The following is a 57,377-nucleotide window of genomic DNA, read 5'->3' as shown; positions in this document are numbered from 1 at the left end:
CGTTGCCGGCCAGCAGCGTCGGCAATGCGACCGGGTACGGATACTGTTCCCAGATCAGGTCCTGCGTCAGCGGCCCCGCGCGGAAATAGCCGGCGTGCGTGCGTTCGATCGCGCGCTGCAGGCGCGGCGCCGTCTGGATCATCCCCAGGTTCGCCTGCACGAAGCGCAGCAGGTCGGCCGCCGTGGTCCGCACGCCGTACGCCGGCTGCCACAGCATGCCTTGCGTCATCCGCACCGGCTTGCCGTCCTTCGTGTAGCCCTGCGCATAGTCGGCCATGCGCGCGGCGGGCACGTCGATGTACGTGTGCGTCATCCCGAGCGCGGGAAAGAGCCGCTGCTCCATCAGTGTCGCGAAATCCTCGTGCATCGCCTTCGCGGTGAGCCAGCCGAGCATGCCGATCGCGACGTTCGAATACTTGCGGTGCGTGCCCGGCGCATACTCGGGCCGCCACGCGTCGAGGTAGCGGATCAGGCCCGCATCGTCGCGAATGCTGTCCGGCACCTGCAGCGGCGTCCCGCCGGGCGTGTGCGTGCCGAGCTGAAGCAGCGTGACGACGCCGAACGGCTTGCCCTGCAACTCGGGCAGATATCTGGCCACCGGGTCCGCGAGCGACAGTTCGCCGCCCTCCTGCGCGTCCGCGGCGAGCGTCGCGGTCAGCGTCTTGCTGACCGAACCGATCTCGAACAGCGTGTCGCCGGTCACCGGCTTGCCGGTCTGCTTCGACATCACGCCGTAGTCGAACACCTGCGGCTTGCCGTCGGCGACGATGCCGATCGCCATGCCGGGGATCGCATACTGCTTCATCAGCGGCGCGATATGGCGCGTGACGGTGTCGTGGAGGTCGTCCTGCGTGACGGCGGCCGCGCGACCGGCCGTGGCGGTCGCGCATGCGGCGACGAACAGGATCGTGGCGACGCGTGTCGCATTGAATCGCATGAGTGCGGTTCCTTCTATTTCCGATGGTTGCATGGACAACAGATCCGGCCGCGCCGCGCGGAAAAGGCGGCGGCCGTCCTGTCGAAGCAGGACTATCCGCTACCGTCCGATCGCCAACAATCGACGATATGTTGCGCGAGCCGAAAGAAAAACTTATGAAATAGGCGGAATGCGGGACGAGGCAGCCGCCATGGCCGGACCACTCACCCGTTTTCCGGGAAAACCTGTCGGTTTTAACAGCATCGAATCCGGCGGCCGAATGGCGCCGCGTCGAAAATCGACGAAAAAGAGATAAGTCTTGTCAGATCCACGGGCGCCGGCCAGCCGTGCGATTGATTCATCCGCACGGATCGAAGTAGACTCGCGGAAGCCAAAAATAAGATCCGACCTGAGAGAATCCATGAATCGCCCTTTTCCGCTCGTCCGCTCCCGAGTCATCGGCTCCCGCGCGCTCGCGTGACGTTCACGCACCGCCCGACCTGAACCGGACTACGCGACGCCGCCGCGTTTGTTTGCGCGCGTACGCTCGTCGTTTCGCCGTTGAGCCAGAAGAACCGCCAGGGTCCCGCGCGCACCGCCCGCGCACGCCCTGCCCGACCGGAGAGTGAGCCCGTGACCGAAACCGTGGCCGCGTTGGCCTATCGGCCGCGCGATGTCGTCAATGCGCCCGACATCAAGGCGGCCATCGCCAGCCGCAGCGCCGCGCGCGGCGATCCGGCCGAGATCCGCGCATGGCTCGGCAATCATTTCTTCCGCTGGGTCGTCGGTGCGTTCGAGCAGGCGCAGCCGCTCGCTTCGCTCGCCGATTACCGCGCGCTCGCCGGCGCCGACCGGCCGGCGCCCGAATGGCTCGTGCGCCGGTTCCGCGCGCAACCGGCATCTGCGACCCCCACGACCTCCGGCGCGGCGGCCGACGCGGCGCTGCCGCCCGCCGCCGAGCGGGCGCCGCTCTACTTCATCGATCCCGAACACATGCTGCTGATCGACCGCGAACGCGTGCTGGTCGAATTCCTGCGCTCGCGCGCCGGCACGCGGCTCGCGCAGAAACTGCAGCGCATCACCTGCGCGATGGCGCTCGACATGTGGGAACGCGAGCACCAGCGGATGCAGGCGCGCCGCGACAAAGGCTGGGTGCCGAGCAGCGGCCTCGCGCTGCGCGAGGTACTGCGTACGCCGAACGGGATCGTGTTCGAATTCGTCGGCGATCATGCGGCGCTGCGTGAGGAGCTCGCGTACGAGTCGTACTACATGCAGCACTGCCTCGGCCAGTTCGCCGATCGCCGACGGCTGCGCGGCGGCTACGGCGAGCAGTACGCGCAAGCCGCGCGGGACGGCCGGCTGCGCCTGTTCACGCTGCGCGGCGCGGGCAACCAGCCGCATGTGACGATCAGTCTGCAAGCCACCGGCGACGGCCTGCGCATCGACCAGATCAAGGGCAAGCAGAATCGCCATCCGGTGCGCCGCTATGCCGACGACGTCCGCCAGTTCCTGCGCGCGCTCGCGCCGCGCGGCGAGCGTCACCCCGATTGCGAGGGCATGGGCCTCGTGTTCGAGCCGGATGCACCGGGCGCGGCCACCGGCGCCTGGACCTTCGTCACCGACGTGCGCTCGCCCGACCATCTGCTGAGCGTGATGAGCGCCAACTTCCACCTGATCGAGCATTTCGAGCAGCCGCCGGCCGTGCTGCAATGGCTGCTGTTGCGCAACGCACCCTATGCGCTCGGCCAGTTGCGGCAGATCGATCCGGCCGTCGCGGCGGCCGCGCGCCATGCGTTGCCGGCCGATGTGCTGCCCGCCGCGCGCACGCCCGACGCACCGCCGGCCACGGCCGCATTCGAGATCGAAGGCATCGCGATCGATCCCGCGCTGTGCGCGACATTCGCGTTGCCCGCGCCGGCGGACGGGAGCCCGTCATGCTGAAACTGCTGCTTGGCGCGGCCGTGCTATGGCTCGTGTGGTACGTATGGCGCTCGTTCCGGGTCGCCGCGCGGCTGGTGCGCGAAGTCGACGCCGACCAGGCCGCGGGCGCCGACGGCGCGGTGCCGGTGCGGCAAACCACGGCCGTCAGGCTCGCGCATGCGCGGGCCGAGCAGGCGCCGCCGAACCGCCGCCGCTGGGCGCTCGCGCTGGCCGACATCCTGCTGATCCGCAACGGGCTGCGCTGCGATTGCGACGACCTCGTCTATACGCTGCCGGACTCGCAGCGCGAACAGCTCGCGCGCCAGCTGCGGCGCGAACTCGACCTGCCGGCCGACCTGCCCGAGTGGCAAATCGTGCAGCGCGTGCCGTCGATCCTCGCGGGCTGGATTCGCGGCGTCGGTCGCTCGCACGACGGCTTCTACGAGCAACTCGCCGCGCTCGGGCGCGTGCGCGACGCACTCGCGTTCGACTGCGCGCGCACCGCGTTTCTCGTGCGCTGCATCGCGCTGCTCGGCTGGGCGTCCGAACAGCACGCGTGGGTCGTGCTGCTGCTCAATGCGCAGCGCGCGCAGGACAGCTTCGACAGCTGGGAAGATTTCGGGCTCGCGTATGCGCGGGCGCGCCAGCAGTGGCTGCGCGGCAGCGGCCAGGACGGCCCCGCGTCGTCGCGCGCCACGCAGGAAGTGCGCGAGTACCTGCGCAATCCGTCCGGAAACTGGCTTGCGCTGCCGTGGAAGCGCTACCGCATCTTCGATCCCCAACCCGTTTCGTCATGACCGCCGATACCGACATGTCCTCCGCTTCCGCCGACCTGATTCCGCCCGCGCCATCCCGCTGGCACATTTGCGACGTCGACGCGCTGCTGCGCGCGGGCGACCATGCCGCGCTCGACGCGCAACTCGATGCCGCGCTCGCCGCCAGCTTCGCCGATCGCACCGCCGAAGCGCGATACGTCGACGCGCTGCCGGCCGACGTGCAGCCGTGCATCGACGCCGGCGCCGAAGGCCTCGCGCGCCTGCGCGTGTGGCAGGCCGCGAACCCGCGCTCCGCGCATGCGTGGCTGTGCGAAGCGCACTACTGGCATCACTGGGCCTACGAATACCGCGGCGGCGGCTGGGCCGAAACGGTGACCGAAGCCGGCTGGATCGGCGCGCATGCGTGCGCGACGCTGACGCTCGTCGCCGCGCTGCGCGCGCTGGTGCTCGCGCCGACGATGTGGAGCGCGCCGATGGTGATCTTCACGAGCGTGTCGTCGTTCGGCGAACCCGAATGGCTCACGCAGCTGGTGCGCGAGCGCCGCTGGCCCGTCACCGAGTTGCACCTGAACGCCGGCGCCGAAGACGAAGCCACGCGCGCCGAACTGCAGCACATGTTCGCGCGTTCGGGACTGAATCCCGACGTGCCGGCCGCCTGCCCCCCGGAATTTCCGGACGCGCTGCCCGGCGCCGTCCAGGGCAAGAAGCTGCGCAAGGAAAAGTGGTACTGGATGGAGGCGACGCTGCACATCCACCCGACGCTGTTCTTCCCGATGCGCACGTTCATCTGGTACATGCAGCCGCGCTGGGGCGGCTCGCACGATCACATCCGCGCATTCGTCGCGTCCGACGCGTGCGCGCACCTCGATGCGGTCGAGAAGGACCGGCTGCTGCACGAGATCTGGCGCGACGACTACGCCGGCAACACGCTCGATGCGGATGACGACGAAGACGATGCGCGCCGCGCGATGACCGCGACGCTCGCGCGTGCGCAGGCCGCGCTGCATCCGTACCACCGCTGGGAGACGCTGCACTGGCTCGCGTACAGCCATTTCAAGCGCAGCGAGTACGAACAGGCCTACGCGCGGCTGCAGGAAGCCGAACGCAACGAGCCGATCGACGACAACCGCGCCATGGCGATGGGTTTGCGGCTGGCGCTCGGCCTCGATCCACAGGGCGACTGGCTGCCCCGCGCGATCGAACGTGCATCGGACGCACGCGCCTGCACGTCGGCGATGATCCTGCGCGGCTATGCCCATCGCACCGGCACGTTCGGCTTCGCCCAGGACGACGCGCGCGGCGACGCCTGGCTCGAAGCCGCGCGCGAGAACGAGCCCGGCTCGCTCGCATGGAACCAGATCGCCACCGCGTTCGAGTATGAAAACCGGCACCCCGCCGATGCCCTCGCCATCTGCCAGCTCGGCTACGAGGCCGGCGGCGATTCGTGCGACTACCTGCTCGGCTGCTTCTACAAGGAAGGCATGCATGTCGAGGCCGACCCGTACCGCGCCGCCCACTACTTCCGCGAATCGATGGAGGCCGGCGGCAACATGGCAGCGTACCGGCTCGGCTACACGTACCATCACATCGGGCAGACCAGCACGGACCGTGCCGAACGCGTGCGCATGCAGACCGAGGCCGTCGAGGCCGCGCGCAAGGCGCACGAGATGGGGCATACGGACGGCCTCGAGTGCATGCTGATGTTCATCGGCGACATCGAGGACTATCCGTCGCGCCATCGCTACGTCGACGAACTGCGCCGACATGCCGAAGGCGGTCACCCGGCCGCGATGGCCGCGCTGTCGTTCTTCCTTGCCGACATCAACGACAAGTCGCTGTACGACTATCGCGAAAGCGTGCGATGGATCATGGGCGCGCAGGCCATCGCACCGGACGACGAATACGTGCTGAACATCACGCGTGTCAGCCACGAAGACGGCATGCTCGGGAAGCTGCGCTACAAGCTGCAGCGCAAGCAGATCAAGGCGCACGAGATTCCGGGCGCCGACAACGCGATGGTCTGAACCCGCACCGACGCACGCGCCCGCTCGCCGGCGGGCCGTGCGTGCATCATCCCGGCAGCCGGGCGAGAAACGCCAGCATCGCCGCGTTGAACCGCGCGGGCCGCTGCAGCGGTGCGAAATGACTCACGCCGGGCAGGATCGTCAACGTCGCGCCGGGGATCGTGCGCGCGAGGTACGCCGCATGCTCGGGCCGGATGAATTCGTCGTGCTCGCCCTGCACGATCGCGACCGGCACGGCGATCGCCGCGAGATCCTGCGCGGTGTAATTCGGTTGCGTGCGCATCATTTCGCTGACGGCCGCGACGAACGCGTCGAACTGCTCCGGTGTCGCGGACAGTTGCGCATAGTCCTTGCGATGCCGCGCGAAACAGCGGTCGATCAGCGGGCTCGACGCCATCTCCTTCGTGCCGCCCGGATCCATGTTGCAGGCGAAGAAGAACACGCCGGCCGCGCGTTCCGGTGCGCGCGCGGCCAGCACGAGTGCGATGCATGCGCCGTCACTCCAGCCGACGAAGCGCGCACGATCGACCTGCAGCGCGTCGAGGACGGCCAGCACGTCCGATGCCATGCGTTCGTAGGAGTAAGGGCGGTCGTCGCGCGTGCTGCGGCCGTGGCCGCGGCTGTCGATCACGATCGCGCGGTAGCCGGCCGCGAGCAGTGCCGGCACCTGGTTGCCCCAGTTGCCGCCGTGGCCGAGGCCGCCGTGCAGCAGCACGACCGCCGGCCCCCGGCCGAACGACGCGTGCCAGATGCGCGCGCCGTCGTGGTCGAGCCACCCTTCGGCGTCGGCTGCCGGCAGCGGCGTGCCGCCGTGCGCATCGAAGCGAACGAGTTCGTCGTCGTCGAGTTCCGCATTCATCGTTCAGCCATCCTCGAGAAGGAGACGAGCTTGCGATTGTAATGCGGGCGGCCGACGCCGCCGTGGCCGCTCAGACCTGCGTCGACACCAGGCCGCCCGACGGCGAGCCGCCGGATTTCTCGAGTGCCGCGGCGAGTTGCGAGATCGCCGTCGCCAGCGCGGCCGAAATCGCGCTGGCTTCCGCGCTCAGCGACTGCTGTTCGACGGCCGCGGCCGGGTCGTCCTTCGCGCGCTGGGCGGCGGTAGCCATCTGCCGCTCCAGCGTCGCGAGCTGCTTCTGCAGCCGCTCGATCAGCGCCTTCAACTGGGCAACTGCCGGGTCTTCCGACGATGCGCCCGCCGCACCGGGCGTTTCGCCGGTGGCGCCGGCCGAATCCTTCGTGCCGGAGGTGCTGGAGGTACTTGTCGTACCGGTCGCCCCCGTCGTGCCGTCCGTGCCCGTCGTGCTCGCGGCATTCGTTGCGCCGGTGGGCGACGTCGCGGAGGGCGGATTCGCGGCCGCGCCGCTATCCGCGAGCGGGGATCGGGCGGTCGGGGAGAAATCGATCTGCATCGTGTCGGTCCGTATGTCGATAAACGAAGTGACAGGGCGAAAATCGCCTTCCAGTTCGTTTACGGCATTCGTCACACGAAACTTGAATATCGGGGCCGGGTGGATTGCCGTGCGATGAGCACAATGGAACGGGAAAGGGCCAGATTGGCGGCATGACGGCGCTGGTAAAATCGCCGCTTCGCCGGCTGGCTACGCATGTCGAGCACCTTCCCGTGCTCGACCGCGACGCCGCCGGCTTCGACTCCCGGCCCCCGTTGCGCGCGGCATGCGACATGGGCCGGCGCCGCGATCGCGGCTTCCCGAGTAGCCGTTTCCGTCCGTCCGCATGCGCTCGCCCGCTCGAGCGGCGAACGCCGCGCGGCACACATTCACCTCATCACGCATTCGAGGAACACACGATGGCCCGCATCGGCGCCTTCTGCATCACGACGTGGCTCGCCGCCGCGATTCTCTACTTCGGCCAGCACTCCGTCGCGATGATCGTGCTCAGCGGTGTCGTGGTGTTCGGCGGATTCGATCTGCTGCGTCCGTAAGTGCGCGGCCGTACCGAGTGCCTCTTGTCGCACGCATCCTCGTGCGTGCGTCGCAGGTTCGCCAGTTCCTTCAATCCTTGAAGCGCTGCGACGCTCGCGACGGATGCGCGCAGCGCAGCGCCCCGCGCGTACCCTTGCGTTCATCGCACGCCGCCCTGGTGCTGCATGCGCATCGCGGTTGACGCACCGCCCGCCGTCATCTGCGTGTAGTCCGCATTCGGCCCGGATGGCGGCGTCAGGTTGTCGGCGGCCGCCCATTGCGTCGGCGTGGCGGACAGCGCATAGCTCATCGTGCCGCCATTGGCGATCTTGCCCAGCGGTAGCCACGAGCCCGCGTAGTCCGTGCCGTTGACCTTCAGCGACTGGATGTACGGGAACGCGGCATGGCCGGTATCGTCGGCCGCGACCTGCTTGTCGCTTTCGAGTCGCAGCGTCTTGCCGTTGCCGAGCCAGACCGTGATCCCGCTGAACTGCGGCGTCGACAGCGCAAGACCGGCTTCCGACGGAATCACCGGGAACATGCCGAGCGTCGCCCACACGTACCAGCTCGACGTCGCGCCCATGTCGTCGTTGCCCGGCAGGCCGTCGCGGCCGGTGCCGAACGTCTGCGCCATGATGATCGGCAGGATGTACTGCGCCCCGCTCGGTTGCCCGGCCCAGTTGTAGCCCCACGGCGACTGGAACGACGGTTCGTTGCCGATATAGAGGCCGTTCGACGATTCGCCACCGTTCAGGCTGCCGGCGGTCGGCACGGTCGAATACGGCGTCGTGATCGAGAACAGCTTGTTCAGCCGCGCGACGGCCGCCTGCTTGCCGCCGATCGCGTCGATCAGCGCGGACCAGTCCTGCGCGAAGGTCCAGAAGTAGTTCGGCTCCGTCGATTCATGGAACGCGCCCTGCACGAGCGTGCCCAGCGTGCCGGGCGCCGCCCCGGCCGGCGGCGCGTTGCGCGCGGCGATCACCTTGTTCGGGTAGTCGAAGATGTTGCGCCACCACGACGCACGCGTATACAGCGTGCCGATGTTGTCCGCCGTCACGCCGACCGACGGCGCGTTCAGCACGCCGGCAGGCAGCGCCTGCAGGAACGCGGCCGCGGAGCGGTCGCTCAGCACGCGCTCGATGGTCGCGGACGACGAATGGCCGTCGTCGCTCTGCGACAGGTAATGGGCCGTCAGGAAGTTGGCGAGCCCGGGCGCACTCGCGCGGTCGTTGCACGCGCTCGACGGATCGAACACCGACTGCTTCGTCAGCCGTGCGGCCGACACCAGGTCGAAGTCGGTCGCGCCGAACTTGTAGGAACCGGCAATCACGTTCAGTGCGTTGTCGCCCGCCATCGGCGTCGAATCGTCGCTGCCGTCGACCCAGTGCGGGAACGCGCCGCATTGCAGCCCGTCGACGACGAGCGACTGCATCATGTCGCTCGCTTCCCGCGGGGCAAGCAATGCCAGCAGTTGCGCCTGCGACCGGTACGTATCCCACAGCGAGAAGCCCGTGTAGTGATTGGCGCCGCCGCCTTGCGAGCCGTCGGGACGTTTGTACGCGTAGTCCTTCACGTTCGCGGTGGCACGCTGCGGGACGGTGCCGGTCCGGTCGACCGAGGTCGGATAGCTGCCGTTCGCGTTCCTCGGCTGACGCATGCTGCGGAACTCGCCATTCGTGTCGCTATAGAGCGTCGGCGCGCTGAATACGTGATACAGCGCCGTATAGAACTTCGTGAGGTTCGCCTTCTGCGTGGCGTTCAGCGCAGCCGGGTCCTTCGCCTGATCGATCTGGATCGTATTGAGCCGGTCGTTCCACGCCGCCGATGCCTTCGCACGCGCATCGTCGAACGCGAGTTTTTCACCCTCGGCCGCGAGGTTGGCCTGTGCGTTCGACACGCTGACGGACGAGATGCCGACCTTCACGGTGACGGTCCTGTCGTCATCGGTCAGGTCGAACTGCAGCGTCGCGGCGCCGTTGCTCGCGGTATTCACCGACGACGTACCGGTTTGCTTGCGCAGCGGCTTGTCGAAGGTCGCATAGAAGTACACCGGAGCGTTCCAGATTGTGCCGTACGGCGTGCAGAACGCCGGCGCGACCGCCTGCCCGCTCATCGACTTGCCGTCGCCGGCGATCGCAAGCGCCACGTTGTTCGCGGTGATGCTCGTGCTGCCCGAATCGCTATTGCCGTTCAGCTTCGCATCGACCGAGAAGAAACCCTTGTCCTTGTCCGTGTACGTAAAGCGCGCGAGGCCGGCGCGCGCGGTCGCGCTCAGCTCCGTCGTGATGCCACTCGCGAGGCGTACCTTGTAGTAGCCCGGTTGAGCCACTTCGTCCGAATAGCTGTATGCGATACCGGTCGGCCTGCCGCCCGGTGCGATGGCGTTCGCCCCGTCGGTGGGCAGCATCGCGACCGCGCCCTGCCCCGGACAGCCGACGCCGCTCAGGTGCGTGACGCTGAAGAAGTCGATCGTGCCGCCCGACCCACCCGACGACAGGTAGCCGCCCGAGCCGTTGAAGTTGTAGCGCGGTGTGTTCGGACCGAAATCCACCATTCCGAACGGCACGGTGGCGCCCGGGTTCACGTTGCCCCCGTAGCCGGAGTCATTGTTGACCTGCGTGCCGATCAGCGGGTTGACGAACTGCGTCAGCTGCATGTTGGTGCGCGCGGGCGTGGACGGTTGGCCGGGTTGTGATGGCTGCCCGGGCTGCGATGGCCCCGATGTCGATGGCCCGTCCGTGCCGCCATTACCGGCGGTGCCGCCGCTGCCGGCGATCGACGGGCTGTTCACGTCATCGCCGCCACACGCGGCGAGCGCCGCACCCGTCAGCGCAGCGACGATCAAGAGTCGTGTATTTTTCATTTTTCGTTTAGCACCGTTAATTAAACGAGTCGTCCTGCGTCGACGATGTTCCGGCGGGGCGTCAGGCTTGCCGCCTTGCGCGGCGCGACGCCGGCTGGTCTCCCATCGGCGTCGCACGGACTCCCGCTTGCGAATATCCGGCGCGCTATCGCGCGGCCCGCGATTTACCTCGGACCATCGGCGCCGTTCCCGCGGACCTACAGTGCCGCAACGACTGTTTATTCACCACAAGAAGTTTCCCGAATTTTCAGTTTGTTTAACTAAACAAATGGGAGTTAAGTGGCTTTGGGTACAAATTGCCGAGGCTTGTTACGTTGCAACCAGACTGGAGAGGGGGGCTCGACGGGCACCCGAAGAAACCGGGTGCCGTTTTCACTCAGGGATACGAACGAATGGATGAAGCGTGCGACGACGCGTCAGCGCGGCAACGTCCTCAACGAAGACGGCCCGCCCGTCAGCGCGATCCGCTTGCCCGTATCGCGCAGCTTGCCGCCTTCGACCGCATACAGCGCAAGCTGCCGTTCGACGTTGAATTGCACGATCACGTGCCGGCTGTCCGCGGTAAACACGATGCCCTGCGCGGCTTCGCCGCCCGGCACCTCGTTCACCTTCACGGCCCGCCCGTCGCGGATCTCGAACAGCAGCACCTTGCCGAGCTTGTGGCGGCCCGGGTTGTCGGCCGTCAGGTTCGAGCCGTCCATCGCCTGCACGGCGATCCACTTGCCGTTCGGCGAAATCGCGACGCCTTCCGGCAGCGACGGCACCGTCAGGTACTGAACCGTGCGGAACGGCACGCGCGACACGTCGATCAGCGCGACCGAATCGGCGTCGCCCGCCAGCGTGCCGGTGTAACCCGGCAGCCCGGCGAGCCCGACGTTGCTGACGACGGCCCAGCGGTTGTCGCTCGACACGTCGATCGTGTAAGGCGCGACGCCCGTGCTCAGGCGCGTGCCGCTGTCGGTCACCTTGCCGTCGTCGACGTTCAGCACCGCGATGCCCTGCTCGTCGCGCAGCGACACGAGCGCATGCTTGCCGTCGTGCGTGAAGCTGATCCCGGCCAGCCGCTTCTTGCCGATTTTCAGGTTGCCGTCGAGCGTCACCTGCGTGCCGTCGATGTGCAGGATCGACACGCTGCCGTCGACGTTGGCGACAAGCGCAAGCCGGCCCGAGCGATCGATCGCGATCCCTTGCGGATGCGTGCCGAGCTCGATGCGCGTGATCGCGGGCGGTGCGCTGTCGAGATTCACGACTTGCAGAAACGTGTCGAATACGAGCTGCTTCGCGGCCGTGTCATAGCGCGTCGGCGCGCCGACCAGCGCAAGCTTCGCGTCGGGCGTGATCGCGACGGCCTGCGGCGGCCCCTGGATGCCGTTCTCGACGTCGACCTGCAGCGCGACCTTCGGCGGGAAGGTGCTCGCATCGAGCAGCGTCAGCGTGTCGGCGGGCGGGGAAGGCAAATAGGTGTCGCGGCCCTCGACGCGCTGGTACTTGCCGTCGTTGCCGGACACGATCCAGTCGGCGGCGTGCACGGTAACGGCCGTCGTGGCGAGGGTCAGCGCGGCGAGCAGGCGCGCGCTGCGCAGGCGGAAAGGATTCGAATGCATGGCGGTCGGTTCTCCGGATCGGTTGCGGACGCAATGGATTGCCCGACCCTGCTGCTCGACGGGCCGGCGCCATCGCATGATGCCCGAAAGCGGGCCGACCCGGCGTCTCGTGCCCGGTTCGGTTCCGTCAATCCGTGCGTCGCGTGCCCGATGACCACTCGACGATGTCGTCGAGCGGATACACCGGCCGCGCGAGCCGTTCGTAGCGGAACAGCCCGTAGTCCGAGCCCGTCACGCCGCGGCTGTCGCATTCGACCAGCGCGGACGAAATCGGCACGAACACCGGCCGGCAATACATCCGCGACTTCAGCAGCAGGAAGCGCGCACGGCGCGGATCGACGCCCACGCTCTCGAACACGCCGAGATCCCACGGCTCCTGCGTGCGCTCGGTGACGACCAGCGTGGCCGTGCCGATGTTGAGCACGGCCGCGCGGCCCATGTACGCACGCTGCCCGGTATACGTCGGCCCGGTGATCACGTATTCGCCGTCGGTGATCGCGCGCACGATGCCCGTCGCGCGAAACGGTTCGCGCCGCACGCCGCCATGCGACGGCAACCGGTTGCCGACCGGCACCGTGACGGTGGCGCCGACGCCCGCGTCGATCAGCGCCGCGACCGCCTCGGGGTCGCACAACGGTCCGCTGACGATCCCGTCGAGCCCGTGCGCGAGCGCGACTTCGAGCAGGTCCATCGTGTCGCACGGGCCGCCCGACATGCAGTTGTCGCCGTGATCGAGCATCAGCACGGGGCGGTCCGCGCCCTGTGCGAGTGCCGCGGCCTGCGCAACCGATTCGGCGAGCGGCGCGCTGCGATAGACGAATTCGTCGCGCGCGTCCCAGATCTGCCGCGCGATGCGCTCGGCCACTGCGTCGGCGGCGGCGCGGTCGCCATCGGCCACCACGACCACACTGATGCACGGTGCAGGAATATCCGCGAGCGAGAAGCCGGGCAGGATCGACACCGCGAGCATCCCGTCGGCCTCGGCCGCGCGCGCGGCCTCCACCGCGCGCCGCATCGCGCCTTCCGCGCTCGCGCTACGCAGCGTCGACGTCATCAGCGGCGGCTGCCGCCACGCGAGCACGGGCCGCGCGCGGCCGTACAGTCGGTCGAGCAGCAGCCGCGCCGCGTGCTCGCCCGTCTCGTACATGTCGACGTGCGGATAAGTCTTGAAGCTGACGAGCACGTCCGCGTTGTCGATCATCTTCTGCGTGACGTTCGCGTGCAGGTCAAGCGCGACCGCGATCGGCGCGTCGGGCAGCGCCGCGCGCACGCGCGCGAGCAGGTCGCCCTCGCCGTCCGCGCTCTGCTCGGCAACCATCGCGCCGTGCAGGTCGAGCATCACCGCGTCGCAGCCCGGCGCCGCGGCGACGATCGCATCGCAGATCGCCGCATACGCGTCGGCCGCGACCGGCCCGCTCGGGTTCGCGGCCGCCGACACGGGCGTCACGATGTCCGCGCCCGCGCGTTCGGCCGCGTCGATGAACGCCGCCGTCGCGGTACGCATCCCGCGATTCGCGCGATACGCGTCGTCGCCCCAGTCGGGGCCGTTGCGGCCGAACGCGGCGAGCGGCGTCGGCACCGGCGAGAACGTGTTGGTCTCGTGGTTCATCCGGGCGATCAGGATCTTCATCGCGCAGCGCCCTCCGCGATGCCGGCCGCGCCGAGCATCGCATGCAGCAGCACGTTGCAGCCGGCTTCCAGATGCGCCGGATCGGCGTCCTCGATCTCGTTATGGCTGATGCCGTCCTTGCACGGCACGAAGATCATCGCGGTCGGCGCGATGCGCGCGAGATACACCGCGTCGTGGCCCGCGCCGCTGATCACGTTCATCGACGACAGCCCGAGCGCGTGCGCGCCGGCGCGGACCTGCTCGACCAGCGCCGGATCGAACGGCTGCGGCGGAAAGTACACGACCGGCTCGATGTCGATCCGCATCCCGGCCGTCGCGCCGTGGTCGGCGCATGCCGCACGCAATTCCGCATCCATCGCCGTCAGCGTCGCATCGTCGGCCGCGCGCAGGTCGACGGTCAACGTCACGCGGCCGGGAATCACGTTGCGCGAATTCGGGTGCACGTCGACCCAGCCGACCGTGCCACGCCCGTGCGGCGGATGCGCACGCGCGATCTCGTTCACCTTGCGCACGAGATCGGCCGCGACCAGCAGCGCGTCGCGCCGCAGTTCCATCGGCGTCGGGCCCGCATGCGCCTCCATCCCGTGGACGGTCACGTCGTACCAGCGCTGTCCGAGCGCCCCCTCGACCACGCCGATCGTCATGTCATGCGCTTCCAGCACCGGCCCCTGCTCGATATGCGCTTCGAAATACGCGCCGACCGGATGCGCACCGTGCCCGTCGTCGGCACTGCCTGCATAGCCGATCGCGGCCAGCGCATCGCGCACCGACACGCCGTCGCGGTCGCATTGCGCGAGCGCATGGTCGAGCGTGAACGCGCCCGCGAACACGCCGGAACCCATCATCACCGGCACGAAGCGCGACCCTTCCTCGTTGGTCCAGACGGCCACCTCGAGCGGCGCGCGCGTGCGAACCCCGGCGTCGTCGAGCGTACGCAGCACCTCGAGGCCGGCCAGCACGCCGTAGTTGCCGTCGAACTTGCCGCCAGTGGGCTGCGTGTCGATATGGCTGCCCGTCGTCACGGGCGGCAGGTCGTCCCGTTCGCCCGCGCGCCGCGCAAAGATATTGCCGATCGCATCGACGCGCACCGTGCAGCCGATGTCCTTCGCCCATGCGACGAACAGGTCGCGCGCGTCGCGATCGAGTTCGGTGAGCGCGAGGCGGCACACGCCGCCCTTGTCGGTCGCGCCGATCCGCGCGAGCCGCATCAGGCTGTCCCACAGCCGCGCGCCATCGACGCGCAAGCCGGACGCCGCGACGCCCGGAGTCAAATCCTGTACTTGCATCGTTGCCATTCCTCGCATTGAAAGGGCACGGCGCTCATGCCACACCGACACCCAGGTAGCGGTCCTTCACGTCATGATCGGCCGCGAACGCCGCGTTGCTGCCTTCGTAGACGATCACGCCCTGTTCGATCACGAAGTGGCGGTCCGCGAGCTGCGTGCACACTTCGAGGTTCTGCTCGACGAGCAGGATCGCGACGCCGGCCGCCTTGATCCGCTTCAACTGCTCGACGATCTCCTCGACGATCACCGGCGCGAGCCCCTCGACCGGCTCATCGAGCATCAGCAGCCGCGGATGATTCATCAGCGCGCGGCCGATCGCGAGCATCTGCTGCTCGCCGCCCGACAACTGCGCACCGCCGTTGCGGCGGCGCTCCTTCAGGCGCGGAAAGATCCGGTAGATATCGTCGAGCTGCCACGGCGAATCGCGGCGCGCGCCGAGCCGCAGGTTTTCCTCGACCGACAGCAGCCGGAAAATCCCGCGATGCTCGGGCACGAAGCACAGTCCGCCCGCGGCGATCCGGTGCGCCGGCTGCCCGGCCACCGGCCGGCCCGCGAACGTCACCGTGCCGCCGGTCGGCGCGACGACGCCCGCGATCGTCTTCAGCGTCGTCGATTTGCCCGCGCCGTTGCGGCCGAGCAGCGTCACCGTCTCGCCTTCGTTCACGTTCAGCGAAATGCCTTGCAGCACGTGGCTCTTGCCGTAGCACGCGTGCACCTCCTTCACGTCGAGCATCATGCGCGGCCTCCGGTGATCATGTTGCCGAGATACGCGCTGCGCACGCGCGCGTCGCCGCGGATCGCATCGGGTTTGCCTTCGACCAGCACGCGCCCCTGCTGCATCACCGTGATCGTGTCCGAGATATCCATCACGATGCCCATGTTGTGCTCGATCAGCACGACCGTGTAGTCGTCGCGCAGGCCGCGGATCAGCGCCTTCATGTCGTCGAGATCGTCGATGCCCATGCCCGACGTCGGCTCGTCGAGGAAGATCGCGCGCGGCCGCGCCGCCAGCGCCATGCCGACCTCGAGCCGGCGCTGCTGGCCATGCGACAGCACGCCGGCCGCCGTGTCGGCGAAGCGCTGCAGGCCGAGCCGCTCGAGGACGTCGTCGACGATGCCGTCATGGGCGAGCGCGCCGCGCGGCGGCGTCCACGGATTCAGCGCCCGCCGCGATTCGACGCCCTGTGCGGCGACGCGCAGGTTCTCGCGCACGCTCAGGTTCGGAAACAGGCTCGTGACCTGGAACGAGCGTGCGATGCCGCGCCGCACGCGCTTGTAATCGGGTTCGTGCGACACGTCGTGGCTGTCGAACAGGATCGAGCCCGACGTGATCGGCAGCGTGCCCGTCAGCGTATGGAACAGCGTCGTCTTGCCCGCGCCGTTCGGGCCGATCACCGAATGCACGGTGCGCGGCATGATGCGCAGATCGACGCCGCCCAGCGCGGTGAACTTGCCGTAACGCTTGACGATGCCGCGTGCTTCGAGAATCGCTTCGCTCATTGCCGCTCCTTGACCGTGACCGCCGTGCGATCGCCACGCCGCAGCGACGCCACGATGCGTTCGCCCAGCCCCCACAACCCGCGCTGCATGAACAAGCTGACCGCGATCAGCACGAGGCCGAGCAGCAGCAGCCAGCGCGGCCACAGCGTCGACAGCCAGTCCGCGAACAGCACGTAGAACGCCGCGCCGAGCACCGACGCGAACAGGTTGCCCGTGCCGCCGATCACCGTCATCACGAGGATCATTTCACTCGTGTGATAGTCGATGTTCGACAGCGGCGCGATGCCCGTCATCAGCGCGTGCAGCGCGCCCGCCAGGCCCGTGACCGCGCCCGAGATCACGAACGCCGCGAGCTTGAAGCGTTTCACGTCGTAGCCGGCCGCCGCCGCGCGCGCCTCGTTGTCGCGAATCGCGAGCAGCGTGCGGCCGAACACCGAGCGCGACACGCGCAGCAGCAGCCAGAACACCGCGACGAACAACACCGCGACGAAGCCGTAGTAACGCCACGGCGAATCCAGCGCGACGAGCGGATGCCCGAACGCGGCGAGCGCGGGGCGCGGGATGTCGAGCAGCCCGTTGTCGCCGCCCGTCACATCCGGCGTCGTATACGCGAGGAAGTAGAACAACTGCCCGAACGCGAGCGTCAGCATCACGAAGTAAGTGCCGCGCTGCCGGATCGAGAACCAGCCGACGAGTGCGGCCGCGACGGCGCCGAGCACCGCCGCCGCCAGCAGCGCGACGCTCACCGATGCGACACCGCGCGTCAGCACCAGCCCCGCCGCGTAGCTGCCGAGCCCGAAGAAGATGCCCTGCCCGAACGACAGCAGGCCCGTGTACCCGAGCAGCAGATTGCAGCCGAGCGCGGCGAGCGCGAACACCAGCACTTCGGTCGCGAGCGAGCCCGAACTCAACACGAGCGGCAACACGCACGCGGCGACCACCGCGAGCCAGCCTTCCGGCCGCTGCAGCAGGCCGCGCCACGGCCGCGGGCGTTGCGACGCCGCCGCGCCGCGCGTCAGCGGTTTCGACGAATCGATCATGCGGCCCTCCCCAGCAAACCGTTCGGACGCAGCAGCAGTACGGCCGCCATTGCGACGTAGATCATCAATCGCGCGCCTTCCGGCCACAGCGTGCTCATCAGGCTCTGCACGATGCCGACCAGCAGCCCGCCGACCAGCGCACCGAGAAAATTCCCCATCCCGCCGACGACGACCACGACGAACGCGACGCCGAGCGCCTCGATCCCCATGAACGGATCGACGCCGCGGATCGGTGCGGCGAGCACGCCGGCCAGCGCGGCCGTCGCCGCGCCGAGCGCGAACACGAGGCTGAACACGCGCGTCACGTTGATGCCGAGCAGCGACACCATCTCCGTCGACTCGCTGCCCGCGCGCACCGTACTGCCGAGCCGGGTACCTTCGAGTACCCACCACAGCAACGCGGCGAGCACGGCCGTGAAGCCGATCACGAACAGCCGGTATTTCGGGTAGACGAAGCCGCCCCAGATCACGACGCCGTTCAGCGCATCGGGCGGCGGCACGTTGTCGCCGAGCGGGCCCCACGCGAGGATCGCGCACTCCTGCAGCACGAGCGCGAGGCCGACCGTCGCGAGGATGTGGAATTCGTGCTGCTGCGCGTACACGTGGCGCAGCACCAGCTTCTCGACGATCCATGCGAACGCGCCGACGACGAGCGGCACGACCGCGAGCGCGACCCAGAAATTCGCCGACCATTGCAGCGCCTGGTAGCAAAGATACGCGCCGAGCAGATAGAACGCGCCGTGAGCGAAATTCACGAAGCGCAGCAGGCCGAACACGATCGACAGGCCGACGGCGAGCAGGAAATACAGCATGCCCACGCCGATGCCGTTGACGATCTGCAGCAGATAGACGTTCATGGCTTCCGTGTCGGAGAGGAAGGTACCGGACGCCCGCGGCGCGCGTGGCGCCGCGAACGCATGCACGGCGTCACGCGAGCTTGCAGCCCGTCTTGTCGAGCGGCAGGAACGACTGGCCGGAGCTGACGATGTCGGCATAGTCGTCCGCGTTCTTCATCCGGCTCTTCGGCTTGCCCTTCAGCAGGTAGTAGTTCTTCAGCACCTGGTGGTCGCCCTTGCGGATTTCCTCCGGACCCGTGAGCCCGTCGTACTTCATCCCTTCCATCGCCGCGACGACCTTCTTCGGATCGGCGCTGCCGGCCTTCACCATCGCGTCGATCAGGATCTTCGAGCAGATGTACGAGCCCGCGAGGCTGTAGTTCGGGTTCGCCTTGAACGCGGCGTTCGCGCGCTTCACGAGATCGCGGTTCAGCGGCGAATCGATGCCGTGCCAGTATTGCGCGCCGAAATACACGCCGTCGCAGATGTCCGGCCCGAGCGCCTCGAACTGCTCGAGGCCCGATGCCCACGCGAGCAGGATCGTGCAGTTGCGCTTCATCCCGAAGCTGACGGCCTGGCGCAGCGTGTCCGACGATTGCGAGCCGAAGTTCAGGATCAGCAGCACGTCCGGCTGCGCGGCGGCCGCGTTCGTCAGGTAGCCGCTGAACTCCTTTTCGGCGAGCGAGTGATAGCTGTTGCCGACGTGCTCGATGCCCTTCTCCTTGAAGACCGCCTTCGCGGCCGACAGCAGGCCATCGCCGAACACGTATTGCGGCGTGATCGTGTACCAGCGCTTCGCCTTCGGCAGCATCTGGATCAACGGGCGCACCGTCTGCTCGATCGCGCCGAAGGTCGGCACGGACCAACGGAACGTCGCCGCGTTGCAGTCCTTGCCGGTGATCTCGTCCGCGCCGGCCGTCGTGATGAACACGCCGTCCGCCTTCTGGACTTCCTTGCCCATCGCCAGCGATTCGGACGACAGGATGCCGCCCGCGAAGAAACGCACGCCCTTCTGCTGCGCGATCTCCTGCACGCGCCGCACGGCCGTCGCGGGCTTGCCCTCGGTGTCGAGCGCCGTATAGGCGAGCGGCGCGCCGAGCACCTTGCCGTACTGCTTGACGGCGAGCTGCATGCCGAGATCGGCGTACTTGCCGTTGGCGGCGAACGGGCCGGACATCGGCACCGGGCAGGCAAGCTGGATGGGCGCGCCCTGCGCGAACGCGACCCGGGACGACATGCTGCCGAGCGCGCCCGGCACGGCCGACAGCGCGGCCAGTTTCAACAGTTCTCGGCGATTCAAGTTGACGCTCCTCATGAGGGGGACACACGCGATACGACCGACTGCCAAACCGTGCCCACGCCACTCTTCGATGCGCGCCGCCGGTTGATCCTATTTATCATGATAAATAGGATCAACCTGATGCTAGAGTTGATCAAAATTGGTGTCAATCAGGCAAAATTCCGTACCCGCGCCGGGACCGATCGTCGACGATGACGCAGGCGCGCGGTCAGACAAAGGAGTCGTGAAGATGGTCATGGACCGAGCCAGGGCGGGCCTCGCGGTCGAAATCAAGCAGCCGAAGCGGGCCGACCTCGTCGCCGAGGAGATCAAGCGGCTGATCACCGAGAAGGACCTGAAGCCGGGCGACCGCCTGCCGCGCGAGGCCGAGCTGCAGCAGCTCTATGCGGTGAGCAAGAGCACGATCCGGGAGGCGCTGAAATCGCTCGAGGTGCAGGGGCTCATCAAGGTCACGACGGGGCCGTCGGGCGGCGGGATGGTCGTCGAGGTGCCGCTCGACCGCACGCTTCAGCTGCTGCAGAACTACCTGTTCTTCAAGGACGTGACGATCGACGACATCTATACGGTGCGCAAGCTGCTCGAACCCGAGCTCGCTGCCGGCGCCGTGCCGCACCTGACCGAGCGCGACTTCGCGGCGCTGGAATCCAACATCGCGTGCTGCGACGGCGGGTCGGGCGTGCACGACCGCGGCCACATGCTGCGTCAGCGGCAGGAGGACACGACGTTCCACGACATCCTCGCGGCCGCGAATCCGAATCCGTTCCTGCGCTTCAGCTGCGAACTGATCAACGAGATGATCCGGCAATTGATCGAGTTCCGGAACGATACGCCGCTCGCCGAGCACAAGCGCTTCGGCGAGGCGAACGTGTCGATCCACAAGGCGATCCTGCAGGCCGCGCGCGAGCGCGATGTCGAACGCGTCCGTGCGCTGATGGTCGAGCACATGACCGAAGCGCCCAAGCATGTGAAGCGGATGAAAGGCAAGCTGCGCGGGCGGCTGATCCTCGATTCCGAGATCCGCCGGCGGGCCGCCGCCGCACCCGTTGCGGAGTCCGGTACGGCCGCGGCGGACCCGGAAGAGCGCTGAGCGGCAGCACGTGCGGCGTGGCGTCGAGGGCTGCAAGGGCCGACCGCTTCGCGGCGGCCCGAGGGTTTCTCCTGCGCCAGGTGCCGCGATGTGCCGGGCCGTTGCCGTTGCCGTTGCCGTTGCCGCTGCCGCTGCCGCTGAGCGCCGCGCCGGCGCCGGCGCCGGCACCGGCATCGGCACCGACATCGGCGGGAATGCACTCGCCGTGCGGTTCGCGCGCGCGATCAGATCGTCATCGCGCGCCGCCTTCCGTGTACCCGGTCGTCCCCTTCGTTTCCAGATACTCGACGAGGCCGAACTCCGCGTATTCGCGCCCGTTGCCCGAGCGCTTGTAGCCGCCGAACGGCGCGGCCGGGTTCCACGCCGGGTAGTTGATGTGAACATTGCCGACGCGCAACCGCGCCGCGATCCGGCGTGCGCGTTCGAGGTCCGTCGACTGCACGTAGGCCGCGAGCCCGTAGACCGAATCGTTCGCGAGCGCGACGGCCTCGTCCTCGGTCCGGTAGGTCATGATCGCCAATACCGGCCCGAAGATTTCCTCGGTTGCGATCGTCATGCCCGGCGTGACGTTCGAAAACACCGTCGGCCGCACGTAGAACCCGTCCGTCAGCCCCTCCGGCCGGCCGGGGCCGCCGGCGACGAGCGTCGCGCCTTCCTCGATCCCGAGCCGGATGAAATGCTGGATGCGATCGAACTGCGTGCGGCTGACCACCGGCCCGATGCCGGTTTCCGTCGATCGTGGATCGCCGACGACGGTGCGTTCCGCTTCCCGGCGCGCCGCCTGCTCGGCCCGCGCCAGGTGATCGACGTGCACGAGCATGCGCGTCGGCGCGTTGCACGACTGGCCGCTGTTGCTGAAGCAGCTACGCGCGCCGCGTATGACGGCATCCTCGATGTCCGCATCGGGCAGGATCAGGTTCGGGCTCTTGCTGCCGAGCTCCTGGTGCACGCGCTTCACGGTATCGGCCGCCGCCTTCGCGACCTCGACGCCCGCGCGCGTCGAACCCGTGAACGACACCATGTCGACCTCCGGATGCCGCGACAGCGCGTCGCCCACTTCATGCCCGCAGCCGTGCACGAGGTTGAACACACCGCGCGGCACGCCCGCTTCGTGCAGGATCTCCGCGAACAGGATCGCGCTGAACGGCGCGATTTCGCTCGGCTTGAGCACCATCGTGCAGCCGGCCGCGAGCGCCGGCGCGACCTTGCACACGATCTGGTTGATCGGCCAGTTCCACGGCGTGATCAGCGCGCACACGCCGATCGGCTCGTGCGATACCAGCAGCGAACCGGTCTGCGTGCTGAAGCGGAACGACTGCAGCGCGCGGATCGTCTGTTCGAGATGCGCGGTGCCGACCGCGGCCTGCATCGCCCGCGCGAACGCGATCGGCGCGCCCATCTCCTGGCTGATCGTCTGCGCGACCTCCTCGTAGCGGCGCTGGTAGATCTCGAGGATGCGCTTCAGCAACGCGACGCGCTCGTCCACCGACCCGCGCGAATACGTGTCGAAGGCCTGCCGCGCCGCGCCGACCGCACGGTCGACATCGGCCGCGCCGCCGATCGCGAGCCGCGCATACGGCCGCGCGGTGGCCGGGTCGATCACGTCGATCGATCGCGCGTCGGCCGGATCGAGCCACTGGCCGTCAATGTAGGACTGTTGTGACGTTCGCATCGAATGCTCCTGAAATGAAGGCTGCCGCTCAGCGCGTCGCCCGTGCATAGGACTCGACGAGGATGTCGCGGATCTGCGCGACGAACCAGACGATCTCGTCGCGCGACATCACGAGCGGCGGCGAGAACTGCAGGATCGGCGTGCCTTCGTGGTCGACGCCCGCGCGGCACAGCAGCCCCGCGTCGAAGATCGCCGGCGCGAGTATCGTCGACACGAACGCCTGCGCGCCGAGGCCCGCCGCCCAGCGGCGCGCGGCCTTGTCGGTCACGAGTTCGAGCGAGTAGTGATAGCCGTCGCCGCGCACGTCGCCGACGCACGGCAGTTCGAGCAGCCCGTCGAGCGTCTGGCGAAACACCGCTTCGTTGTCACGAACGTTCGCGAGCACGCCCTCGCGCTCCATGATCGCGAGGTTCGCGAGCGCGGCCGTGCATGCGACCGGATGGCCGCCGTACGTCGCGCCGTGCAGGAACATCTGCTGCGGCCCGTCGAGCACCGTGTCGACGACCGCGTCGCTCGCGATCACGCCGCCGAGCGGCACGTAGCCCGACGCGATGCCTTTCGCGAACGTGATGATGTCCGGCTTCAGCCCGTAGCGCGCCGACCCGAAATACTCGCCGAGCCGGCCGAACCCGCAGATCACCTCGTCGGCCACGAGCAGCACGCCGTGCCGGTCGCAGATGTCGCGCAGGCCGGCCGCGTAGCCGGCCGGCGGCGTCAGGCTGCCGCCCGCGTTCTGCAGCGGCTCGACGACGATCGCGGCGACCGTGTCCGGCCCCTCCTGCACGATCAGCGATTCGATCTCGTCGAGCAGATGGCGCGTGAACTGCGCTTCCGTCTCGCCCGCAGGGCGCCCGTAGCGCTTCGTGTTGCCCACATGGCGCACGCCCGACATCAGCGGCTCGAAATGCTTGCGGAAGTTCGTCATCCCGTTCAACGCGAGCGCGCCGAACGACGTGCCGTGATACGCGACGCGCCGCGCGATGAACTTGCGCCGCTGCGGCTCGCCGCGCGACTGGTGATACTGGCGCACCAGCTTGATCGCCGACTCGTTCGACTCCGAGCCGCTCGACGTGAAGAACACGCGGTTCAAGCCGTCGGGCGCGAGCGCGGCGAGCTGGTGCGCGAGCCGGATCGCCGGTTCGTGGCCCACGCCCCAGTTGGTCGCGAACGGCAGCCGCGCCATCTGCTCGCGGATCGCATCGCCGATCTCCGCGCCGTGGCTGTAGCCGACCTGCACGCAGTACAACCCGGCGAGCCCGTCGAAATAGCGCTTGCCGTTGCGGTCGACGAGCCAGCAGCCTTCGCCGCGGTCGAACACGGTCAGCGCGTTCTCGCGGTATGCATCGGCATGCGTGAAGTGCATCAGCAGATGGCGCTTGCCGAGCGCCTGCAGGTCCGCAGCGGAATTGACGTCAACAGCGTGCATGGATCACTCCTCCTTCAGGGTTTCAAAACCGGCATCGCGCATGCCGGCCATTCAATTCATCGACAGCGTCGGCGCCGGGCGCGTGAAGCCGCGCGTCAGCCATACGAGCTGGCAGAGCCCGAGCACGAGCCAGCCGATGCCGACATAGAACGTCTGGCGCGACAGCCCCGACCAGAGCCACACGTTCATCGCGAAGCCGATCGCCGGCATCAGGCCGTACGCGATCCAGCCCGCGGCGTGGCGATGCTCGGGCTGGCCCAGATAGCTGCGCATCACGCACAGGTTCACGATCGCGAACGCGACGAGCGCGCCGAAACTGATCATCGTCGACGCAAGATCGAGCGTGATGAACAGCGCGGACAGCGACACGACGCCAACCGCGAGCGTCGCGCGCACCGGCGTGCGCAGCCGCGCATGCAGATGACCGAACACCGATTCGGGCAGCACGCGGTCGCGGCCCATCGCGAACAGCACGCGCGTCACGCTCGCCTGGCCCGCCATCGCACTCGCGAAGCAGCCGGCCACGTACACCGCCACGAAGAACGCCGACAGCGTGCGGCCGCCGACTCGCCGCATCAGGTCGAGGCTCGCCGAATCGAGATCCTTGAACGCGTGCCAGTCGGGAAACACCAGTTGTCCGACATACGCGATCAGCATGAACAGCAGGCCGCTCGCAAGCGTGCAGAGCAGGATGGCGCGCGGCACCGTGCGCCGCGGCTCGCGCGTTTCCTCCGACAGTGTGGTGACCGCATCGAAGCCGAGGAACGACAGGCACAGGATCGCGGAGCCGGCGAAGATCGCGCGCGCATCGCCGGACGACGGCAACGCGACGGCCATCGACAGCCCTTCGCCGGCCGCGACGTGCGCCGACGCGATCACGAAGACCGCGATGAACACGAGCTGGCTCGCGATCAGGATCAGGTTCACGCGATTGACGAGCCGGATGCCGACGATGTTCAGCCCGGTGATCAGCGCGATGCTGCCGACGATCCACACGCTGGCCGGCACCGCCGGAAAGATCTGCTTCATGTAGATGCCGATCGCGAGGTAGCTGATCATCGGGATGAACAGGTAATCCATCAGCAACGCCCAGCCGACCATGAAGCCGGCCGACGTACCGAAGTTGCGGCTCGCGAACGTATAGGCCGACCCGGCGCTCGGCATCAGCCGCGCCATGTGGCCGTAGCTGCGCGCGGTGAACAGCATCGCGATCAGCGTGACCGCGTACGCGGCCGTCAGATGCCCGTTCGTCTCGCTCGTGACGAGGCCGTAGGTCGTGAACACCGTCATCGGCAGCATGTACGCGAGGCCGAAGATCACCAGCGTCGAGAGTCCGAGCAGATGCGGCTTGCGTGCGTCCGTGTCGCCGCGCTGCGCGTCCGCGCCGAATTCATGCATCGCGACGGCCGATGTGGTTCGACCTGGCCTGTCGTTGTCCATGCTGTCCTCACGTGGGTGGCGTCCATGACTTCAACACGCGTGCGTCCGGCGCTGCCGGTGGGGCACGACTGGAAGAAAGTGTGGTGCGCCAAAAAATCGACGACGAATGAGAAAAGCGGACGTAATCGAGGGATATTTCCGGACATGTGGTCGCGCATCGCGCCGCTCCGCCCTGCATGCTGCTGTGCCGCACTGGCGTTTTGCGGACATTCCGGCTATGTTCTGTGCGACCCCGTCACCGCATCGGCACCATGGACAGCCGTTCCCAACGAAACCAGAGTCGGGCCGAGCGCAGCCTGCGTTCGGCGCTCGGCCTCGCGCGCCCGGCCGGACGCCAGGAGGACATTCCCGCCACGGTCCACGCGATCGCGGTCGCGCTGGACGAGTGCCGCGTGCGGCGCATCGCCGGCGCCGCGCTGCTCGAAGGCACCGGGCTGGGCGCGGACGAAGTCGCGTCGCCGAACCTGCACGTGAATCGCGGCCAGGAGCAACGGTGCTTCCGCAACCTGCTGCGCTGCAGCGGCGTACCGTCGATCGGGCTGTCGATCGGCGCGCGGCTGCATGTGTCGACGCTGGGTCTCGCCGGCTACGCGATGCTGATCAGCGGCTCCGTGATGCAGGCGTTCCGCTGCATGGGCCAGTTTCCGCTGTTCATGGGGCTGTATTTCGACGTGCGCGTCGACGCGCACGCCGGCGGCATGAGCGTGACCATCGGCCGCTACAACGGCGAGCCCGATCTCGAGGTGTTCCAGGCCGACATGTGCCTGTCGAGCCTGCGCCTGATCGTGTCCGATCTCGTCGGCAAGCCGGTGTGGCCCGAGCAGGTGCAGCTCGCGCGCCGCACGCCGCGCAACGCGGCCGACTACGCGCGCCACTTCGGCTGCCCGGTCGTCTTCAATGCGGCCGACAACCGGCTCGTGTTCACGTCCGTGGACGGCACGGAGGCGCCGCGTCTCGCGAACGAAGTCAGCTTCAATGCACTGCACGGCCAGTGCGAGGTGCTCGAACGGCAGTGGGCCGCGTCGGTCGGCACGCGCTTCGCCGATCGCGCGAAGGAGTTGATGGCGCGCGACCTCGTGCGCTTCAAGTCGATGACGGCGCTCGCCGGCGCGCTGCATCTGACCGAACGCACGCTGCGCCGGCGGCTCGACAAGGACGGCATCACGTTCCAGTCGTTGCTCGACGACGTGCGTCGCGACGAAGCCGTGCGGTTGCTCGACGATCACGCGTTGACGGTCGCCGCGATCGCCGAGCGGCTCGGCTACAGCGAGCCGCGCAGCTTCCGCCATGCGTACCGGCGCTGGACCGGCAAGACGCCGCGCTCGGAGTCGGACGCCGACGCGTGAACCCGATGCGCGGTATTCGTCGTTCACGCGCGTCGCGGGAATCGAAGTCGTCGAATATCGCGCGGCACTCGGCGTGCGCGGGAAGACCGCGCCGACGATCGCGCGACTGCCGACCAACGTGATCGGCACGCGTGCGCCGCGACGACGGTTTTACCGAACTGATTCGGTCTTCGAATCAATTTTTACGCACGCAGCGCTTCGCAACCGCGCTCCCGGCGACGCATCGCCGCGATCGCCCTCGGGTAGACGCGATTTATCGATTGTTCTATACTCGCGTCAACTTCATCACAAAACGCATGATCTCGTGCGCAACGTGATGTCATTTCGCACTTCGTTGCGCATGCATCCGTTTCGCCACGTCAAAGGGGCCTCCGGCCCCAGCGGTCGGCTTCCAGCCGCCCGCATCCATGCCGTCTTCACAAGACGGTGCCCTGCTCGAACGCGCCTCGCCGTTACGGCGCCGCCGGGCTGAACCTGACAATCAGACGAACGCGTCGTTGCGTTCACCCGACCGCCAGCCGCACCTCGGTGCAGCCGGCAGCACTGTTTCCGTCAGTTCAATCGCGGCCATGCCGGGATCACGAACTTCCATCGCGACGCCATGCGGCGTCATCGCGGCGTGCGCCTGCGCGCGCCGCACCGAATCGAGGAGGCGTATCTTCATGACTCGACGCACTGTCCAGCTGGTGGGCAGCCTGGTGGCAATCATCGCCGTGGGATGGGCATTGGCGCGCGGCATCGGCGCCGAAACGTTCCATCAGCGCGCGGACGATCTCGCCTATTACGCGGGCCAGCACATGCTGCTGGTCGTCTATTCGATGACACTGGCCATCGCCGTGGGCGTGCCGGCCGGCGTGCTGCTGAGCCGGCCGCGATTCCAACATCAGGCCGAGCGCTTCATGCAGGTCTTCAACATCGGTAACACGATCCCGTCGCTCGCGGTGCTCGCCATCGCGCTCGGCATCTTCGGCATCGGCAACGTGCCCGCGATCGTCGCGCTGTTCCTCGCGTCGCTGCTGCCCGTCACACGCAATGCCTACGAAGGCATGAAGAACGTGCCGGCCGCGCTGCGCGAGGCCGCCAAGGGCATCGGCATGACCGGCTGGCAGTCGCTGGTTCGCGTGGAACTGCCCAATGCACTGCCGATCATCGTCGGCGGCGTGCGCACCGCGCTCGCGATCAACGTCGGGACGGCGCCGCTCGCGTACCTGATCGGCGCGGACAGCCTCGGCTCGCTGATCTTCCCCGGCATCTACCTCGACAACCAGCCGCTGCTGCTGCTCGGCGCATCGCTCACCGCGATCCTCGCACTGGTGCTGGACGGCATCGTCGCGGCCGGCAGCCGCCATTGGCTCGCACGCCATGGAGGTGCCGCATGACGCTTCATCGCATCCTTCGATCGCTCGCGCGCCTGTGCGCCGCCGGCGTGCTGTGCGTCGCGGCCGGCACGCCGGCATTCGCCGCGAAGCTCGTGCTCGGCGCGAAGAACTTCACCGAGCAATACGTACTCGCGGAACTCACGTCGCAATACCTGCGCTCGCGCGGCTACGACGTCGAAGTCCGCGCCGGGCTCGGCAGTACGCTCGCCCGCAGCGCGCTGGAGAACGGCCAGTTCGACCTGATGTGGGATTACACGGGCACCGCGGCGCTCGTCTACAACAAGATCCAGGACAAGCTGTCGCCCGAGGAAATGTACCGGCGCGTCAAGGCGCTCGACGTGCCGCGCGGGCTCGTGTGGCTCGACGCGTCGCCGCTCAACGACACCTACGCGATCGGCCTGCCGAGCCAGCTCGCGCAGGCCACCGGCATCCGGACGGTGTCGCAGCTTGCCGAGCACCTGAAGACCGATCCCGCCGCGAAGCACTACGTGTTCGGCATGGACGCGGAGTTCGCGAACCGCCCCGACGGCCTCAAGCCGCTGCTCGCCGCCTACGGCATGCAGTTCAGCCGCGCGCAACTGAAGCAGATGGACCCGGGGCTCGTCTATACGGCCCTGCACAACAACCAGTTGAAGATCGGCCTCGTCTACACGACCGACGGACGCGTGAAAGGCTTCGGCATCGTGCCGCTCGAGGACGACAGGCACTTCTTCCCGCCGTACAACGCGACGCCCGTGGTCCGCAAGGGCACGCTTGAAAGCAATCCGAAGCTCGCGACGCAGCTCAACGCGCTGTCGGCCGCGCTCGACAACGACGCGATGCAGGCGATGGCCAAGGCGGTCGATCTCGATGGCAAATCGCCGCGCGACGTGGCCGATGCGTTCCTGCGCACCCACCCGCTACCTTGAAGGAGCAACCGATGAGCGTATTCGACTATCTCGCTTCGAGCTGGCCCGAGCTGCTGCAGCTCACGCTGCAGCACATGTGGCTCGTCGCGATCGCCGTGGGCTGCGCGATCGTCGCCGGCGTACCGCTCGGCATCCTGATCAATCGCCACGACTGGCTCGCCGGGCCGCTGCTGGGCATTGCCACGCTCGTGCTCACGCTGCCGTCCATCGCGCTGTTCGGCCTGATGATCCCGTTGTTCTCGCGCTTCGGCCAGGGTATCGGCGCCGCGCCCGCGATCACCGCCGTGTTCCTCTACTCGCTGCTGCCGATCATGCGCAACACCTACCTCGCGTTGCACAACGTGGAGGCGGGGATCAAGGAAGCCGGCACCGGCATCGGCATGACGTCGTGGCAGCGCCTGCGCCTCGTCGAGCTGCCGCTGGCGGTGCCCGTGATTCTCGCGGGCGTGCGCACCGCGGTCGTGATGAACATCGGCGTAATGACGATCGCCGCCGTGATCGGCGCGGGCGGCCTCGGCACGCTGATCCTGCGTGCGATCGGCCAGAGCAGCATGATGAAACTGCTGGTGGGCGCGGTGCTCGTGAGCCTGCTCGCGATCGTCGCCGACCGGCTGCTGCAGATGCTGCAACGTGCATTGACACCGAAGGGAGTGCAGAAGACATGATCGAACTCGACAAACTGACCAAGACCTTCACGCGCAAGGACGGCCAGGCCGTACGCGCGGTGGACGCCGTGAGCCTGTCGGTGCCCGAAGGGGAAATCTGCGTGTTCCTCGGCCCGTCGGGCTGCGGCAAGACCACCACGCTCAAGATGATCAACCGGCTGATCGCCGCGACCTCGGGCCGCGTGCTCATCAACGGCGAGGATACGGCGCAGCTCGACGAAGTCGACCTGCGGCGCCATATCGGCTACGTAATCCAGCAGATCGGGCTGTTTCCGAACATGACGATCGAGGAAAACATCACCGTCGTGCCGCGCCTGCTCGGCTGGGACAAGAAGCGCTGCGCCGAACGCGCGCGCGACCTGATGTCGATGGTCGCCCTTGACCCGAAGCTGTACCTGAAACGCTATCCGCGCGAGCTGTCGGGCGGGCAGCAGCAGCGCATCGGCGTGATTCGCGCGCTGGCCGCCGATCCGCCCGTGCTGCTGATGGACGAGCCGTTCGGCGCGGTCGATCCGATCAACCGCGAATCGATCCAGAACGAGTTCTTCCAGATGCAGCGGCAACTGAACAAGACCGTGATCATGGTGAGCCACGACATCGACGAAGCGATCAAGCTGGGCGATCGCATCGCCGTGTTCCGGCGCGGCCAGCTCGTGCAGTACGATCACCCCGACACGTTGCTGGCGCGCCCGCGCGACGAGTTCGTCGCGCAGTTCGTCGGCCAGGACAGCACGCTCAAGCGCCTGCTGCTCGTGAAGGCCGGCGACGCCGCCACGCAACCCGAAACGGCGCGCGTCGATACGCCGCTCGCGCATGCCTTGGCGGTCATGGACGAAACCGACTGCCGCTATCTGACCGTGCTCGACGACACGAGCCGGGCGCTCGGCTACGTGACGCGCCGCGCGGCACGCACCGACGGCGGCGGCGTGTGCGGCGAACGCGTGACGCCGTTCCCGGCCGGCGTCGCGGCGGACGACAACCTGCGCATCGTGCTGTCGAAGATGTATCAGTACAGTGTGTCGTGGATGCCGGTGCTCGACCCCGACGGCGCGTGGCTCGGCGAGATCACGCAGGATTCGATCGCCGCGTACCTCAGCTCGGGCCGATCGCGCCGGCAAACCGGCCAGCCGCCGGGCAGCCCGGCCGAGGCGGTTGCCGCGGTCGCCACGTCCTGAGTCGCGCCCGGGCCGGCGCTTCGTGGCGCCGGCTTCGGGAAGCGGATCGATGCCGTGCGTTGCGGAAAAATGTCATCGTGTTCGTTCGAGCATCCCGCGGCGAAAACCACTGCAATGACAACCGTCATCCGGTTTTCCGGCACACGCGATCCGCCTCAGCGCTGCGGCGTGCGGACTTTTCCGTCGACCTTCAACGTGCGCCGGTCGCGCGCGGCCTCGTATTCGACCGTCTGCGCCGGCGTGACCGCGCCATAGGATCGCCCGTTCACATAGACGACGCCGTCGCGCAACTCGATCCTGTCGCCGTCGACCGTCGCAGTAGCCCGGTCGCCCTGCAATACCGCGCCCGAACACCCGGCGGTCGAGAAGCTGCGGACCGAGGTACCCGGCATCGCGCCGTTCCCGCCGCCCTGATCCGCCGCATGCGCGGCGCTGCACGGCGGCGCGTCCATCGCGCCGGCCGCATGGAGCGGCGCCGCCCCGATGCCGCTCCCGGCGAGCAACGCGATCGTCATCGGCAACAGCTTGTTCATGGTGATCTCCGTGGTCCGTGGTCCGCGTTCGTCGATCGAGGATCGGTCGATGCCCCTGCTCGCAGGCCGGCCAGCTCCGGCCAGTATGCGGCCACTTATCCACGCCGGGCCATCCGCTTCTGTACCAGTCGCGAGCGCGCCGTTCCGGCTGCCCCCCACGTCGCGTCGGCCTGGCCGTCCGGCCACGCGCAAGCGCCGCCCCGAAGCAATCGGTCCCGCATGAAAATCCGCCTTGCTCAAGTTGCGACTCGCAACTATTATTGATTGCGATACGCAACCTTTCAGGGCAACCATGGACCTCATCGACGCACCGGCCAAGCCGCGCGACGCGACCATCCTCGAGCTGCGCGATTTCTCGCGCAAACTGGTGCGCGAGCTCGGCTTCATGCGCGCGACGCTGGCCGACAGCGACTGGGCGCCGTCGGCCGTGCACGCGATCCTCGAGATCGGGATGGCGCCCGGCATCAACGCGAAGGATCTCGGCGCGATCCTGCGGCTCGACAAGTCGAACACGAGCCGGCAACTCGCGCGGCTCGAAGCGGCCGGTGTCGTGGAGCGGCGCGTATCGAGCGAGGACGCGCGCGCGATCGAGCTGTACCTGACCGCCGAAGGCAAAAAGCTTCAGAAAAGAATCGACACGTTCGCGACCGACCAGGTGTCGAATGCGCTTCGTCGCATGATTCCGGCCGACCAGCAGGCGCTGCTGCGTTCGCTCGCGCTGTATGCCGATGCGCTCGCCCAGGACAACGCGGCCAGGGCGAGCGTCGCGCCCGCCGACGCACCGTCGATTCGCGAGGGCTATCAGCCGGGCTGCATCGGCGACATCGCGAGCCTGCATGCGCGCTTCTATGCGGAACACTGGGGTTTCGGCGCCTTCTTCGAACAACGCGTGGCGACCGAGCTGGCCGCCTTCGCGGGTGCGCTGCCGGCCGACGGCAAGGCGCTCTGGCTGTGCCAGGAAGACGGCCGGACGCTCGCGTCGCTCGCGATCGACGGCGACCCGGCGACGGGCGTCGCGCACCTGCGCTGGTTCATCGTCAACGACGCGTTGCGCGGCTCGGGCGTCGGGCGTCGGTTGATGACGCTCGCGATGCGTTTCGTCGACGAGCACCGGTTTCGCGAAACCTACCTGTGGACCTTCAAGGGGCTCGATGCCGCACGCCATCTGTACGAGTCGTTCGGCTTTGCGCTGACGAGCGAAAGCGCGGGCACGCAGTGGGGGACCGAGGTCGTCGAGCAGCGCTTCAGCCGGCCCGGGCCGTCCGGCGGCTGAGATCGGCGGACGCCGTCGCTGCGCAGGTCGTCATGCGTTCTCGTCTTGAATGACACACGCGCATCCCGACGAAAGGAATCGCCTCGATCCCTGAACTATCGACCCGCCTGCGCCTGCTCCGCCGTAAACGCATCGTCGATGAACCGGATCACGTCGTCGAGCGACGACGTGCACACCGCGTCCGCGGCAAGCGACCGAAACGCACCGTCCGGCCCGAAGCAGACGAGCGGCTTGTGCCAGCGCTGCGCGAGCGCAATTTCCTCGGCGGTACCCGGCCCGCCCGGCAGCGCGACGATCAGGTCGCTGCTCAGCACGTTCACGTAGTTGCGGTTGATCGTGCCCGGCGCGGCGCCCGGTTCGCGGCGCGGCAGCGGCGTGAGGACCGGGATGTCGACGAACGGATGCGGATAGCCGTCGAGCGGCACGAAGCCCGCGACCGGATCGGCCTGCGTCGGCAGGATGCCGATCGACCGGCCGGCGCGACCGGGCACGCCGGCGAACGCGCGCGCGACCGCCAGCATCACGCCCTGCCCGCCACCCGTCAGCAGGTTGAAGCCGGCCTGCGCGAGCCACGCGCCGAGCGGTTCCGAAAACGCGAGCCACGGCTCCTTGCCCGAGCCCATCACGCCGATCGTCCTGTTGTTCCGTTGCATCGTGGTTTCCGGTGAAATCGTGGCGGTGCATGCACGCACCGTGCTCATTCGAGCTCGACGCCCTTGAGCTCGGGGATCAGGAACAGCGTCGCGACCATGTCGAGCACGTACAGGCCGGCAAGCAGCGCGATGGCCGTCTGGAACGAGTAGTGCGCGGCGAGCGCGCCGACCGCGACCGGGCCGAAGCCGCCGACCGCGCGGCCGATGTTCCACAGCACGTTCTGCGCGGTCGCGCGTGCGGCCGTCGGATAGCCTTCCGACATCAGCGTCCCGTAGCCGCCGACCATCCCGTTGACGAACATCCCCATCAGCGCGCCGGCCCACAGCATCGCCGTCGGGTCCGACAGCCGCGCATAGGCGATGACCGTCACGACCGAGCCGAGCTGGTACAGCAGGAACGTCGGCTTGCGGCCGATGCGGTCGGCCAGTTGGCCGAACACCCAGACGCCGATCATCATCCCGACGACGGTCGCCGCCGTCCACAGCCCCGATTTCGTCAGCGAGAAGCCCATCTGCTTCGACAGGAAGGTCGGCAGCCAGATCATGATCCCGTAGTAGCCGAAATTCTGGACCGAACACAGGATCACGATGCCGACGCTCGTGCGCGCGGTGCGGGCGTCGGCGACGAGCATGCGGAACGCGTTGGATTTCGGCTGCGTCGCGCGCTGCACGAACGCTTCCGGCTCGTGCAGCTTGTTGCGCATCGCCCACGCGAGCAGCGCGGGCAGCACGCCGACCACGAACATGCCGCGCCAGCCGATGTGGAGCAGCAGCAACGGCGTCAGCAGCGCGGCCAGCAGCACGCCGACCTGCCAGCCGAGCGCGACGTAGCACGACACGCGGGCGCGCTTGGCTGCCGGCCATGCTTCGGCCGCGAGCGCCATGCCGATCCCGAACTCGCCGCCGAGGCCAATGCCCGCGATGGTGCGATAGACGAGCAGATCCTCGAAACCGCGCGCGAATGCGCACAGGCCGGTGAAGATCGCGAACAGCAGGATCGTCCAGGTCAGCACGCGCACGCGCCCGTAGCGGTCGCTCAGCGCGCCGAACACAATGCCGCCCGCGACCGCGCCGACCAGCGTCCACGTGACCAGCGCGCCGCCCTGCCCGGGCGTCAGGTGCAGCGCCGCCGTGATCGCCGGCAGCATGAAGCCGAGGATCAGCAGGTCGAAGCCGTCCATCGCATAGCCGATCGCCGAGCCGGCCAGCGCTTTCCACGCGTACGCCCCGACCTGCTCGACGCGCGGGGCCGACGGGCCGCCGAGCGCCGAGGATTTCATGTTTGCTGCCATGGTGTCCTGCCACGAATGTCCGGCGACATTCTAAGGCCTGTGCCCGCGAACGACGGAGGCGGATGCACGTCGGCCCGCGCTGGCGGGGCGGCAGGCGGAAAATGACAGGCAACGAACGGAAAAGAGAAAAGAGAAGGAAAAACGTCGATCCGGTGCGGCGGCGAGGCCGGCGATGTCGCGCTCAGGCCGGACACCGGATGAAAGACAGCAGGCGGGCGGAGGATTGCCGGCCCGCCCGCCCGCGCGAACCGGGCGGCGCCGGATGGCCTTGCGATACGACGGGCTTCAGCCCTGATCGTCCCCGGGCCACCAGGTCTTGGCCTCGCGATCGACCGCAAGCGTTTCGAGATCCTTGCCTTCGAGCCATTTCGGCCGCGGGCCGCGCCCCGACCATGAGCGGCCGGTCGACGGATCGTAGTACTTGGCAGGCGCCTTGCGCTTGCGCTGGACGATGTAGCCGAGCGCGCTCAGCACTTCCTGTTGCGAAATTCCCAGCAACTCGACCTGTTCCTTGAACGCCGCGAGCGCGGCCTGCTTCTCCTTCTGCTTCGCCTCTGACAGCTTGATGTTCAGGTCCCGAAGTTGTGCTTCGAGTTCCTGCAGGGCCTGGGTCATGTATTCATCCTCTTTGGGCATGTTTTTGCAAAAAGCTCCGATGGCCGAACCTACCACGAAGTTCAGCCAATCGGGGCTGTCAAATAGGTGAATCGTCCACCTGAGCCGGCATGATTGCGCGATGCGCACTAAACGACGTCGTGCGTCACTGACAGGCAAGGCCAGGCCGGCAAAGGCGGCACCGCGTACGCATGCAAGGGGCGGACGGCGGCGGCAAATGATCGCCGCGCCTGGCACGGGCGCGGCATGGCGCGAATGATAGCAGTGCGCGGCGTCGTGATGCAGAAGTCGCTGATCGGCGTCGCGCGGCCCCGACGGTTCAGCGATCGGCGCCGCCGGGCTCCCACGCGATCCGGTCGAACAGCGCGCGCAGCTTCGCGCCGCGCGCCGCGTTCAACGCCGCCGCATGCGCGACGCGTCCGGCCAGATGCGCACGAAAATCCGGATGCGCGGCGCGGTTCTGCGACGCCGGGCCATGCCGGATGCAATTGGTCAGGATGGCCTTCAGGCGATCGAACGCGTCGCGCGCCAGATTCGGATGACGGTTGACGACCACGCCGGCCAGTTGCTGACGCGCACCGCGTCGCATCACGCGGGTCTTGCGTAATTGCAGCGCGAAACCTTCCTCGAGCGCGATCGCGGCGACCCGGATCTGCAGCCGCTCGATGTCGCGCGCGAGCGCGCCGCCGCCGGAGAACGCGAGATCGTCCGCATAGCGCGTGTAGGTCGCATCGAGCGAACGCGCGAGCGCGGCGAGTCGCAGGTCGAACCGGAACGCGCACAGGTTCGCGAGCGCCGGCGACGTCGGCGCTCCCTGCGGCAGATGCCGCTCGCGATAGCGCTGGCGGCCGATCCAGTCGAACCGGTCGCGCAGGTCCGGCTCGAGCAGCCGCGCCGACGGCACGCGATTGGTACACAGCCCGGTGAGCGTACGCGCGACTTCGGCCGGATACCCGAGCGTCGCGAACAGCGCATGCACGCGCGCGGCGCGCACCGACACGAAGAAATCCGCGAGATCGAAGCGCACGACGACATCGCGATCCGCATGCGGCGCCGCGAACGACACGATCCCGTGCCCCTTGCGAAAACCGTGTACCGCGCCGTGCGGCGCAATGCGATCGAGCAGCCCGTGCAGGATGCGGCGCTGCGCTTCGCGCAGCCGCCCCTTCGGGATTTCGACGAGGCGGCACCCGCCGCTGCGCTTGTCGACCGCGACGTACGTGTAGTGATGCAGCGGCGTGGCGCTGCTGCGCGCGTCGACACGCCAGTGATCGGCCAGCCAGTCGAGTTCCGGCACGCTTACCCCGAGCCAGCCGGCGAGATCGCCGGGCGTCGGCCAGTGCGGCACGTCGCAGCCGGCGAGCGGCGCCGGCAACGGTCGCTGGACCAGCGGCCGCCGCACGATGCGGATCACCGCCGGCCGACGGTCGCCATACCATGCGCGCACGAACGCGGGCGCCTCGGCCAGGACCGCCGAGAGCGCGTCGGTGTCGGTATCGGCCCAGTCCGCGCCGAAGCGGGCGAGCGCGGCGTCCGCGCATTCGTGCGTCCACGGCGGCGCTTCGCCGAGCACGGCGGCCATCCGCGCGATGACGCCGTCGCGTTTGGGCGAACCGGCGAGCATCGCCTCGGCAATCGTGCGGGTGGTGTCGCGCAGGGATGAGTGCATGGGAAACGGAGGCGGGACGATGAGTCAACGTGGCTGGTGCTGCGAGAGCAGTCGTTGCGCAACGCGCAACTTGCGCACTTGCGACGCATCGGTGTATCGATCTGATCCACGGGGTAGCCCCGTAGTCCTGGAACATCGGCTGCCTGTTCCGGGCGTGTGCTTGACCCACCGCCCCGCGTCGCGACTTTAATCGGCGGCCGCGCCACGTGTCAAATCGAGCCGGACGATGCGCGCCGCGCGGCGGCCTCGCGCTTATGCGCGCCGGCTGAACAGCTCGCTGAACGCGATCGGCGCCACGCCGATGCCGGCCAGGCCGTTCAGTATCGTCGCCCAGCTCGCGTCGGCCACGCTGACCGGAAACGACCGCACGCGATGGGCGAGCAGCCAGAAGGTGCGCGTCATGCCGTCGCTCATCGCGACCTCGTAGCCGCTTGCCGCCGCCCAGTAGCCGACCGACGGTAGCGTCACAGGTGCGTCGCGGCCGCTTCTGAACGCGGCGGCCGCCGTCGCGAACTTGCTGTCGAGCGACATGGCGCGGCGGGGTACGCAATCCTGCGAATTCTGTTTCGGAAACGTGGGGCTCGTCTCGAGCCAGCGGCGATAGAACGTGTCCGCGTCGATATGGACGACGAACCGCTCCGCGCCACCCGGCTCGGCCTTCAGATAGCAGTCCGCCTGGTTCGGCACGGGAACGCGCCACGTCGCGCGCTTCGCACTCAGGTCGATCAGTTCGCACGCCATCGACGGACGCTGGGCGGGTATAGCGGCTCCGGATTCGCGCAGGTCCTGGGCGCGAAGGATGCCGTTACGAATACGTGTCAGCATGGGCCCTCTCTCTTTCTCTCGATTTTTTCGCATGAGTCAGGGCCCGTCGCGCGATCCGCGCCGGCGCCGCGATGCGGTCGCCCGGTTCCCCGACGCTCCCGACCGAATCGGGAACCCGCGCAGTGTATCGCCTTTCGATGCAGGTACGACAGGGCTCCGTCACGCCCCATGCGGCGGCACCGGCCAGCACGGCTGACGCGGCAAGCGGGCCACCCCGCTTCCCTACATGTTGCCCGCCAGATGAAACCGCGACGCCGGATGCCACAGCCTGACCGACGTGGCGACCTGATCGCCAACCCATGTGCGGCGTCGCAACAGCAAGCACGGTTCGCCGATTTCCATCACGAGATGCCGACGCACCTGCGCATTGGGTTTCTCTGCGTAGATCCGGAACTCCGCACGCTGGATCGGCGCCAGTCGCACCATGTAGTGATTCGGCGTCTCGAGCGTGAAGTCCTGCTCCAGATACGCGGGAAACAACGCCGGATTCACGTAGCGATCCTCGAACTGGATCGGTTCGTCCTCCTCGTAATGGACGATACGCGAATGAAACACGGGCCCGGCGCGCAACCCGAGCGCATCGATCGCGTCCGGGTCGACGCTGCGCTCGATCAGCAGCACGCGCGCACTGTGCCGATGGCCGCGCTCGGCAATCTCGTCCGCGATGTTGCGGATCTCCAGCACCGTCGACTCGTAATGCCGGCGCTCGACGAACGTGCCGGCCCCCTGGATGCGGGTCAGCACGCGCTCGGCCGTCAGTTCGCGCAGCGCGCGCGACACCGTCATCCGCGCCACGCCGAATTCCTTGACCAGTTCCGCCTCGGTCGGGATCGCGCCGCCGGGCTTCCAGTCGCCCTTCGCGATCCGCTCGACGACGTAGCGCTTGATCTGCTGGTAGGCCGGCAATGCCCGCGCCGGCACGGTGTCGGCCGATGCCGACGCCTGCCGGGCGGAAAGTCTGCGTTCCGTTTCGCTCATGCGCCCTCGACCGAATGAATGTGGAGTGATCGGCTCGCCGTTGACCGTCGTCACCGCAACGACGGCGGCACACCGGCGACGATGCCGGCCGCGATCGCGATATCGTCCGCCAGCGGCCGGTCGTCGTGATACGCCGGCGCACGTTCGCGCACGTGTCGCCACAGCGCGTCGGTCGATGCGGCGCGCCCCGTTTCGCCCGGCTGCAGATCGTACGCCTGCGCGGCGGCCAGCAGCTCGATCGCGAGCACGCGCGTCGTGTTCTCGATGATGTCGAGCGCTTTCAGCGCGGCCGGCGTCGCATGACACAGGTGATCTTCCTGCAGCCCCGACGTGATGCCGCCGTCGAGGCTCGCCGGCGCCGCGAGCCGCTGATTCTGCGCGACCAGCGCGACCGCCGTGTACTGCGCGATCATGAAACCCGAACAGCTGCCGCCCGGCGTGGCAAGAAACGCCGGCAGCCCGCTGACGAGCGGATTCACGAGTCGGTCGAGCCGCCGCTCGGCGATCGCCGCGACCTGCGCCATCGCGCTCGCGAGGCTGTCCATCGCGAGCGCGATGCCGGCGCCGACCGCATGCGCCTGCGAATGTACGGCCGGCGCCTCGCGCGTGCCGGCGACGATCGGATTGTCGGTGACCGATGCGAGTTCGCGATCGACGACCTCCGCCGTGACGTCGAACACGTCGCGCGCCGCGCCATGCACGTGCGGAATCGTGCGCAGGCTGAGCGGATCCTGCGTATGCCGGCCGCTCGCCGCGGCAAGCATGCCGCTGTCCGCCAGCAGCGCACGCAAACGGGCGCCGACCTGCCCGATACCGGGGGAAATCCGCAGCGCGAGCGAAGCCGGATCGAATGCGGCGAGTTGCCCGCCGAGGTTCTCGAAGCTCATCGCCGCAATCCAGTCGGCCCAGTCGAGCAACCGTTCCGCGCGGGCCAGCGCGAGCGCCGCCAGCCCCGTGACGCACGGCGTCCCGTTGACGAGGCTCAACCCTTCCTTCGCACCGAGGACGAGCGGTTCGCGGCCGATGCGCCGCAGCGCCTCGTCGCCGCGGATGCGTTCGCCGCGATGGCGCGCATGGCCGTGCCCGACGCAGACGAGCGCGACGTGCGCCATGTGGGTCAGGTATCCGACCGAGCCGTGCGCCGGCACTTCGGGAAGGCAATCGTGCTCGAGCAGCGCGACGAGCTGGTCGACGACGTCGGCACGCACGCCCGAATGCCCGTGCGCATAGTTGTTGATCGCGGCCGCGATGATCGCGCGCGTTTCGGCCGCGCCGAGCGGCATGCCGACGCCCACCGCGTGACTCATCAGGATGTTGTGCGACAACGTGCTCTGCTGGGCCGGCGACACGATCACGTCGCACAGCGCGCCGACGCCGGTATTGACGCCGTAGGCGCGAATCCCGCGCGCGACGATCTCGTCGACGAGTTCGCGAGCGGCCACAACCCGCGCGCGCGTCTCGTCGGCCAATGCCAGCGGCTCGCCGGCCGCCACCGCCGCAACCTGTCGCCAGTCGAGCGGCCGCGCCGCACGGAATACGGTCATGGCAGCCTCAGTTCGTGGTGCGGTCGTGGTGGCTCGACACGAATTGCCGGAAGCGCTCGGAAGTCTGGCCGCCGAAGACTTCGTCGGGCGTCCCGTCCGTATCGACCTCGCCCTGATGCAGGAACATCACGCGGTTCGATACGTGGCGTGCAAAGCCCATTTCATGCGTGACGACCAGCATCGTGCGCCCCTCCTCCGCCAGCGAGCGCATCACGCGCAGCACCTCGCCGACCAGCTCCGGGTCGAGCGCCGACGTCGGTTCGTCGAACAGCATCACCTTCGGATGCATCGCCAGCGCGCGGGCAATGGCGACACGTTGCTGCTGGCCGCCCGACAGGTGCGCGGGATAGTAGCCGCGCTTGTCCGCGAGGCCAACGCGTGCGAGCAGCGCCTCGGCTTCCTCCACCGCTTCCGCGCGACTGCGCTTCTGCACCCGCAGCGGCCCTTCGACGAGGTTGTCGAGCACCGTCATGTGCGACCACAGGTTGAAGTTCTGGAACACCATGCCGAGCTGCGAGCGAATCCGGTCGACCTGGCGCCGGTCGCTCGGATGCAGCTTGCCGTCGCGGGCGCGCTTCATCGCCAGCTCTTCGCCCGCGAGCGCGACGGAGCCGTCGTCGGGGGTCTCGAGCAGGTTCAGGCAACGCAGGAACGTGCTCTTGCCCGATCCGCTCGCGCCGAGGATCGAGATGACGTCGCCCTCGTGTGCGTCGAGCGAAATGCCCTTCAGCACATGGTGATCGCCGAACGACTTGTGGATGTTTCTGACCGACAGCGCAACGGGAGCAGCGGTGTTCATCGGATTCTCCTGGAAAGAATGGCGCGCTCAGGACGCGACGCGCTGGGCATTGCGGGCCGCCGCGGCGGGCGCGCCGGACGGCTTCGGCGCACGCAGGTGCCCCGAGAGCCGCCATTCGAGCGCGCCGAGCACGCGCACGACGATGAAGTTCAGGCCCAGATAGATGATGGCCGCGCAGACGAACACTTCGGTCGTCCGGTAGGTTTGCTGAATGATCTGCTGCGCGACGCCCGTCACTTCCCACACCGTGACGAGGCTCGCCAGCGCGGTCGACTTGACGAGCAGCACGGCTTCGGTCGAATACGCGGGCAGACACTGGCGCAACGCGATCGGGCCGATCACGCGCCGCAGCAACGAGAAGCCCGACAGGCCGATGGAATACCCGGCCTCGATCTGCCCGACCGGTACGGCCATCAGCCCGCCGCGCAGGATCTCGGCCGTGTAGCCGGCCGTGCACAGCGCAAGCGACAGCACCGCGCAGACATACGGCTCGCGCAGCAGCGGCCACATGAAGCTTTCGCGGATCACGCCGAACTGGCCGAGCCCGTAATACACGAGGAACATCTGGATCAGCAGCGGCGAGCCGCGAAACACGAGGATGTAAGCCCGTGCGAAGCGGTTCGGCAGCCAGCGCGGCGACACGCGCATCGTGACGATCACGAGCGACAGCAGGCCGCCGAGCACGAGCGATGCGAAGAACAGGCCGAGCGTGGTCGGCACGGCCGCGAGCAGTTGGCGCAGCGTATCGAGGAGAAAAGCGAAATCGATGGACATGCCCGTACTCCGTCAGTTGCGCGCGAAATTGCGGCGGAACGACCGGCCGACGATCGCCTCGGCCCGGTTGAACACACGGTTCGACAAGCCCGTCATCAGCAGATACAACGCACCGCCCGCGACGAAGAACACGAAGTACTGGTGAGTCGAGTTGGCTGCGATCTGGCTCGTGCGCAGCAACTCGGCAAGACCGGTGACCGAGATCAGTGCGGAATCCTTCAGGCTCAGTTGCCACACGTTGCCGATACCGGGCAACGCGAAGCGCAGCACCTGCGGCACCAGGATGCGCCGCAGCACCATGCTGCGCGGCATGCCGATCGAGCGCGCCGCTTCGAGCTCGCCTTTCGACACGGCGAGCACCGCCGCGCGATAGACCTCGGCCTGATAGGCGCCCGAGATCATCCCGACCGCGAGCGCACCGATCACGAACGGCGGTACGCCGATGAAGCCTTCCGCGCCGAACCACTGGCCGACGGCCGTCACGAGCGTCGAGCCGCCGAAGTAGAACAGATAGATGACGAGCAGTTCGGGCACGCCGCGAAATACCGTCGTATACAGATCGCCGAGCAGGCGGAGGGTGCGGTAGCGCGACAGCTTCGCGGCCGCGATCGCCGCGCCGATCACGGCGCCGACCGCGAGCGCGGCGAGCGTCAGCGCGACCGTCATCAATGCGGCGAGCAGCAGCACACCGCCCCAGCCTTCGGTACCGAAGCCGAGCATTTCAAGAATCGCCATGCGTGCCTCCCTGCATGCGTTGAGTGAATCCGCTGGATGCGTGCCGCCGCATCGCGCGTCGTTCGATGAACTTACGCGGCGGCGGCCGAACGCGCAGCGCTTACGGCGTGACGTCGGTCTTGAACCACTTGTCGGCAAGCTTCTTCACGGTGCCGTCCGCGAGCGCCGCGGCGATCGCCGTATCGAACTTCGTCTTCAGGTCGGCATCCTGCTTGCGGAACGCCAGCCCTTCGCCGGGCCCCCAGATCGGGCCACCGAGCTTCGGCCCCGCGAGCACGATCGACGCGTTGTCCTTTTTCGCGTTGTTCGCCGCGTAGTACGTGACGTCGTCGAACGATGCATCGATGCGCCCGGCGACCAGATCGAGATCGCGTTCGGGCGACGTCTTGTACACGCGAATCGACGCGATGTCCTTGAAGCTGTCGTTGATGAATTTCGTGTAGACGGTGCCCGACTGGATACCGATCGTCTTGCCCTTCAGCTGCTTGCGCAGCGTGTCGACGGTAGGCTTGTCCGCGTTGGCGTCGCCTGTGAGCTTGACGATCGGTGCGCCGGGCGCGGCCTTCGGCAGGATCTTCGTATCGGTGACGGCGAACGTCGCCGGCGTCGCCGCATACGGACGCGAGAACAGCAGGATCTTTTCGCGCTCCGGCGTGATCGAAATGGCATCCATCAGGACATCGAACTTGCCGGCCTGCAGGCCCGGAATCATCCCGTCCCAGTCCTGCGCGACCATGTTGCACTGCACCTTGATGCGCTCGCACACGTTGGCGAGCAGCTCCGGTTCGAAACCGCCCAGCTTGCCGCCCGGCAGCGTGAGGTTCCACGGCGCGTAGCCGCCTTCGAGCGCGACCGTCACCGTCTTCCATTCCTTTGCCTGTACCGGCGCCGCGAGCGTCGCCGCCGCAGCCGCGATGACGCCGACCGTCCTGATTGCCCACTTGATGCGCTTGCCGTTCACGAGAGTTCTCCTTGCGTTGAAGTTCGCCATCCCTTCGGTGCAGCAAGCCGCCTCAGGAATTTGTCTATACAAGCATGCAAGAAGAAAAACAGCGAGACAAGCGGTGATCAATAAAAACCGCGGAAACGCGGGAAATCCCCTAATTTCAAGGGTCTGGCGTGCATCGTCACGGGGAATTCCGGCACACGTTTGGTGCAATTCGAGCGGCCGAATCTCAAGGATGACTAGACAAATTTTGAATTCGACCACGAGGCCGCGCGACCCCGCGACGCATGTCTGAGGATTGGCGGCTCGCAATGCCTGCGCGTGGCCGCATCGATCGCGCCGTGCTGTGCGGCACCTGCGTCTGCATCGGCGTCGCGCGGCGCCATCGTCGGGGGGCGGATGCTTCGTTGGTCAAATGAATACCGGGCGGAAGATCGCCCGGCTGCCAGGTAGGCGGTGAACGGCGGCACGAACCTCAGCGAATCGGCTCGTTGATATCGGCGGGTGCCGCGAGCCGTGGCCGGTATCGCTCCTACAGCGCCCGCGGCGCGTCGCGCAGCACGGTCCGCAGCGCCGTATCGAACGGCGTCGCGTAATCGATCCCGAGCGCGCGCATGCGTGCGGCATCGAGATGGCAGTCGTACGGGCGCGGTGTCGCGTCGGTCGGCTGCGTGATCGGCGTGAGCGACGCGTCGATGCCGAGCGCGGTGGCAATTCGCTGCGCGATGTCGTACTTCGTCATCGGCTCCTCGCCCGACCAATGGCGAATGCCCGTGGCGGATTCGCCCGCAAGATGGCGCAGCGTCAGGTCGCGGATGACCTGCGCGACGTCGGGCGTGTAAGTCGGGTAACGGATCGCCCATGCGTCCATGCCGACCGCGTCGGCGCCCGGCCGCGAAGACGCGACGACGGCCGGCACGAGGCTCGTGACGGCCGATTCGCTCCAGTCGGCGATCGGGCCGAACAGCAACGGCAGGCGCAGCACGCACGACAGCGGCGACGCGGCAAGCAGCGCGGCCTCGCCTTCGAGCTTGGTGCGGCCGTAGATGTTCAGCGGGTTCGGGGTCGCGTCTTCGCGGTAGGGCGCCGCCTTGCCGTCGAAGACGTAGTCGGTCGAAATGCCGAGCGTCCATGCGCCGTATCGCGTGGCGAGTGCGCCGATGCGGGCGGGCGCGGTGACGTTGATCGCGCGAGCCGCGGCCGGGTCGCGTTCGCAGACGTCGGGGCGGCGTTCGGCGGCGCAGAGAATCACCGCTGCCGGTCGGTGGGTTTCAAAAATGCGCTCGAGGGACGGCTGGTCGAGCACGTCCAGCTCGGCGATGTTTTCCGGCGGCAACGCGAGCAGTTTTGCACCGGCGCTTTGCGGGTTCCGTATGGTGGCGAGCAGCGTCAACGACGATTCGCGAGCCAGGCAGGCGGCAACCGCACGGCCGAGCAGGCCGGAGGCGCCGATGAGGAGGACAGTTTTGCGTACGGTCGACTGGGATGGGTTTGGCATGGGCGGCGATCAATCACGGAAACGAATGGATTATCGGGCCTATTGGATAGCATGAGCGATCACCGCGCAACGCTTCGGTCTACTGGCTCGCCTCCGGTCGCGAAGATGATCGACTCCGTTCTTCGTCGATTTCGCGCTGGCCGCCGGCGTCGAGCAATGCGTGACCCTCGACGCGGATTCCGACCGCGAGCGCATGCGCTGAGCGCCGTGCTTCGGCACGACACCGGCTCGGTAGTCGGCCCGCGCGCCGATCGCTCCGTCGCCCGTAAAAAGCGAAACCCGGCACGCTTGCGCGCACCGGGCTCCCGATACCGAACGGAAACGCCGTCCCGCGTTACTTCCGATCAACCGAATACCGCCCCGGCCCGGTCAATGCGAGCAACAGCAGTCCACCGATGATGCTCACGTTCTTGTAGAAGTTGATCATCGCCATGTACTGCTCCATCCCCTGCAACGCCCAGTAGCGATGGCCGATCAGCGCGGTCGCGAGCGTATAGGCGGCGAACAGCAGTGCGAGCGGACGCGTATAGAAGCCGATAGCGATCAGCACGCCGCCGACCAGTTCGACCGCCACCGCGATCACGGCCGCGAGCTCGGGCGCCGGGTTCCCCGTCGACGCCATATACGCGACCGTGCCCGAAAAACCGTTCAGCTTCTGCCAGCCGAACAGCACGAACAGGATCATCATCAGCACGCGAGCCGCCAGCAGCAGCTCGTCCTTCTTCGACTCCAGCGAAACGTAACGCATGGCAAATCACCCTTGAATTGACGGTTTGATGCAGCCGGTGCCGCTGCGCGCCGAATCGGCGCGCGAAGCCGGCAACGGACCACTCTTCGCACGATCGGACGGCAAGCCACATGGCCCGCCGCCGAAGAATCCGCCAGGTGACGCCGCGACTGACGGCGCACGCCGGATCGGTTCTGGCAAAGCACGGGTGCAGTCTACTGTCCCGCCAAGAATCATCAATCCCTCAAAACATGATTCGCTGTCTCGATTGAGTGGACAATCAGGAAAGCGCGACCCGTCATTCCGACGGCCGTGGTTCATCGCAAACAAAATTTGAACCGACGCAAACAAACTTGTGCCACGGCCTTTTGAGCAAAGAAAACTGTTCCATGCCGTACCGGGAAATAAAATCGTCGCCGCGCGTGGTATCGCGAAGATCGCATCAATTCCCCGCAGCGCCGGCTGTCGCAGTCACGCGATGTACAACCCTCGCGTTTGAACAGGCGGCCGTCGATCGCGCGCGCAACTTCCGGATGTGCTTTGTCACACTGACCCACTGTCGCGTAATCCATACTGTCGCGCAGTTCAACAAGACGACAGAGGAAATAAAGATGTCGAAACGGTTCGTGGAGCGTGCCATCCTCGAGGAGTTGCCGAATCCCGCGCGTCGAGCGTTGTCGTTGGGCCTGGGGCTATTCCCTATGCTGCCGCTGCTGCCGGGACTGGGAGCCCAAGCGGCACGGGCCGCGCTTGCAGGTCCGGCGCGCACGCCGGCTTCGGCGAGTGGTGTCTTCCGTCACCCGGGACTGCTGGTCACCGAAGACGACTTCGCCCGCATCCGCGGCTACATCAAGGCCGGCCAGGAGCCATGGGCGCACTGGTGGAGCACGCTGTGCGCCGAGCGCTTCGCTTCCCTCGACGCCCGACCTTTCCCGCTGGCGGGCGTCTACCGGGCCGATGGCAGCTCGCGGGACATGTACGTCGACATCTGGCGCGCGTGGACCCTGGTCCTGCGATGGAAGCTGTCCGACCCGCAGGACAACCGCTATGCCGACAAGGCCGTGGAGTTCCTGGACGCCTGGGCGAACACGCTGAAGGTGGTTGGAACGGTGCCTCCCGGCTCGACCGCCCATGACGACCACACCTTCATCATCCTGGCCGGCATACAAGGCCATCAGTGGGCGCAGATCGGCGAAGTCCTGCGCACCTACCCAGGCTGGGCCCCGGCGAACCTGAAGCGATTCCAGGACATGCTGCTCAACGTCTTCGCCCCGGTATCGTCGTGGTTCCTCAGCGACGGGCGCATCGGGTCCCATGCCAACTGGGACATGGCCTCGATGGTGGGCGCCATGGCCATCGGCGTGTTCTGCGACAAGCCCGACCTGTACCGGCTGGCCTGCGACTGCTATGCGGGCAACAACCGCGGCACGCTCCGGAACTTCGGCAATGGCGCCATCGGGCACGGCGTGTACTTCATGCACCCGGGCCATTTCGGGCAGTGGGAGGAAAGCGGCCGCGACCAGGGCCACTCCACGCTGGGCATGTCGCTGGGCGGTGACCTGCTGGAGATCGCCTGGAACCAGGGCGACGATCTCTACGGGCTGTACAACAACCGCTTCCTCGCAGCGGCAGAGTATGTGGCGCGCTCGAACCTGCTCGACGAGAACGGCAAGAACTACCCGATGCCCTATGTGCGCGAGAACAATCCGTCCCAGCCCCACCCGTCGTTCTGGACGCAAGTGAACTACGGTCAGATGGGCCGCAACTGCTGGGAGCCCATCTACAACCACTACGTCAACCGCCTGGGGCTGGCGGCGCCGAACGTCGCGCGCATGGTGAAGTTGTGCGAGCCGAAGTACGGGGGCAGCAGCGACGACGTCTGGTGGCCGACGCTGATCCATCGCCGCCCGGACTATGCCGGCTCCATGAAGCCGCCGTCTGGCCTCACGGCCTACCTGCGCGGCAATCGCGTCGTGCTGTCGTGGTGGGGCAGCGTCGGCGCGACCTCGTACGAGATCAAGCGCGCAAGCCGGGCCAGCGGCCCCTTCAACCTGCTGGGCACGGTTTCGGCGAGCGAGGTCCTTACCTACAGCGATATACCGTCCAACGGCGTCTGGTTCTACCAGATCACGGCGCAGGGCGCCGGCGCGCCGGGAGCCGGCTCCAATGTGGCTCGTATCGCCGTTCCCGGCGAGGTCCGCCTGTCCCTGCCGCTGAACGACCCGAACGGCACCGGCACGCACGGCGCGCTGCGGACCGCCACTGGCACCATGACCTTTATCGAGGGCAAGCTGCTGGACGGCGCGACCTGGGGCGACGGGCGCCGCAACGACAAGGCCATCGTGTTCGACGGTCTGAAGGCCGGCCTGCAGCTGCCGTCGGGCGTGTTCGGCGACCTCGACGACTTCAGCCTTTCCTTGTGGGTCTACGCGAACGGGTTGCACTGGGACAGCTGCGTGTTCTATGCAGGGCTCGACGCGAACGCAGCCATGTGCATCGCACCCCAGACCGGCTCAGGCACGCTGTGCTTCTCGATCTTTGGCGCGACATTCAAGGATTCACAGGTAGTGGCGGCGCCGTGGGCCCTGCCGATTCGACGCTGGGTCCATCTCGCGGTCACGCTGCAGGGCAATACCTGCCGCCTGTACGTCGACGGCACCGAGGCTGCGAAATCCGACGAAATCCTGCTGTCGCCGCGCCAGGTTGGCGACCAGGTCATTTTCCTTGGCCGCAATTGGGCGCATCCATCTTTCAACGGCCGCATCCAGGGCTTCCGCGTGTACGCAGGTGCATTGAGTGCCGCGGAGGTTGCAGCGCTGGCCCGTGATGCGATGTGATGCTGCATCGCTCATCCCTGCCGGCAATGCCGGCGGGGACTGTGCGAAGTCGTTTTCGATCATGCGTGCGCCCGGTCGGCCCTGCGCGCGGCAACGCGCGTCGACGTGACCGTGATCGCGTCGTAGATCAGCCCCGACGCATCCGCCGACGTGACGGTCGCGCGCCCCCGGTGCGCGTTTCAGCGCGTCGACGGCAGTCGGTTGCGGCTTGCGCAGCGCGATCAGGCCTTGCGCGCGACGACACCCACCGGCGAAGCGGACGCGCGTTTCGGTGCGGTCTTGTAGTGCGTGCTGTACAGCGCCGCGCCGACGAACACCAGCCCGCCGACCAGGTTGCCGAGTACCGTCGGGATCTCGTTCCACAGCAGATAGTCGACGACCGTGAAGTGGGCGCCGAGCATCAGGCCGGACGGGAACAGGAACATGTTCACGACCGAGTGCTCGAAGCCCATGTAGAAGAACACGAGGATCGGCATCCACATCGCGATCACCTTGCCCGGTACGGACGTCGACATCATCGCGGCGACCACGCCGGTCGACACCATCCAGTTGCACATCACGCCGCGCACGAACAGCGTGAGCATGCCGGCGGCGCCGTGCGCCGCATAACCGAGCGTGCGTGCTTCGCCGATGCCGCCGATCTTCTGTCCGATTGCGTTCGGCGCTTCCGAAAAGCCGAATGTGAAGATGATCGCCATGAACAGCGCAACCGTCAGCGCGCCCGCGAAATTGCCGAAGAACACCAGCGTCCAGTTGCGGAACACGCCACCCCAGGTCGCGCCGGGCCGGCGATCGATCACCGCGAGCGGCGCGAGCGTGAAGACGCCGGTGAGCAGGTCGAAGCCGAGCAGGTACAGCATGCAGAATCCCACCGGAAACAGCAGCGAACCGGCTAGTGCGTTTCCGGTGTTGATCGTGATGCTGACCGCGAAGGCGGCGGCGAGCGCGAGGATCGCGCCCGCCATGTACGCGCGAATCAGCGTATCGCGGGTCGACATCGACAGCTTCGATTCACCAGCATCGACCATTCTGGTGACGAACTCGTTGGGCGTGAGGTAGGCCATGGTGTGCGCTCGTAAAGTTGGACGGGCAAAAAAAACGCGCCAGGCACTCGCTCGACATGCGAGTGCCTGGCGCGGACGCTGTTATCCACGTGATCGGTCGCCACGGTTCGACATGGCGTGATCGTCAGGCCGCCATTAGCCCGACGAGCGAGATGTTCGCAATTCTCATACCAGTGACGGGGATATCGCGATGCAGGCTGGCCGGACGCGAAATGCCGGGGGAGAAAGCCGCGGCCGATCGCAGCGAATCGCACTCGCGCGGTGCAAACTGCACCTCGCGCATGCGCTTCGGGCGCAGCCGCGGTGCGTGAAGCGCGGTGCGTTCCGGTCAGGTCGTGCCGTCGTCGTGCGGTGTGTCCGGCGCGCTTCGCTGCGTACGACGTCGCGCGGAAGTCTGCGCGTGCTCGTCGACGAATCGCTCGGGCGACGTCAGCGCGTCTTCCGCAATATCGGCAAGCGGCCGATTGCCGTCCATCGACGCTTTCTGCAGCATCCGATACGCTTCGTCCTCCCGAAGGCTGAAGCGCGTCATCAGCGTATTTTTCGCGCGCTGCACGAGCTTTCGTTCGTAGAGCGCGCGACGCGCCGCGTCGAGCTCGACCTCCGCGCCGGCCAGTCGCGCGGATTGCGACTCCAGCAGGGATTTCAGACTGGCGAGCGTCCCCACGTCGGAGCCGGAGAGGCGTTCCGGCAGTTCGTGAACCGCCGCGCGCGCCGACAACGGATCGCCGGCGAAGAACTGGGCGAGCGCCTGGGTATGCGGGGGCGGATTGTTCCGCAACTGCGCCATCAGGCGCTCGGAGTCGTGCAGCGTTCGGTGCGCGTCTTCGATTCGCGCGTTGCACGTTTCCTGCACCTGCAGCGTCAGCGCAATCTGAAGATGCCAGAGATCATCGATGCGGGCGCTCGCGGCGTCGAACCATGCTTCGCTCAGGACGGCGTCGAGCGCATCGCCGGCGTGCGCCGTGCACAGTACGCGGCGCAGCTTCTCGAGCGCCGCCATGTGCGGCTCCGTCATGCGGGTTTCCCACCATGCGCTTTGCGCCGTGCTTGCGAAGCTCGCGAAGACTTCGAGACTGCGCTCCTGCGCGGCTATCAGATACAGCAGGCGCTGCTGCTGGTCCGCCGAAAACGTGCCCGCCGCGAACATGTGCGCGCCGACGGCACGTTCCTGTCCCGCTTCCTCCTTGCCCTCGACGACATGGACGAGGGCAATCAGCATGCGCGATACCGACGGGTCCGCCGCGCTGTCGGCAAACTGGAAAATCAGCTCCACGAGGCCGCCGATCACGGTACTGAACGCCTGGACGGAATCCGGCGCCGACAGTGCAAGATGGTCGATCTGTTCGCGCAGCACATCCAGCGATTCCAGGTCGAGCAGCACCCAGGCGATCAGCGACAGCAGACGCGACGTCGAACCGCGCGCGGGCGTCAGTTCCAGGTCCAGGCGCTCGCGCAACTGCGCGACGAGCGGCACCGATTCGCCGCGCGAAGCCGCGCGTTCGGCGACGAAGCGCTTGCCGCTCGACGCCAGATAGATGCTGGTGGCGCCGCGCTCGCGCTGCAGCGCATGGATCAGGCGGCCGAGCAGGTCGACCAATTCGATCTGCTCGGCCAGCTGGCGCAGGCACGCGATTTCCTGATGCTTGGCGAGCAGCGCGAATTGCAGGGCGGTGGCGGGCATGGTGGAGACTGACCGTCGACAGGGACTCGGTGCAGTGTAGAGCGGACAATAATCGTCATTTTTTGACGCCTTGCAGGTCAAGATCCGTGACGAAGGCGCGGTCCGCAGCTTCGCTACCCAATACTTCCCGAGCATGGGCGTGCAATGCCTCGGCAACGTTCACAAGGCGCACTGCCAATAAACGCTCTCAATCTTTTGAGCCTGCCCGCCCGTAGACAATCCAAGGTTTCATGTCCGCTTCGGGCCGGCTACGATTTTCTACCCTCGGAATAGCCGACTTCTTTTAGAAACCGGCTCCGCACCCATCGTTCTTCTCCCACATTTTTCACAAGAATAATTACAAAAAATTACCAACCAATACCGATTTAATAATACGATAGCCCACCCAATCATTCTTACGTTTTCCCGACACTTCCACGATCCGTGGCGGGTGTCGGGCAAGAAGCGCGAGAAACGACACGCACGCGGATCGCCACGGACCCATCCGGATCGCCGCCGGCCGGCTCCATCGCCGTTCGCCACTGGATCGCCTTCAACCGGAGCTCACCCATGCCAACGACCACGCCCGTCAACAGCGGCGCGAACGCGAACAGCCTGATGCAACAGGCGGCACAATCGATCATCAACGGCTCGACCGGCAATCCGGCGATGGATGTCGGCTCGCTCGTCAAGACGCTCGTGAACGCGAAAACGGCCGGCCGGGCCGCGGCGCTTGCCGCATCGCAAACGACCGGTAACACGCGGATTTCCGCATTCGGCGCGCTGTCGTCCGCACTCGGCGCGCTCGAGGCGGGCCTGACGTCGCTGAAGAACGGCGCGTTGCAGTCGACATTCAACGCGGTCGCGAGCGGCAAGGGCCTGACCGCGACGGCCGGCGCGGGCGCGGTCGCCGGCACCTACACGGTCGGCGTCACGCAGATCGCGACCGCGCAGGCGCTGTCTTCCGCCGGCTTCAACGGCAGCAAGGCGCTCGGTACCGGCACGCTGACGCTGTCGCTCGGCAGCCAGTCGTTCAAGGTCGAGGTCGGCGGCACGAACAACACGCTCGCGGGCATCGCGGCGGCGATCAACGGCGCGGCGGGCAACCCGGGGATCAGCGCGACGGTCATCAACGGCACGGACGGCGCGCACCTCGTGCTGGCATCGTCGAAGACGGGCGCGGCGAACGCGATCAGCGTCGCGGTCGGCAACGTGTCCAACGACGGCGGCCTGTCGAACCTCGGCGTCACGTCGACGGCCGACCCGTCAGGCGGCGCATCGAAAATCGATTCGGCGAACGGCGCGGCCGCGTGGCGGCAGAGCACCGCCGCGCAGGATGCGAAGTTCACGCTCAACGGGATCGCATCGACCAGCGCGAGCAACGCGGTGTCGGGCGTGCTGACCGGTATCACGTTGAATCTGTCGGCGGCCGCGGTCAGCGCGACCGATACGCAGACGTTGACGGTCAGCACCGACACGAAGTCGCAGGCCGCCACGATCACGAATTTCGTGAGCCTGTACAACACGGTGGTCAAGACGATGGGCACGCTGTCGAGCTACACGGCCGGAGCCAGCTCGCAAGGCGCGCTGATCGGCGATTCGACGTTGAACACGATCCGCAACTCGCTCGCGTCGATCGTCGCGCGCGGCATCGACAGCAGCGCCACTACCGAGAAGGGCAACGGACACGTGAACCTGCTGTCGATCGGCATCAAGCTCGAGAAGGACGGCACGCTGAACGTCGACAGCGCGAAGCTCGACAGCGCGTTGTCTGCGAACCCGTCGGGCGTCGCGCGCCTGTTCAATCCGGAGAACGGGATCGGCACGCGCCTGGCCGACCAGATCACGCAGTTCACGAAGAAGAACGGGATGATCGACGTGCGCACGACCGCACTGACCGCCGATCTGAAGCGCGTCACGCAGCAGCAGTCGGATCTGTCCGACTATGCCGCGCAACTGACGAAGCAATACCAGGCGCAGTTCACCGCACTCAACACGTTGATGGCGCGGATGAACACCAACACGCAGTACCTGACGCGATTGTTCGGGGGTGCGAACAGCAGCGGCACGCTGTCCAGCAAGTGAGCGGCCGGGTCGCGCGAGAGGCGCGGCCCGGAGTTGTCGCTCATGCCCGGCGACGCGCCAGCGCTCGCCGGATACGCATCATCACGGATAGCCGGCCCGCGGCTGTCCTTGAAGCAGGCAAAGGTCAGCCGAGACCTTCGACACGATCGGCGAACCGATCGATCGCACGCGACACCTGACGCCCGAAATAGCCGGGCCGTTCGTGCTCGTACGCACGCAGCAGCGACGTGCATTCGCGCTCGGTCCAGCGCCACACGGGCCCCTGCTTCGCGAATACCGGATGATCGTGCAACTCGGCCGGTACCGCGTGCTCATCTTCCCACCCCCAGAAATAAGCCTGGTAAGCACGGGCGAACGGCATGCCCAGCTGGTTCGCGACGGTCTCGTCGTGGCGCAGCGTGAAGTCGACGATCTCCTTGCGCGTGCGTCCGAGCGCATCGTCATGGCGCGCTTCGATCCAGCAGTGATACCGCGCGAGCTGCGACAGATGCCGCGCGGTGCGGCGCCGCTCGCGCGTCGTGCAGAGCGCGTACAGGTTGCCGCCGCCGAAATCCATCACTTCGCCGCCCGCGAACGGCCGATAGGGCTTGCCGGTCAGCAGCGTCAGCACCCGCGCGCCGACGATCGCATAGTCGGCGCAGCGCATGTAGCCGCCGCGCGTCGTCGCTTCCGATACGCTCCGGTGGACGACTTCGTCGATCACGGCGTGCAGCATGGCATCCACCGGCGCCGCCAGGATCGGCGGCCGGCTTGTCGTCGTTACGTGTTGCATGGGCGAATGCGGCTTCAGCGGTTCGTCGTAAAAATCACTCCGCGGCATGGTATTACGAGCCGTTACAACGGATGGGCGCGGGATTGCGCAGATTTGTGCGCTTTTCTCGCGTCGCGCAAGACATGTCGACAGTCCGTCGGACATGGTCGATGCAACGCGCGGCAGGTTGGTCGGACGAACATCGACGCCGCGCTCGCGGATCGCGGGCGGTTCGCGTTCATGATGTCGTGAATGACGGCAGGAGGAGCGCGGCGGCAGGCGTTGCCGCCATCGACGAGAGGGAAATCGCAACGAGTGCGCCGCGATTGCGGCGCATCGCGCAAAGCGGGTCGTGCTTGCAGGCAACGGGCGCGCCGGCCGCACGCACGGCACGCGATCGATCACGTGCCACGCGACTGGCGCGGCACGCGTCGTACGTCATGACGCAGCGATCCGCCGGCGGAAATGTTCGGTGCCGGCGACGATCTTGTCGAGCACCGCGTCGAGCGCCCAGAATCGTTCGCGCACGTCGTAGTCGATCGCACGGCATTTGATCGACCCGAACGTGCCGATCCGCTGGTGATAGAGCTTCGCGAGCGCCGGGTAACCCAGCGCCTCCGATACCGCCGAGACGACCAGGAACGTCGACAGTTCGTCGGCCAGCGCCGGATTCGACTCGCCGTGCGTGCGCAGCCACTGGTAGAGATCGGGATGGAAGTTCGTGAACACGCCGTTGAAACCGGCGGACCCGGCCTTCATCGCGTCCCAGGCGATCGCGGCGTTCGCGTTCAGGATCTTCAGCGGCGACCCCTCGGCAAGCGCGACGCGCCGCTTCACCGTCGCGAGATCGCAACTCACGTCCTTGAGCATCACGAACCGGCCCGTGTCGATGCACGCGCGCAGTTCGTCATCCGACAGAAGCCGCCGGTAAGGCGCCGGACATTCGTACAGGCCGAGCGGGAGATCAGACGGCAGTCGCGCGAGCAGCCGGTGGAGGTGGTCGAGCAACGCGGCGCTGCCCTTGCGTTGCGGATCGAGCCGGTTGGTCACGAGCACGACGCCCTGCGCGCCCGATTCGGCCGCCGCGCACAGTTCGGTAACCTGAGCGTCGAAATCGTCGCTGATGTGCCCGGACGCGACGACCGGCACGCGCCCGGCCACCCGCTCGACCACGAAGCGCGCGAGTGCCGCGCGTTCGGCGAGGCTCAGGAACTGCATCTCGCTCGATTGCGCAACCGCGAACAACGCGTCCGAGCCGTGTGCCAGATACCATTCGATGAGCCGCTCGAGCCCGGCGTAGTCGATCGCGCCGGCGTCGTCGAACGGCGTCAACATCACCGGTACGATCCCCTCGATGGTCACGTTCGATTGCTGCGAGTGTTGCATCGGTTTCTCCTTGCTTCAATGAATGCGGGTGCAGGCTGCCTGCTCAAGCCGGCAACGGTCCGGGCGCGGCGTTCGCGGCCTGTTCGGGAATCGGCTTGCGCACGAGCAGCAGATAGGCCATCGCGCCGGCGAACGCGATCGCCGCCGCCGTGAGCAGCGCGGGCACGAACGACCACTTCTGCGCGATGATGCCGGTCAGGATCGGCGCCAGCGCGCCGCCGATGAAGCCGCCGAAATTCTGGATCGCGCCGAGCGACGCGATGCGGCTCGGCGGCGCGGCCGCCGTCGCGAGTGCCCACGAGCACGCCGACGCCGCGTTGGCGAGAAAGATCACCACCGAAATGCATGCGAGCGCAACCGTATTGCTCTGCACGAGCGCGGCCGGAATCGTGAACGCGACCATTCCGAGCATCGCGGCCACCACCGCGTTGCGCCGGCTCACGACCGGCGACCGGCTGCGCCGCGTGACGAGATCCGACAGCCAGCCGGCGACCAGCGAACCGACGAATCCGCACAGGAACGGCACCGATGCGGCAAAGCCCGTGCGGATCAGGCTCATGTGCCGCTCCATCGTCAGGTAGCCCGGCAGCCAGGTCAGGTAGACCCAGTTCAGGTACACGGAGCCGAAGAAGCCGATCAGCATCCCCCAGGTCGTGCCGTGCGAGAACAGGCTGCGCCATTCGGCGAAGGTCAGTTTCGGCGCCGCGGCGACGCTCTGCGCATCGGCATCGAGATAATTGCGCTCGGCGGCAGATAGTTGCGCGCGCACCGGATCGCGATAGAACGCGAACCACACGACGGCGACGACGAGGCCGAGCGCGCCGGTCACGATGAACGCCCAGCGCCAGTGGAACGATGCAACGAGCACCGACAGCAGCAGCGGCGCAAGCGCGGTACCGAGCGGCGACGCGGCATTGAAAATACCGGTCGGCGTGCCGCGCGCCCGCAGCGGAAACCAGTTGCTCACCACGCGTGCGGCCGACGGGAATTGCGGCGCCTCGCCGATGCCGAGCACGATGCGCGCGACGATGAACCATCCAAACGTGGACACGAGGCCGCCCGACGCCTGCGCGAACGACCAGACGATCAGCCCGATGCCGAGCAGCCGGCGCGGGCCGATGCGGTCGACCAGCCCGCCTACCGGAAACTGGCACAGCGCATAGCTCCAGGAGAATGCCGACAGCAGCAGCCCCATCTGCGCGAGCGACAGGCCGAGATCGCCGCGGATCGCCGAACTCGCGACGGCCAGCGTGCCGCGATCGAGGTAGTTGACGATCCCGCTCGCCATCAACAGCGCGAGCGCGATGCGTTGACCGCGCCGAATCCGGGGCGGCGCGTGCGGAACAGGTGGGTTGTCGTTCATGTCGATTGTCTCCATGTCACTGGTAGAGGCCGGGTTCGGCCGTTCCGTCGCATGCGGAATTCAGGTATCCATACGGTTGACTTCGTCGCGCGTCGGAATCGACGTCTGCGCGCCATGGCGCGTGACGCTGATCGCGGCCGCACGCTGGCCGAAGCCGATCGCGTCGTCCATCGACGCGCCGCCGGCCCGCGCGACCGCGAACCCGCCGACGAACGTGTCGCCGGCCGCGGTCGTATCGACGGCCGCCACCGCCATCGCACGATGGCGGCCGCGCCCTGCGCTGCCGCGCCAGCACACGCCGCGCGCGCCAAGCGTGACCAGCACGTTGCCGACGCCCTTCGCGCACAGCGCATCGGCGGCGCGCACGGCCGATGCGTCGTCGCCCACGGCGATGCCGGTCAGCGACTCGGCCTCGGTTTCGTTGACGACGAGATAGTCGACCCGCGCCAGCAACGCATCGAAAAGCGGTTGCGCGGGCGCCGGATTGAGCAGCAGCGGCGTGTGGTGGGCGCTTGCGCATGCAATCGCTCGCGCAGATGGGGCTGCTGCTGTCGGCATTCTCCTGGAGCTATGCGCTGTGCCAGTTTCCGGTAGGCGGGCTGGTCGACCGCATCGGCCCGCGCCGGCTGCTCGGCATCGGGCTGATCGT

49 protein-coding genes and 2 pseudogenes (1 of these 51 running past the window's edge) are annotated in these 57,377 nt (G+C 67.5%); 14 read left to right on the top strand and 37 right to left on the bottom strand.

The features are described 5' to 3' along the window. A protein-coding gene (gene ampC, locus H3O04_RS00995; RefSeq protein WP_202586909.1) for a class C beta-lactamase crosses the window boundary here: on the bottom strand, window positions 1–937 show its 5' portion. It extends 233 nt beyond the left edge of the window; the window shows 937 of its 1,170 coding nt (coding positions 1–937); it begins with the start codon at window positions 935–937; the stop codon falls past the left edge of the window. Between the two features lie 153 nt (window positions 938–1,090). Beyond that, the gene (locus H3O04_RS00990) at window positions 1,091–1,339 is read right to left on the bottom strand and encodes a hypothetical protein (RefSeq protein ID WP_202586908.1); all 249 of its coding nucleotides are present in this window, start codon (window positions 1,337–1,339) and stop codon (window positions 1,091–1,093) included. Between the two features lie 210 nt (window positions 1,340–1,549). Between H3O04_RS00990 and H3O04_RS00985 the strand changes: the two genes are divergently transcribed. The 3 genes from H3O04_RS00985 to H3O04_RS00975 are packed head-to-tail and all read left to right on the top strand — an operon-like array spanning window position 1,550 to window position 5,636. Next, window positions 1,550–2,857 (top strand): hypothetical protein, encoded by a 1,308-nt coding sequence (locus tag H3O04_RS00985; protein ID WP_202586907.1) that lies wholly within the window; start codon window positions 1,550–1,552, stop codon window positions 2,855–2,857. Continuing rightward, window positions 2,851–3,633 (top strand): DUF1266 domain-containing protein, encoded by a 783-nt coding sequence (locus tag H3O04_RS00980; protein WP_202586906.1) that lies wholly within the window; start codon window positions 2,851–2,853, stop codon window positions 3,631–3,633. Before H3O04_RS00985 ends, H3O04_RS00980 begins: the two co-directional genes overlap by 7 nt. Before the next feature lie 14 nt (window positions 3,634–3,647). After that, the gene (locus tag H3O04_RS00975; RefSeq protein ID WP_237666123.1) at window positions 3,648–5,636 is read left to right on the top strand and encodes a DUF4034 domain-containing protein; all 1,989 of its coding nucleotides are present in this window, start codon (window positions 3,648–3,650) and stop codon (window positions 5,634–5,636) included. Between the two features lie 46 nt (window positions 5,637–5,682). Here H3O04_RS00975 and H3O04_RS00970 read toward each other — a convergent pair whose 3' ends face one another. Both H3O04_RS00970 and H3O04_RS00965 read right to left on the bottom strand, forming a co-directional pair. Continuing rightward, a complete protein-coding gene (locus H3O04_RS00970) occupies window positions 5,683–6,495 on the bottom strand; it encodes an alpha/beta fold hydrolase (protein ID WP_201317248.1) in 813 nt (270 codons plus the stop codon). A 70-nt stretch (window positions 6,496–6,565) separates the two neighbouring features. Further along, a complete protein-coding gene (locus tag H3O04_RS00965; RefSeq protein WP_202586904.1) occupies window positions 6,566–7,048 on the bottom strand; it encodes a hypothetical protein in 483 nt (160 codons plus the stop codon). 152 nt (window positions 7,049–7,200) lie between these two features. Between H3O04_RS00965 and H3O04_RS00960 the strand changes: the two genes are divergently transcribed. Then, window positions 7,201–7,581 carry a hypothetical protein gene (locus tag H3O04_RS00960; RefSeq protein WP_202586956.1) on the top strand — a complete coding sequence of 127 codons (381 nt, stop codon included), beginning with the start codon at window positions 7,201–7,203 and terminating at the stop codon, window positions 7,579–7,581. Between the two features lie 140 nt (window positions 7,582–7,721). Here the strand turns inward: H3O04_RS00960 and H3O04_RS00955 are convergent, their stop codons facing one another. From H3O04_RS00955 to H3O04_RS00915, 9 genes are all read right to left on the bottom strand, one after another. After that, a complete protein-coding gene (locus H3O04_RS00955; protein WP_237666122.1) occupies window positions 7,722–10,424 on the bottom strand; it encodes a GH92 family glycosyl hydrolase in 2,703 nt (900 codons plus the stop codon). A 416-nt stretch (window positions 10,425–10,840) separates the two neighbouring features. Then, window positions 10,841–12,028 carry a YncE family protein gene (locus tag H3O04_RS00950; protein ID WP_202586903.1) on the bottom strand — a complete coding sequence of 396 codons (1,188 nt, stop codon included), beginning with the start codon at window positions 12,026–12,028 and terminating at the stop codon, window positions 10,841–10,843. Window positions 12,029–12,155: 127 nt separating this feature from the next. Continuing rightward, complete coding sequence (locus H3O04_RS00945; protein ID WP_202586902.1) at window positions 12,156–13,658, bottom strand: M81 family metallopeptidase; 1,503 nt, start codon at window positions 13,656–13,658, stop codon at window positions 12,156–12,158. Beyond that, complete coding sequence (locus H3O04_RS00940; RefSeq protein ID WP_202586901.1) at window positions 13,655–14,944, bottom strand: Zn-dependent hydrolase; 1,290 nt, start codon at window positions 14,942–14,944, stop codon at window positions 13,655–13,657. Before H3O04_RS00940 ends, H3O04_RS00945 begins: the two co-directional genes overlap by 4 nt. Before the next feature lie 34 nt (window positions 14,945–14,978). After that, the gene (locus H3O04_RS00935) at window positions 14,979–15,680 is read right to left on the bottom strand and encodes an ABC transporter ATP-binding protein (protein WP_006481111.1); all 702 of its coding nucleotides are present in this window, start codon (window positions 15,678–15,680) and stop codon (window positions 14,979–14,981) included. Continuing rightward, entirely contained in the window at window positions 15,677–16,444 is a 768-nt protein-coding gene (locus tag H3O04_RS00930; RefSeq protein ID WP_202586900.1) for an ABC transporter ATP-binding protein, read from the bottom strand. Before H3O04_RS00930 ends, H3O04_RS00935 begins: the two co-directional genes overlap by 4 nt. After that, on the bottom strand, window positions 16,441–17,484 hold the full coding sequence (locus H3O04_RS00925; RefSeq protein WP_201317244.1) for a branched-chain amino acid ABC transporter permease: 1,044 nt from the start codon (window positions 17,482–17,484) through the stop codon (window positions 16,441–16,443). Before H3O04_RS00925 ends, H3O04_RS00930 begins: the two co-directional genes overlap by 4 nt. Beyond that, on the bottom strand, window positions 17,481–18,341 hold the full coding sequence (locus H3O04_RS00920; RefSeq protein WP_027792118.1) for a branched-chain amino acid ABC transporter permease: 861 nt from the start codon (window positions 18,339–18,341) through the stop codon (window positions 17,481–17,483). Before H3O04_RS00920 ends, H3O04_RS00925 begins: the two co-directional genes overlap by 4 nt. 70 nt (window positions 18,342–18,411) lie before the next feature. After that, window positions 18,412–19,620: an ABC transporter substrate-binding protein gene (locus H3O04_RS00915; RefSeq protein WP_023476392.1), complete on the bottom strand. Its 1,209-nt coding sequence runs from the start codon at window positions 19,618–19,620 to the stop codon at window positions 18,412–18,414. Window positions 19,621–19,849: 229 nt separating this feature from the next. Here H3O04_RS00915 and H3O04_RS00910 point away from each other — a divergent pair, with 229 nt between their 5' ends. Next, on the top strand, window positions 19,850–20,707 hold the full coding sequence (locus H3O04_RS00910; RefSeq protein ID WP_011549274.1) for a FadR/GntR family transcriptional regulator: 858 nt from the start codon (window positions 19,850–19,852) through the stop codon (window positions 20,705–20,707). 232 nt (window positions 20,708–20,939) lie between these two features. Here the strand turns inward: H3O04_RS00910 and H3O04_RS00905 are convergent, their stop codons facing one another. The 3 genes from H3O04_RS00905 to H3O04_RS00895 are packed head-to-tail and all read right to left on the bottom strand — an operon-like array spanning window position 20,940 to window position 25,245. After that, entirely contained in the window at window positions 20,940–22,379 is a 1,440-nt protein-coding gene (locus H3O04_RS00905; RefSeq protein WP_202586899.1) for an aldehyde dehydrogenase family protein, read from the bottom strand. Between the two features lie 28 nt (window positions 22,380–22,407). Further along, entirely contained in the window at window positions 22,408–23,805 is a 1,398-nt protein-coding gene (locus H3O04_RS00900) for an aspartate aminotransferase family protein (RefSeq protein ID WP_202586898.1), read from the bottom strand. Window positions 23,806–23,856: 51 nt separating this feature from the next. Then, window positions 23,857–25,245 carry an APC family permease gene (locus H3O04_RS00895; RefSeq protein ID WP_202586897.1) on the bottom strand — a complete coding sequence of 463 codons (1,389 nt, stop codon included), beginning with the start codon at window positions 25,243–25,245 and terminating at the stop codon, window positions 23,857–23,859. 251 nt (window positions 25,246–25,496) lie between these two features. Here H3O04_RS00895 and H3O04_RS00890 point away from each other — a divergent pair, with 251 nt between their 5' ends. Beyond that, the gene (locus H3O04_RS00890; protein WP_202586896.1) at window positions 25,497–26,591 is read left to right on the top strand and encodes an AraC family transcriptional regulator; all 1,095 of its coding nucleotides are present in this window, start codon (window positions 25,497–25,499) and stop codon (window positions 26,589–26,591) included. Window positions 26,592–27,072: 481 nt separating this feature from the next. On the opposite strand, the gene H3O04_RS00885 is transcribed toward H3O04_RS00890, so the two are convergent. Next, window positions 27,073–27,255: a hypothetical protein gene (locus tag H3O04_RS00885; protein ID WP_023476396.1), complete on the bottom strand. Its 183-nt coding sequence runs from the start codon at window positions 27,253–27,255 to the stop codon at window positions 27,073–27,075. On the opposite strand from H3O04_RS00885, the gene H3O04_RS00880 reads away from it, so the two are divergent. The 4 genes from H3O04_RS00880 to H3O04_RS00865 are packed head-to-tail and all read left to right on the top strand — an operon-like array spanning window position 27,254 to window position 30,718. Further along, window positions 27,254–27,970, top strand: coding sequence for an ABC transporter permease (locus tag H3O04_RS00880; protein WP_012337081.1), 717 nt, complete (start codon window positions 27,254–27,256; stop codon window positions 27,968–27,970). The genes H3O04_RS00885 and H3O04_RS00880 overlap by 2 nt on opposite strands. Further along, complete coding sequence (locus tag H3O04_RS00875) at window positions 27,967–28,878, top strand: glycine betaine ABC transporter substrate-binding protein (protein WP_202586895.1); 912 nt, start codon at window positions 27,967–27,969, stop codon at window positions 28,876–28,878. The genes H3O04_RS00880 and H3O04_RS00875 overlap by 4 nt, the downstream gene beginning before the upstream one ends. Before the next feature lie 11 nt (window positions 28,879–28,889). Beyond that, window positions 28,890–29,543 (top strand): ABC transporter permease, encoded by a 654-nt coding sequence (locus H3O04_RS00870; protein ID WP_074808240.1) that lies wholly within the window; start codon window positions 28,890–28,892, stop codon window positions 29,541–29,543. Next, the gene (locus tag H3O04_RS00865) at window positions 29,540–30,718 is read left to right on the top strand and encodes an ABC transporter ATP-binding protein (protein ID WP_202586894.1); all 1,179 of its coding nucleotides are present in this window, start codon (window positions 29,540–29,542) and stop codon (window positions 30,716–30,718) included. The genes H3O04_RS00870 and H3O04_RS00865 overlap by 4 nt, the downstream gene beginning before the upstream one ends. A gap of 155 nt (window positions 30,719–30,873) precedes the next feature. On the opposite strand, the gene H3O04_RS00860 is transcribed toward H3O04_RS00865, so the two are convergent. After that, window positions 30,874–31,251, bottom strand: a complete 378-nt coding sequence (locus H3O04_RS00860; RefSeq protein ID WP_202586893.1) for a sugar ABC transporter ATPase — start codon at window positions 31,249–31,251, stop codon at window positions 30,874–30,876. Between the two features lie 292 nt (window positions 31,252–31,543). Here H3O04_RS00860 and H3O04_RS00855 point away from each other — a divergent pair, with 292 nt between their 5' ends. Next, window positions 31,544–32,524: a bifunctional helix-turn-helix transcriptional regulator/GNAT family N-acetyltransferase gene (locus H3O04_RS00855; protein ID WP_124623230.1), complete on the top strand. Its 981-nt coding sequence runs from the start codon at window positions 31,544–31,546 to the stop codon at window positions 32,522–32,524. Between the two features lie 95 nt (window positions 32,525–32,619). Here H3O04_RS00855 and H3O04_RS00850 read toward each other — a convergent pair whose 3' ends face one another. The 13 genes from H3O04_RS00850 to H3O04_RS00790 all read right to left on the bottom strand — a co-directional run bounded on the left by H3O04_RS00850 (window position 32,620) and on the right by H3O04_RS00790 (window position 45,600). After that, window positions 32,620–33,177 (bottom strand): DNA-binding protein, encoded by a 558-nt coding sequence (locus tag H3O04_RS00850; protein ID WP_237666121.1) that lies wholly within the window; start codon window positions 33,175–33,177, stop codon window positions 32,620–32,622. 44 nt (window positions 33,178–33,221) lie between these two features. Beyond that, the gene (locus H3O04_RS00845; protein ID WP_202586891.1) at window positions 33,222–34,469 is read right to left on the bottom strand and encodes an MFS transporter; all 1,248 of its coding nucleotides are present in this window, start codon (window positions 34,467–34,469) and stop codon (window positions 33,222–33,224) included. 285 nt (window positions 34,470–34,754) lie between these two features. Then, a complete protein-coding gene (locus tag H3O04_RS00840) occupies window positions 34,755–35,084 on the bottom strand; it encodes an H-NS histone family protein (protein WP_011549287.1) in 330 nt (109 codons plus the stop codon). A 319-nt stretch (window positions 35,085–35,403) separates the two neighbouring features. Further along, window positions 35,404–36,753, bottom strand: coding sequence for a reverse transcriptase family protein (locus tag H3O04_RS00835; protein ID WP_202586890.1), 1,350 nt, complete (start codon window positions 36,751–36,753; stop codon window positions 35,404–35,406). Between the two features lie 252 nt (window positions 36,754–37,005). Continuing rightward, entirely contained in the window at window positions 37,006–37,578 is a 573-nt protein-coding gene (locus H3O04_RS00830; RefSeq protein WP_202586889.1) for a plasmid fertility inhibition factor family protein, read from the bottom strand. 222 nt (window positions 37,579–37,800) lie between these two features. Next, window positions 37,801–38,556 carry a histidine utilization repressor gene (gene hutC, locus H3O04_RS00825; RefSeq protein WP_011549290.1) on the bottom strand — a complete coding sequence of 252 codons (756 nt, stop codon included), beginning with the start codon at window positions 38,554–38,556 and terminating at the stop codon, window positions 37,801–37,803. Between the two features lie 50 nt (window positions 38,557–38,606). Next, window positions 38,607–40,100 carry an HAL/PAL/TAL family ammonia-lyase gene (locus H3O04_RS00820; protein WP_006481066.1) on the bottom strand — a complete coding sequence of 498 codons (1,494 nt, stop codon included), beginning with the start codon at window positions 40,098–40,100 and terminating at the stop codon, window positions 38,607–38,609. A gap of 7 nt (window positions 40,101–40,107) precedes the next feature. After that, window positions 40,108–40,899 (bottom strand): ABC transporter ATP-binding protein, encoded by a 792-nt coding sequence (locus H3O04_RS00815; RefSeq protein ID WP_006481065.1) that lies wholly within the window; start codon window positions 40,897–40,899, stop codon window positions 40,108–40,110. A gap of 27 nt (window positions 40,900–40,926) precedes the next feature. Further along, window positions 40,927–41,673, bottom strand: a complete 747-nt coding sequence (locus H3O04_RS00810) for an ABC transporter permease (RefSeq protein WP_202586888.1) — start codon at window positions 41,671–41,673, stop codon at window positions 40,927–40,929. Window positions 41,674–41,685: 12 nt separating this feature from the next. Beyond that, window positions 41,686–42,408 (bottom strand): ABC transporter permease, encoded by a 723-nt coding sequence (locus tag H3O04_RS00805; RefSeq protein ID WP_006481063.1) that lies wholly within the window; start codon window positions 42,406–42,408, stop codon window positions 41,686–41,688. A 100-nt stretch (window positions 42,409–42,508) separates the two neighbouring features. After that, window positions 42,509–43,369: a transporter substrate-binding domain-containing protein gene (locus H3O04_RS00800; RefSeq protein WP_034175430.1), complete on the bottom strand. Its 861-nt coding sequence runs from the start codon at window positions 43,367–43,369 to the stop codon at window positions 42,509–42,511. Window positions 43,370–43,886: 517 nt separating this feature from the next. Beyond that, window positions 43,887–44,852 (bottom strand): dTDP-4-dehydrorhamnose reductase family protein, encoded by a 966-nt coding sequence (locus tag H3O04_RS00795; protein ID WP_202586887.1) that lies wholly within the window; start codon window positions 44,850–44,852, stop codon window positions 43,887–43,889. 334 nt (window positions 44,853–45,186) lie between these two features. Further along, complete coding sequence (locus H3O04_RS00790; RefSeq protein ID WP_006481060.1) at window positions 45,187–45,600, bottom strand: DoxX family protein; 414 nt, start codon at window positions 45,598–45,600, stop codon at window positions 45,187–45,189. Between the two features lie 590 nt (window positions 45,601–46,190). Here H3O04_RS00790 and H3O04_RS00785 point away from each other — a divergent pair. Next, window positions 46,191–48,416: a LamG-like jellyroll fold domain-containing protein gene (locus H3O04_RS00785; protein ID WP_202586886.1), complete on the top strand. Its 2,226-nt coding sequence runs from the start codon at window positions 46,191–46,193 to the stop codon at window positions 48,414–48,416. Window positions 48,417–48,637: 221 nt separating this feature from the next. Here H3O04_RS00785 and H3O04_RS00780 read toward each other — a convergent pair whose 3' ends face one another. Together H3O04_RS00780 and H3O04_RS00775 are read right to left on the bottom strand one after the other, a co-directional pair. Further along, a complete protein-coding gene (locus H3O04_RS00780) occupies window positions 48,638–49,480 on the bottom strand; it encodes a formate/nitrite transporter family protein (protein WP_027808142.1) in 843 nt (280 codons plus the stop codon). Window positions 49,481–49,808: 328 nt separating this feature from the next. Then, entirely contained in the window at window positions 49,809–51,299 is a 1,491-nt protein-coding gene (locus tag H3O04_RS00775) for a nitrate- and nitrite sensing domain-containing protein (RefSeq protein ID WP_237666120.1), read from the bottom strand. Window positions 51,300–51,713: 414 nt separating this feature from the next. Between H3O04_RS00775 and fliD the strand changes: the two genes are divergently transcribed. Next, window positions 51,714–53,228, top strand: a complete 1,515-nt coding sequence (fliD, locus tag H3O04_RS00770; RefSeq protein WP_202586885.1) for a flagellar filament capping protein FliD — start codon at window positions 51,714–51,716, stop codon at window positions 53,226–53,228. 124 nt (window positions 53,229–53,352) lie between these two features. Here fliD and H3O04_RS00765 read toward each other — a convergent pair whose 3' ends face one another. The 4 genes and pseudogenes from H3O04_RS00765 to H3O04_RS00750 form a co-directional block, all read right to left on the bottom strand. Continuing rightward, window positions 53,353–54,000 carry a hypothetical protein gene (locus H3O04_RS00765; RefSeq protein ID WP_006481056.1) on the bottom strand — a complete coding sequence of 216 codons (648 nt, stop codon included), beginning with the start codon at window positions 53,998–54,000 and terminating at the stop codon, window positions 53,353–53,355. Between the two features lie 417 nt (window positions 54,001–54,417). Then, entirely contained in the window at window positions 54,418–55,365 is a 948-nt protein-coding gene (locus tag H3O04_RS00760; RefSeq protein ID WP_023476414.1) for a dihydrodipicolinate synthase family protein, read from the bottom strand. 43 nt (window positions 55,366–55,408) lie between these two features. Beyond that, window positions 55,409–56,728 carry an MFS transporter gene (locus H3O04_RS00755; RefSeq protein WP_034175427.1) on the bottom strand — a complete coding sequence of 440 codons (1,320 nt, stop codon included), beginning with the start codon at window positions 56,726–56,728 and terminating at the stop codon, window positions 55,409–55,411. Between the two features lie 60 nt (window positions 56,729–56,788). Beyond that, window positions 56,789–57,262 (bottom strand): annotated as a pseudogene (locus H3O04_RS00750) (PfkB family carbohydrate kinase); the annotation flags it as partial. On the opposite strand from H3O04_RS00750, the pseudogene H3O04_RS00745 reads away from it, so the two are divergent. Further along, window positions 57,241–57,377: pseudogene (locus H3O04_RS00745) on the top strand (MFS transporter); the annotation flags it as partial. The pseudogenes H3O04_RS00750 and H3O04_RS00745 sit on opposite strands and share 22 nt — an antisense overlap.

The organism is Burkholderia sp. KCJ3K979 (genome assembly GCF_016759955.1).
Classification (GTDB): domain Bacteria; phylum Pseudomonadota; class Gammaproteobacteria; order Burkholderiales; family Burkholderiaceae; genus Burkholderia; species Burkholderia orbicola.
Note: the sequence above shows the minus strand (reverse complement) of the source record. Positions and strands in the feature narration are given on the sequence as shown.

Coding starts and splice junctions, on each gene's coding strand:
- H3O04_RS00850 (WP_237666121.1), bottom strand. CDS start 33,177: ATGCAACGGAACAACAGGACGATCGGCGTGATGGGCTCGGGCAAGGAG.
- H3O04_RS00885 (WP_023476396.1), bottom strand. CDS start 27,255: ATGAAGATACGCCTCCTCGATTCGGTGCGGCGCGCGCAGGCGCACGCC.
- hutC (WP_011549290.1), bottom strand. CDS start 38,556: ATGAGCGAAACGGAACGCAGACTTTCCGCCCGGCAGGCGTCGGCATCG.
- H3O04_RS00905 (WP_202586899.1), bottom strand. CDS start 22,379: ATGCGAACGTCACAACAGTCCTACATTGACGGCCAGTGGCTCGATCCG.
- H3O04_RS00795 (WP_202586887.1), bottom strand. CDS start 44,852: ATGCCAAACCCATCCCAGTCGACCGTACGCAAAACTGTCCTCCTCATC.
- H3O04_RS00880 (WP_012337081.1), top strand. CDS start 27,254: ATGACTCGACGCACTGTCCAGCTGGTGGGCAGCCTGGTGGCAATCATC.
- H3O04_RS00840 (WP_011549287.1), bottom strand. CDS start 35,084: ATGACCCAGGCCCTGCAGGAACTCGAAGCACAACTTCGGGACCTGAAC.
- H3O04_RS00790 (WP_006481060.1), bottom strand. CDS start 45,600: ATGCGTTACGTTTCGCTGGAGTCGAAGAAGGACGAGCTGCTGCTGGCG.
- H3O04_RS00980 (WP_202586906.1), top strand. CDS start 2,851: ATGCTGAAACTGCTGCTTGGCGCGGCCGTGCTATGGCTCGTGTGGTAC.
- H3O04_RS00775 (WP_237666120.1), bottom strand. CDS start 51,299: ATGCTCGGGAAGTATTGGGTAGCGAAGCTGCGGACCGCGCCTTCGTCA.
- H3O04_RS00875 (WP_202586895.1), top strand. CDS start 27,967: ATGACGCTTCATCGCATCCTTCGATCGCTCGCGCGCCTGTGCGCCGCC.
- H3O04_RS00785 (WP_202586886.1), top strand. CDS start 46,191: ATGTCGAAACGGTTCGTGGAGCGTGCCATCCTCGAGGAGTTGCCGAAT.
- H3O04_RS00940 (WP_202586901.1), bottom strand. CDS start 14,944: ATGCAAGTACAGGATTTGACTCCGGGCGTCGCGGCGTCCGGCTTGCGC.
- H3O04_RS00960 (WP_202586956.1), top strand. CDS start 7,201: ATGACGGCGCTGGTAAAATCGCCGCTTCGCCGGCTGGCTACGCATGTC.
- H3O04_RS00950 (WP_202586903.1), bottom strand. CDS start 12,028: ATGCATTCGAATCCTTTCCGCCTGCGCAGCGCGCGCCTGCTCGCCGCG.
- H3O04_RS00945 (WP_202586902.1), bottom strand. CDS start 13,658: ATGAAGATCCTGATCGCCCGGATGAACCACGAGACCAACACGTTCTCG.
- H3O04_RS00910 (WP_011549274.1), top strand. CDS start 19,850: ATGGTCATGGACCGAGCCAGGGCGGGCCTCGCGGTCGAAATCAAGCAG.
- H3O04_RS00805 (WP_006481063.1), bottom strand. CDS start 42,408: ATGGCGATTCTTGAAATGCTCGGCTTCGGTACCGAAGGCTGGGGCGGT.
- H3O04_RS00845 (WP_202586891.1), bottom strand. CDS start 34,469: ATGGCAGCAAACATGAAATCCTCGGCGCTCGGCGGCCCGTCGGCCCCG.
- H3O04_RS00930 (WP_202586900.1), bottom strand. CDS start 16,444: ATGAGCGAAGCGATTCTCGAAGCACGCGGCATCGTCAAGCGTTACGGC.
- fliD (WP_202586885.1), top strand. CDS start 51,714: ATGCCAACGACCACGCCCGTCAACAGCGGCGCGAACGCGAACAGCCTG.
- H3O04_RS00920 (WP_027792118.1), bottom strand. CDS start 18,341: ATGAACGTCTATCTGCTGCAGATCGTCAACGGCATCGGCGTGGGCATG.
- H3O04_RS00855 (WP_124623230.1), top strand. CDS start 31,544: ATGGACCTCATCGACGCACCGGCCAAGCCGCGCGACGCGACCATCCTC.
- H3O04_RS00965 (WP_202586904.1), bottom strand. CDS start 7,048: ATGCAGATCGATTTCTCCCCGACCGCCCGATCCCCGCTCGCGGATAGC.
- H3O04_RS00830 (WP_202586889.1), bottom strand. CDS start 37,578: ATGCTGACACGTATTCGTAACGGCATCCTTCGCGCCCAGGACCTGCGC.
- H3O04_RS00895 (WP_202586897.1), bottom strand. CDS start 25,245: ATGGACAACGACAGGCCAGGTCGAACCACATCGGCCGTCGCGATGCAT.
- H3O04_RS00925 (WP_201317244.1), bottom strand. CDS start 17,484: ATGATCGATTCGTCGAAACCGCTGACGCGCGGCGCGGCGGCGTCGCAA.
- H3O04_RS00820 (WP_006481066.1), bottom strand. CDS start 40,100: ATGACCGTATTCCGTGCGGCGCGGCCGCTCGACTGGCGACAGGTTGCG.
- H3O04_RS00810 (WP_202586888.1), bottom strand. CDS start 41,673: ATGTCCATCGATTTCGCTTTTCTCCTCGATACGCTGCGCCAACTGCTC.
- H3O04_RS00890 (WP_202586896.1), top strand. CDS start 25,497: ATGGACAGCCGTTCCCAACGAAACCAGAGTCGGGCCGAGCGCAGCCTG.
- H3O04_RS00900 (WP_202586898.1), bottom strand. CDS start 23,805: ATGCACGCTGTTGACGTCAATTCCGCTGCGGACCTGCAGGCGCTCGGC.
- H3O04_RS00860 (WP_202586893.1), bottom strand. CDS start 31,251: ATGAACAAGCTGTTGCCGATGACGATCGCGTTGCTCGCCGGGAGCGGC.
- H3O04_RS00990 (WP_202586908.1), bottom strand. CDS start 1,339: ATGGATTCTCTCAGGTCGGATCTTATTTTTGGCTTCCGCGAGTCTACT.
- H3O04_RS00815 (WP_006481065.1), bottom strand. CDS start 40,899: ATGAACACCGCTGCTCCCGTTGCGCTGTCGGTCAGAAACATCCACAAG.
- H3O04_RS00870 (WP_074808240.1), top strand. CDS start 28,890: ATGAGCGTATTCGACTATCTCGCTTCGAGCTGGCCCGAGCTGCTGCAG.
- H3O04_RS00975 (WP_237666123.1), top strand. CDS start 3,648: ATGTCCTCCGCTTCCGCCGACCTGATTCCGCCCGCGCCATCCCGCTGG.
- H3O04_RS00765 (WP_006481056.1), bottom strand. CDS start 54,000: ATGCAACACGTAACGACGACAAGCCGGCCGCCGATCCTGGCGGCGCCG.
- H3O04_RS00935 (WP_006481111.1), bottom strand. CDS start 15,680: ATGATGCTCGACGTGAAGGAGGTGCACGCGTGCTACGGCAAGAGCCAC.
- H3O04_RS00780 (WP_027808142.1), bottom strand. CDS start 49,480: ATGGCCTACCTCACGCCCAACGAGTTCGTCACCAGAATGGTCGATGCT.
- H3O04_RS00755 (WP_034175427.1), bottom strand. CDS start 56,728: ATGAACGACAACCCACCTGTTCCGCACGCGCCGCCCCGGATTCGGCGC.
- H3O04_RS00970 (WP_201317248.1), bottom strand. CDS start 6,495: ATGAATGCGGAACTCGACGACGACGAACTCGTTCGCTTCGATGCGCAC.
- H3O04_RS00835 (WP_202586890.1), bottom strand. CDS start 36,753: ATGCACTCATCCCTGCGCGACACCACCCGCACGATTGCCGAGGCGATG.
- H3O04_RS00955 (WP_237666122.1), bottom strand. CDS start 10,424: ATGAAAAATACACGACTCTTGATCGTCGCTGCGCTGACGGGTGCGGCG.
- H3O04_RS00865 (WP_202586894.1), top strand. CDS start 29,540: ATGATCGAACTCGACAAACTGACCAAGACCTTCACGCGCAAGGACGGC.
- H3O04_RS00760 (WP_023476414.1), bottom strand. CDS start 55,365: ATGCAACACTCGCAGCAATCGAACGTGACCATCGAGGGGATCGTACCG.